Source organism: Bradyrhizobium sp. INPA03-11B (assembly GCF_040446015.1).
In the GTDB taxonomy this organism is placed as follows: Bacteria; Pseudomonadota; Alphaproteobacteria; order Rhizobiales; family Xanthobacteraceae; genus Bradyrhizobium; species Bradyrhizobium macuxiense_A.
Genome location: NZ_JASGSR010000002.1, coordinates 80,001 through 136,273, shown reverse-complemented (window position 1 = coordinate 136,273; position 56,273 = coordinate 80,001). Strand labels below are relative to the sequence as shown.

Below are 56,273 nucleotides of genomic sequence, written 5' to 3'. Positions count from 1 at the left end.
TGGCCGCGCGACCCGGACGGTGCGCCGCTTTACCCGGGGGCGGCGAAATCACTGTCGGCCGGGGAGCGCGACCGGCTGATCGGGCAGGGCGCGCCGTTCGCGCTGCGACTCGACATGGCCTCAGCCGTCGCCCGCGCCGTCGGCCTATCCTGGCAGGAAGCGGGCGAGGGACCGGCCGGCGAGCGCGGAGACGTCGCGGCCCGGCCCGAGGCCTGGGGCGACGTGATCCTGGCCCGCAAGGAAACCCCAACCAGCTACCATCTCTCGGTCGTGATCGACGACGCCCTGCAAGACGTCACCGATGTGGTCAGGGGCGTTGACCTGTTCTGGTCGACCAGCGTGCATCGGCTGTTGCAGGACCTGCTTGGCTTGCCCGCGCCGGTCTACCGGCACCATGCGCTGATCTTGGACGCGGCCGGGCAAAAACTGTCGAAATCAACCCAGGCGACCGGGCTACGCGAGCTGCGGGCAGACGGGGCCAGCCCGACCGACATCAGACGTCTGGTCGGTTTGGTGTAGTCCGCCACCAAGGTGCGGCGCTCCTCTTCTTCTCGCGGAGACGAGGGGACCTGTGTGATTTCTGAATAATAGAAAAATACCGCCGATTTGCCCGGCATGTCAAGTTGCGGCGTCGGACGCCGGCGGCCGCCGGCTCCTTTGCATGGGGTTGTTTTCGACATTTTGGCTGGAGGCCCCCTGCGATAGCGCTGCTCTTGCAGGCGAGGGCGCCGCAAGTGGATGGACCGCTTACCATCATCCTGATTTGCCTTGGCTCCTCCCAAACAGCGCCGTGACTCTGCCACTCCTGGCATGCCATGTTGCCTCCGGGGCGGGGTCACGGAGATCATGGCGACATCATCGCGCGGAAGGCGCAGCAAGCGGCGAGCAAAGGGCGCGCCGTCGAAGACCCGCGCCGCCAAGACCCGCAAGGCCAAGACTCGCAAGACCAAGCCGGCGGCCAAGCCGCGCCACACGCGGGCCGCGCCAAAGACATTAGCCAAGTCCGGAGCTAAGTCCGGCCCCGGCATGGTCGAGACCGCGCTCGCCGCCTTTGCCCATGAGGTGCGGACGCCGCTGACCGGGATCCTTGCGATCAGCAACCTGCTCGCGACATCGGAGCTCGGCGAGCGCGAGCGGCGATGGGTCGATACCATCAGGGCCGGCGCCGAACACCTGGCGAGCCTTGCGACCCTGTTCGTCGATGCCGCCCGCAGCGAGGGGCCGGGGCTTGAGATCCGGCAGGACTTCTTCGACCTGCGCACGCTGGCGCGCCATGCCGGAGATTCGCTGGCCGGCCGGGCGGCAGCCAAGGGATTGCGGGCCTCGGTCGAGATATCCAGCAAGCTGCCCGCCTTCGCAGTCGGCGATCCCGTCCGGCTGCGCGCGGCGTTGGAAAACCTGATCGACAACGCCGTCAAGTTCACCGAGCAGGGCAGCATCGAGCTGCGCGTCGCGCCGGTGCCTGCGGCCAAGAACGCGGCGAAGCGACGGGCGGACGGTAGGATCGGCGTCGCCTTTGCGATCTCCGACAGCGGCATCGGCCTGACGCTATCGGAGGTCAAGCGCCTGTTCCGGCCGTTCTCGCAGGCCAATGTCTCGATCGCCGCGCGGTTCGGCGGCTCCGGGCTCGGCCTGTCCTCAGTCAAGCAGCTTGCGCGCGCCATGGGCGGCGACGTCGTCGCGGCCCAGCGCTCAGGAGGTGGCACCACCTTCACGCTCAACGTGGTGCTGGTTGCAGCCGAAGGACCGGCCGGCGCGCCCGCGAGCGAAGGCACGGCGGCAGCGTCATCGCAGGGGCTGCGGCTGCTCAGCGTCGAGGACAATCCGTTCGGCCGCGTCGTGCTCAACACGATCCTGACCGAACTCGGTCACCGCGCCGAATTCATCGGTCAGGGCGAGGGCGCGGCCGACAGGCTCCGACAGGGCGCTTTCGACGCCGTGCTGATGGACATGGTGCTGCCCGGCATCAGCGGCGTCGAAGCCATCAAGCGCATCCGCGCGCTGCCGCCGCCGCACGGCCGTATCGTGATCGTCGGGATCTCCGGCCGCGCCGAGGACGAAGCCGCGGCGCGCGCCGCCGGCGCCGACGCCTTCCTGGTCAAGCCTGTGTCTCCGCGGGCGCTCGCGACTGCGCTGCATGAAGCGACACGCCGTGCGGCAGCCGCGACTTGATGATCGCCGCGTTCAATTCGCCGCCGAACACGAAGATCGCGGCGATGAAATACAGGAACACCAGCGCGATGATCACCGAGGCCAGCCCCGCATACATCGTCACGTAGTTGTTGGCGAAGCGCGCCAGGTACATGCCGAAGCCGATGCCCGAGAGCAGCGACGCCGCCACGGTGAAGATGATGCCGGGCAGGATCTGGGTGAAGCCGCGGCGGCCGGCCGGCAGCCAGGCATGCAGGATGAACAGCGCGACGACCAGCGCCAGTATCGTGATGCCGTAGCGGGCGGTGTTGAGCAGGCTCTCGTTCGACTCGACGAAGAACGGGATATAGCGCCGCGCCGCCTCGATGATCAGCGGCCCGAGCACGATCAGGAAGGCCATCGCGAGCGAGGTGAACGCCGCGACCAGCGTGTAGCCGATCGATTCCAGCCGCAGCCAGTACCAGCGCCGCGGCTCGATCACGGCATAAGCGCGGTTCAGCGCCACCCGCAGCGCCTCGACGCCGTTGGAGGCGAAGTACACCGCGAGCACCGCGCCGATGGTCAGGATATCGCCCCGGGTGTTGGTCAGCACGTCGTGGATCTGGCCGGACAGCGCCTCGGCGACCTGCTGCGGCCAGACCTGCAGCAACAGTCCGACGGCCTGGTCGGCGAGCTGCTTGGAGCCGAAGAAGCCGGCCACCGACGTCAGCACGATCAGGAACGGAAACAGCGCCATCAGGGTCGACAGCGCGATGTGGCTCGCGATCGCCCAGCCGTCATCGGCGAGGAACGTGTAAAAGGCATCCATCACGACGTGGGTGACGTAACGAAGCTGCTTCACATTCCACCCGGCATTGTCGAAAACGGCTCGGTCCGAGAACGGACCCAGCATCTGATATTACGCACTGAAAAGCCAGTTGGTTGCATCGGCCGCCTGTGTGGAAGTCCGCGTCGTGCGGTGTTATGTACCGCAGATGACATCTCTTCTCAGCACGATCATTCTTCCCATCGCCGTCGGCGCCGTCGCGCTGGTGCTCCTGCTCGGCCTCATCAACATGATGAAGGGCGGCTCGCCGAATACGTCGCAGAAGCTGATGCGGCTGCGCGTGCTGCTGCAGTTCGTCGCCATCGTCATCGCGATGCTCGCGGTCTGGGCGATGGGGCGATAACGGCGATGCGCAAACCTTAGGAGATCACGGCCATGGTCGTTCTCAATCGGATCTACACGCGCACCGGCGATGACGGCACCACCGCGCTCGGCTCCGGCGAGCGGCGGCCGAAATACGATCTGCGGGTTGCCACCTATGGCACCGTCGACGAGACCAACGCCGCGATCGGCGTGGTGCGGCTGCATCTGGCTGATAGTCCCGAGGTCGATGCGATGCTCGGCCGGATCCAGAACGATCTGTTCGATCTCGGCGCCGACCTTGCGGTGCCCGAGCGCGAGGGCAAGGCCGAACGCCTGCGCGTGCTGGCGAGCCAGGTCGAGCGGCTCGAGCGCGACATCGACCACCTCAACGACCAGCTCGCGCCGCTGACCTCGTTCGTGCTGCCCGGCGGCACGCCTGCCGCCGCATATCTGCATCTCGCCCGGACGATATGTCGCCGCGCGGAACGGATGATGGTGGAACTCGCCGCCCGGCCCGACGAGCCGGTCAACGCCGCTGGTATTCAGTATATGAACCGCCTGTCGGATTTCCTGTTCGTTGCCAGCCGCTTCCAGAACAATAAGGGGGCGGGAGACGTGTTGTGGGTGCCGGGCCAGAACCGTTAGACTGGCTCAAAACCGGGTGACGGTTTTTTGGCTTTGGCGCGTTGACCAGGGGAAAACGGACCTTTAGGTTCCGCGCCAGCCAACCGAAACCCATAAAATCAAAGCGAAAGAGGATCGATGAAGGTTCTTGTGCCGGTAAAGCGGGTCGTCGACTACAACGTCAAGGTCCGCGTCAAGAGCGACGGGACGGGCGTGGAGCTCGCCAACGTCAAGATGTCGATGAACCCGTTCGACGAGATCGCCGTCGAGGAAGCGCTGCGGCTGAAGGAAGCCGGCAAGGCGACCGAAGTGGTGGTGGTATCGATCGGACCGGCGCAGGCCTCCGAGACCATTCGCACCGGACTCGCGATGGGCGCCGACCGCGGCGTCCTGGTCAAGGCCGAAGGCAATGTCGAACCGCTCGCGGTTGCCAAGATCCTGAAGGCGGTGGTCGAGGCGGAGCAGCCCGGCCTCGTCATTCTCGGCAAGCAGGCGATCGACGACGACTCGAACCAGACCGGCCAGATGCTGGCCGCGCTGCTCGGCTGGTCGCAGGCGACCTTCGCCTCCAAGCTCGAGGTTGAAGGATCGGACTTCAAGGTCACGCGCGAAGTCGACGGCGGCCTGCAGACCATCAAGCTGAAGGGCCCGGCGATCGTCACCACTGACCTGCGCCTCAACGAGCCGCGCTATGCGTCGCTGCCCAACATCATGAAGGCGAAGAAGAAGCCGATCGACGACAAGAGCGTCGCTGACTACGGCGTCGATGTGACGCCGCGTCTGGAAGTGCTGAAGACCGCGGAACCGGCAGGCCGCAAGGCGGGCGTCAAGGTCAAGGACGTCGCCGAACTCGTGAACAAGCTCAAGACCGAAGCCGGGGTTCTCTGATGACGACGCTGTTGATTGCTGAACACGACCACGAGACCCTGAAGGACTCGACCAACAAGGCGCTGACCGCGGCGAGCCAGCTCGGCGGCGACGTGCATGTGCTGGTCGCCGGTGGCGGCCAGGGCACCAAGGCGGCGGCGGAAGCAGCTGCCAAGCTTGCCGGCGTCAGCAAGGTGCTGGTGGCCGAAGGTCCCGCCTATGAGCACGACCTTGCCGAGCCGCTGGCTGCGCTGATCGTCGCGCTGGCACCGGGCTACGACGCCTTCGTCGCGCCCGCGACCTCGCGCTTCAAGAACGTGATGCCGCGCGTCGCAGCGCTGCTCGATGTCATGCAGGTCTCCGAGATCATCAAGGTCGTCGCGCCCGACACCTATGAGCGGCCGATCTACGCCGGCAACGCGATCCAGACCGTGAAGTCGAAGGACGCCAAGAAGGTGATCACGGTCCGCACCTCGACCTTCGCCGCCGCCGGCGAGGGCGGCAGCGCGGCGATCGAGAACGCCGCTTCGGCCGCCGATCCGGGCCTGTCCACCTTCGTCGGCGAGGAAGTCGCCAAGAGCGACCGTCCGGAACTGACCTCGGCCAAGATCATCGTCTCGGGCGGCCGCGCGATGCAGAGCCGCGAGAACTTCGCCAAGTACATCGAGCCGCTCGCCGACAAGCTCGGCGCCGGCGTCGGCGCCTCGCGCGCCGCGGTCGATGCCGGCTATGCGCCGAACGACTGGCAGGTCGGCCAGACCGGCAAGGTGGTGGCCCCGGAACTCTATGTCGCGGTCGGCATCTCCGGTGCGATCCAGCATCTGGCCGGCATGAAGGACTCCAAGGTGATCGTCGCCATCAACAAGGATGAGGACGCGCCGATCTTCCAGGTCGCCGATTACGGCCTGGTCGCCGACCTCTACCAGGCGGTTCCGGAGCTCACCGAAGCGCTCGGCAAGCTCGGAAAGTAAGCGACAAGACACCGGCCGGATGGCTAAGCTCCGGCCGGTGTTATAATTTTCGAGGCAATGATCCGGAAACGTTTTTCCGGAAGGATCGTGCCCGACAGGGGGAAATGGGATCCTTGTGTGGTGACCTGTCATCACATCATGGTCCCGGGAACGTTTTCCGGCGGATTGGGCAACCCGGAAGGCTTCGCTTCGGGTATCGTTGGGATTGGGCAGGCGCGACATGCGCGCCGTTCCGGTGGATGACAAGATGACGGTGGCAATCAAAAAGGTCGGCGTGATCGGTTCGGGCCAGATGGGCAATGGCATTGCCCATGTGGCGGCGCTGGCCGGCTTCGACGTGGTGCTCAATGACGTGTCCGGCGACCGGCTGAAGTCGGCGCTGGCGACCATCAACGGCAATCTGACCCGCCAGGTCGCCAAGAAGGCGATCGGCGAGAGCGAGCGCAAGCAGGCGCTCGACCGCATCACCTCGTCCGAGACGCTCGATGCGCTGGCCGATTGCGATCTCGTGATCGAGACCGCGATCGAGAAGGAAGAGACCAAGCGCAAGATATTCCATGAGGTCTGCGCGGTGCTGAAGCCGGAAGCGATCGTCGCGACCAACTCGTCGTCGATCTCGATCACGCGGCTCGCCGCCTCGACCGACCGCCCGGAGAAATTCATCGGCATTCATTTCATGAATCCGGTGCCGGCGATGGAGCTGGTCGAGCTGATCCGCGGCATCGCCACCGACGATGTGACCTTCGACACCGCCAAGGCGTTCGTCGCCAAGCTCGGCAAGCAGGTCGCGGTGTCGGAAGATTTCCCCGCCTTCATCGTCAACCGCATCCTGCTGCCGATGATCAACGAGGCGATCTACACGCTGTATGAAGGCGTCGGCAACGTCGAGGCGATCGATGCCGCGATGAAGCTCGGCGCGCACCATCCGATGGGCCCGCTCGAGCTCGCCGATTTCATCGGCCTCGACACCTGCCTGTCGATCATGCAGGTGCTGCACGAGGGGCTCGCGGACTCCAAGTACCGGCCGTGCCCGCTGCTGGTGAAGTACGTCGAGGCCGGCTGGCTCGGACGCAAGTCCCAGCGCGGCTTCTACGACTACCGCGGCGACAAGCCGGTTCCGACGCGGTAAGGGCCAACGTTCCTCCACTCATTCGCTCAGGCGGCATCCCGCGCGCTTCAGCATGTCGCGGATGATGAGCGGCGTTGCAGGCGTCTCGGTGGCGCCGTTCCCGGCACTTGACGATGCGTCAGCCTGACGCGGCGATCCATTACCCAAGCATTAACTTTCGCGCGCTACCTAAAGTCGAACTTGGGAGTACCGCGTATGGACACGATGAGCATGGTCGCCAGCATCCTCTCGATGCAGCAGGGCAATCTGCAGGGTGAGATCGCAACCCGCGTGACCAAGCAGAACCTCGACGCGGAAAAGTTCGCGGTTCAAACCCTCCTCGGCAGCCCCTCCACCGCGAACCTGGCACCTGGCGTCGGCGGCAACCTCAACGCCATTGCCTGAGTTCACCCCTCAGCTATTCGCGTCATTGCGAGCGAAGCGAAGTAATCCATCGCGCCGCCGGCGGAAACGTGGATTGCTTCGTCGCTACGCTCCTCGCAATGACGGGGCAAGCGCCTGACCGGCCCCAAAAAGACCGCTAGAACCCCGCCGCGGCAGGCTGTAGCGCCGCCTTCACTAGCTTGATCGCATCGTCGCTCGCCCATTCGGCGGGACCGGCGATATTGGCGATTTCGCAGCCCTTGCCGTCGACCAGCACCGAGGTCGGCATGCCCAGCGCCTTGCCTATGTTCTTAAGGTCCTGAAAGACCTTGGCTTTCTGGTCGCTGAAATAATCCAGCTTGGTCAGATTGGCCTCTTTCAGGAAGTTCTTCGGCTTGTCCGGGTCGCGGGTGTCGATGTTGATCGCGACCACCTCGAAATCCTTGCCGCCGAGCTTGGTCTGCAGGCTGTCGAGCGCCGGCATTTCCTTGCGGCAGGGCACGCACCAGGTCGCCCACAGATTGACCAGCACAGTCTTGCCGCGCCAATCCGACAGCTTCTTCGGCTGACCGTTGGCGTCCTCGAAGGTCAGGTCGGGCAGCCGCAAGGGGGTGGTCGCCATGGTCAGCGCCGCGACCTCGCCATGGGCGAGCGGGGCGATTTTCTTGGCCAGATCCACCGCGCTGTTGCAGGCGATGTCGCCGCCCGCGGGATGCCTGAGGCTGGAGACCCCGATATAGCCGAGCACGGCCCCAACCAGCACGGCGCCGATCACCAGCGGGATACGCCGCTTGGCCGTCGGCTTGGCGGTCGATTCAGATGGGGTCGTCTCGGGCATATCGTTTGTCATCCTGGGTCAGATACGGCTATGCAGTGCTGGAGCATGATCCGGAAAAGTGCGAAGCGGTTTTCCGAAAAGATCATGCTCATACAACAAGCTAATACGTCCGGAACCGCCATGCTGTTTCGCCGCTACGGCCAATGAAACAGCAGGGCCTGCAATACAAATTCGTGAGCGAGATGTCATGAGCAACAAGATGTGGGGCGGCCGGTTCTCGGAGCGTCCCGACGCGATCATGGAGGAAATCAACGTCTCCATCGACGTCGACCGGCACCTTTACGCCCAGGACATTGCTGCGTCCAAGGCCCACGCCGCGATGCTCGCCGCGCAAGGCATCATCACGTCAGCTGATGCGAAAAATATCGGTAAAGGTCTAGACACGATTTTGTCAGAAATCGGCAAGGGCGGTTTCGACTTCAAGCGCGCGCTCGAGGACATCCATATGAATGTCGAGTCGCGGCTGTCCGAGCTGATCGGGCCTGCCGCAGGCCGGCTGCATACCGCGCGGTCGCGCAACGACCAGGTCGCGACCGATTTCCGACTCTATGTCCGCGACACCATCGATGAGACGAATGCGGCGCTGGCCGCGTTCCAGCAGGCGCTGGTCACCCGCGCGCTGGAGCATGCCGGAACCGTGATGCCGGGCTTCACCCATCTGCAGACCGCGCAGCCCGTGACCTTCGGCCATCATCTGCTGGCCTATGTCGAGATGGCCGGCCGCGACCGCGGCCGCTTTATCGATGCGCGCAAGCGGCTGAACGAATCGCCGCTGGGCGCCGCCGCGCTTGCCGGCACCTCGTTTCCGATCGATCGTGCGGCGACCGCCAAGGCGCTCGGCTTCGACCGGCCGATGGCCAATTCGCTCGATGCGGTATCCGACCGCGATTTCGTGCTGGAGACCTTGTCGGCGGCCGCGATCTGCGCGGTGCACATGTCGCGCTTTGCCGAGGAGATCGTGATCTGGACCTCGCCCTTGGTCGGTCTCGTCAAGCTCAGCGACAAATTCACCACCGGCTCGTCGATCATGCCGCAGAAGCGCAATCCGGACGCCGCCGAGCTGGTGCGCGCCAAGACCGGCCGCGTGATCGGTGCGCTCACTGCGCTGCTGATCGTGATGAAGGGCCTGCCGCTCGCCTATCAAAAGGACATGCAGGAGGACAAGCAGGGTGCCATGGAGGCGTTCGAGGCGCTGTCGCTCGCGATCCGCGCCATGACCGGTATGGTCGAGGATCTGGTGCCCGATGAGACGAAAATGAAGGCCGCCGCCGGCGAGGGCTATGCCACCGCGACTGACCTGGCCGACTGGCTGGTGCGCACCCTGAAAATGCCGTTCCGCGACGCCCATCATGTTACCGGGCGGATCGTCGGCCTGGCCTCCAAGCAGGGCGTCGCGCTGCACGAGCTGCCGCTTGCGGCCATGCAGGAGGTCGAGCCGAAGATTACCGCTGAGGCGCTGAAGGTGCTCAGCGTCGAATCCTCGGTGAAGAGCCGGACCTCGTTTGGCGGCACGGCGCCGAAGAATGTGATGGCGCAGGCCAAAGCCTGGGCCAAGCGGCTGGAAAAAGAGCGAAAATTGGGCTGAACCAGAAAATTTGGCCGTGATTTCTCAGCGCTCCGCCTCTCGCCAGAGCACGCCAATGTTTGTATGGTGCCGCCCGAATTGGGGAATTCGTCGTGATTAGCAAGAACCGCCTGACCCCCTCGGGATGGGCCATCATTGTGCTGAGCGTGTCAGCGCTTGCGCTCGGCGGCTGTGGCCGCAAGGGACCGCTCGACCTGCCGCCGACCGCGAACGCCGCGCCGGGCGCAGCACCGAGCGACACCGAGAGCGAGCGGGCGGCGCAGCCCAGCGTGTTCAATCCGACCTATGGCTCGGAGGCCGCGCCGGCCGCGACGCGTGGCAATAAACGGCCCTTCGTCCTCGATCCGTTGCTCGGCAATTAGTATCTCGAGCATGATCCGGAAAAGTGCGAAGCGGTTTTCCGAAAAGGTCATGCTCAAACAATAAAGCGTGTCATGAACCATTTCGACTATCGCAACGGCGTGCTGCATGCCGAGGCGGTCAATCTCATTGAGCTGGCGGAAGCCGTCGGCACGCCGTTCTACTGCTATTCGACGGCGACGCTGGAGCGGCACTACCGGGTCTTCACCGAGGCCTTCGCGGGCGAGAAGGCGCTGGTCTGCTACGCCATGAAGGCGAACTCCAACCAGTCGGTGCTGCGCACGCTGGCCAAGCTCGGCGCCGGCGCCGACGTGGTGTCCGGCGGTGAATTGAAGCGGGCGCTGGCGGCCGGCATTCCGCCGTCGAAGATCCTGTTCTCCGGCGTTGGCAAGACCGAAACCGAGCTGCGCGCAGCGCTCGCCGCGGACATCCTCTGCATCAACATCGAGTCCGAGCCGGAGCTCGAGATGCTGTCGCGCCTTGCGGTCGAGATGAAGACGACCGCGCGGATCTCGGTGCGGGTCAATCCCGACGTCGATGCCGGCACCCATGCCAAGATCTCGACCGGCAAGTCGGAGAACAAGTTCGGCATTCCGATCGCGCGTGCCCGCGAGGTCTATGCCCGCGCGGCGAAGCTGCCGGGCATCAAGGTCACCGGCACCGACGTGCATATCGGCAGCCAGATCACCGATCTCGGCCCGCTGGAAGTCGCCTTCCGGCTGCTCGCCGAATTCGTGCAGACGCTGCGCGCCGACGGCCACGACATCTCGCACATCGATTTCGGCGGCGGCCTCGGCATTCCCTATTACATGGACCGCGCTGCGCCGCCGGCGCCCGATGCCTATGCCGCGATGGTCAAGCGCGTCACGCACAATCTCGGCTGCACGCTGATGTTCGAGCCGGGCCGCCTGATCGTCGGCAATGCCGGCATCCTGGTCAGCCGCGTGATCCATGTGAAGCCCGGCGAGGCCAAGAACTTCGTCATCATCGACGCTGCGATGAACGATTTGATCCGGCCGACGCTTTATGAAGCGCATCACGACATCCTGCCGGTGCGCGAGCCGGCCGCGGGCACGCCGACCATGGTCGCCGACGTGGTCGGTCCGGTCTGCGAGACCGGCGACTATCTCGCGCTCGACCGCGCGCTGCCGCAGCCCAAGGCCGGCGATCTCCTCGCGATCATGACCGCGGGCGCCTATGGCGCGGTGCAGTCCGGCACCTACAACACGCGGCCGCTGGTGCCGGAGGTGCTGGTCAAGGACGACCAGTACGCCGTGGTCCGCCCGCGCATCGACGTCGACGCGCTGATCGCGATGGACAAGCCGGCGCCATGGCTGTGAGCCGCTAGCGGCGCGTCATATTCGGTGTCGTCCCTGCGAAAGCAGGCTGCGCTTGCCCGGGACGACGGCGTTTGTTTCTTCGACGACGCTTATTTGGCTGCGTGACTGCCACCCTTGCCGCAACTCACGATCACGCCCGCGGCTTTCTCGATCGGCTTGATCGCCGCGGTGAAATCCGACTCCGGTCCCTCGTCGCGGATGATGACCTCCCAGAGCCGGCCGACTGCCTCGGCAACTTCCATCGACAACCCGAGCGCGCGCATTTCCTCGACGGCAAGGCGCACGTCCTTGACCATCAACCCGGTGGCGAAGCCGAAGTCGAAGCTGCGCGGCAAGACCGAGCGCGGAAACTTGTCGCGGCTCGCGGTGTTCAGCCCGGAGCCCGCATTGATGACGTCGATCATCACGGCCGGATCGAGCCCGGACTTCACGCCCATCACGACAGCCTCGGACGTTGCGACCATCGCGGTCGCGGAGAGGAAGTTGTTGGCGAGCTTCATGGTCTGGCCGGAGCCAGGCTTGGTGCCGATGAAGAACACCTTGCCGATCACGTCGAGCGCGCCCTTGACCAGTTCGAAATCGGAGCGCGGGCCCGACGCCATCACCGCCAGCGTGCCCTTCTCGGCGCCGGAGACGCCACCGGAGACCGGGCTGTCGATCTGCACGATGTTCTTCTTCGCCAAGAGATCGTGGATCTTCACGGCCATCCGCGAGCCGACGGTGGAGAGATCGATGAAGCGCTTGACGCGCGTGCCCTCGATCACGCCGCCCGGGCCGGTCGCGACCTCGAGCGAAGCCTGCAGTGAGGGCAGGCTCGCCATCACGGTCTCGACGCGGTCGGCGATGTCCTTCGGCGACGATGCTGCCGCAGCGCCGAGCGCAACCAGCCTGTCGCGCGCGTCCTTGCTGGTGTCGAACACGGTGAGCTTGTGGCCGGCCTCGATCAGCCGGCGCGCCATCGGGAAGCCCATCTTCCCGAGGCCGATGAATCCGATTTCCATGGGTCGTTTCCTTTTCTTCGTTATGCGGCGAAGTCGCGTGCCCCGCATTCAATGTCGTCCCGGCGAAGGCCGAGACCCATTACCACCGCGGCTGATTTTGTGCTCCGCTGGAGCCCCAGCATGTTCTCACCACGAAGGCTTGTGGTTATGGGTCCCAGCCTTCGCCGGGACGACGATGCGGAGGCAGCCGGGCCTCACGCCTTGTCGAGCTCGGCGAACACCTCGCGCGCGATGCGGAAGCTGTCGACGCCGGCCGGGATGCCGGCATAGATCGAGACCTGCATGAAGATCTCGCGGATCTCGTCGCGCGACACGCCGTTGGTCAGCGCGCCCTTGATGTGCGCTTTCAGTTCGTGCGGCCGGTTCAGGATCGAGATCATGGCGAGGTTGAGCATGCTGCGGGTCTTGCGCGGCAGCTCCTCGCGGCCCCAGACCGCACCCCAGCAATATTCCGTGACGAGTTCCTGGAACGGCTTGTTGAAGCCGTCCGAGTTCTTCAGCGCATTGTTGACATAGGCCTCGCCGAGCACCGCTTTGCGGATCTCGAGCCCCTTGTCGTGCGTTTTTTGGTCCATATCGTTTCCTCATGCGTTAAGGCGTTGGTTCGGCCGGGACGTTACGGGGTCGAACCGCCGCAGTCACGCCTTCGTGTTATGCGTAATTCCCGGTGTGGGTTACGCCCCGGAACGGGTGCCTCAAAGCCGCCGCCGTGCTAGGCTGACCTGCCGGCTACCCCGGAGATTTTATTGAGCGGAGCCAACATCGACCCGTCTGACAGCCCGTCACGCGCCGTCCGCGACAGCGAAGCGATCGCGCGGCTGAAACTGACCGAGGCTCTGCAGCGGGCAAAATTCGCGATTGCGTGGGAACGGGCTTGGCCGCATCTGGCGCGGTTCCTGACGGTCGCAGGGCTGTTCCTGGTGGCGTCCTGGGCCGGGCTGTGGCTGGTGCTGCCGTTTGCCGCACGGCTCGCCGGCGCCGCCCTGTTCGCGCTGGCCGCACTCGCGACGCTGCTGCCGCTGGTGCGCTTCCGCTGGCCGAGCCGCGAGGAAGGCCTGAGCCGGCTCGATCGCGGCGCCGGGATCCGGCATCGCCCGGCGACCACGCTCTCCGACACGCTCACCAACAAGGACCCGTTCACGCTGGCGCTGTGGCAGGCGCAGCGCGAGCGCACGCTGGCCTCGATCAAGCGCATCCGCGCCGGCCTGCCGCGACCGCGCGTTTCGCTGCATGACCCCTGGGCGCTGCGGGCGCTGGTCATTGTGATGCTGGTCGCGACTTATGTCGCGGCCGGCGACGAGCGCGGCCTGCGGGTCGCTTCCGCATTCGACTGGAACGGCATCATGGCGCCGGCCAATGTCCGGGTCGACGCCTGGGTGACGCCGCCGAACTATACCGGCAAGCCGCCGATCATTCTCTCCAACGCCAACAAGGACGCCAACGCGGCCGACACCACCCCGCTCGCGGTTCCCTCGGGCAGCACGCTGCTGGTGCGCTCCAGCGGCGGCACCATCGACGTCGTGGTCGGTGGCGGCGTCACCGAGGTGGCGCCGGAGGGGCAGGCGCCCAAGGGCACCAATGAGCGGCATTTCAAGATCGCCGGCGACGGCACCGCGCATGTCCGCGCGCCGGCCGGCCAGCCGCAGTGGAAATTCACCGCGACGCCGGACCGTCCGCCGTCGATTGCGCTCGCCAAGGATCCGGAGCGGCAGGCGCGCGGCGCCTTGCAGATGTCCTACAAGCTCGAGGACGATTACGGCGTCACCGAAGCCCGCGCGCAGTTCGCGCCGCGGCCCGCCGATGCGCCCAAAGACGCGACCAAGGACGCCGACGGCAAGGCCGCGCAGCCGCGGCCGCTGTTCGAGCCGCCGCAATTCCCGCTGGTGCTGCCGAACGCGCGTACCCGCAACGGCGTCGGCCAGACCGTCAAGGACCTCAGCGAAGACCCCTATGCCGGCGCCGACGTGACGCTGACGCTCACAGCCAAGGACGAGGCCGGCAACGAGGGCAAGAGCGAGCCCTTCAGCATGCGCCTGCCGGAGCGGCTGTTCACCAAGCCCTTGGCGCGCGCGCTGATCGAGCAGCGCCGTATCCTGGCGCTCGATGCCAACCAGAACGGCCAGGTCTACGCCGCGCTCGACGCGTTGATGATCGCGCCTGAGATGTTCATGCCGGAGACCGGCCATTACCTCGGCCTCCACACCGTGGCCCGCCAGCTCGAGGCGGCGCGCACCGACGATCAGCTGCGCGAGGTCGTCGCCAGCCTGTGGGCGCTCGCCGTCACCATCGAGGACGGCAACATCAGCGATGTCGACAAGGCGCTGCGCGCGGCGCAGGACGCGCTCAAGCAGGCGCTGGAGCGCGGCGCGAGCGACGAGGAGATCAAGAAGCTCACCGACAATCTGCGCGCGGCGCTGGACAATTTCCTGCGCCAGATGGTCGAGCAGTTCCGCAACAATCCGCAGCAGCTCGCCCGTCCGCTCGATCCCAATGCCAAGGTGCTGAGCCAGCAGGACCTCAAGAACATGCTCGATCGCATGGAGCGGCTGTCGCGCTCCGGCGACAAGGATGCGGCGCGGCAGCTGCTCGAACAGATGCAGCAGATGCTGGAAAACCTGCAGATGGCGCAGCCCAACCAGGGCGACGACGACATGCAGCAGTCGCTCAACGAGCTCGGCGACATGATCCGCAAGCAGCAGCAATTGCGCGACAAGACCTTCAAGCAGGGCCAGGATTCCCGCCGCGACCGGATGCGCGGCAAGCAGGGCGACCAGTCGATGGGCGACCTGCAGCAGGATCAGCAGGCGCTGCGCGACCGCCTGAAGAAGCTGCAGGAAGAGCTCGCCAAGCGCGGCATGGGTCCGGATCAGCGCGGCCAGAAGGGCCAAAAGGGTCAGAAAGGCGATCAGGCCCAGCAGGGCGAGCAAGGCGGCGACCAGGGCGATGATGACGGCGACGGGCTCGACCAGGCCGATTCCGCGATGGGCGATGCCTCCGGCCGGCTCGGCGAAGGCAATGCCGACGGCGCGGTGGATTCGCAGGGCCGCGCGCTGGATGCGCTGCGCAAGGGCGCCCAGAGCCTCGCCGACGCGATGCAGCAGGGCGACGGCGACCAGCCCGGCGACAGCCCAGGCAACCGCGCCGGCCGCCAGCAGAGCGGCGGCAACCAGACCGATCCGCTCGGCCGCCCGCTGCACGGCCGCGAATTCGGCGACGACTACACGGTGAAGATCCCCGGCGAGATCGACGTCCAGCGCGTCCGCCGCATCCTCGAAGAACTGCGCCGCCGCCTCGCCGATCCGTCACGTCCGCAGATCGAGCTCGACTACATCGAGCGGCTGCTGAAGGATTATTGATCCCACCATCATCTCTGCTGTCATCGCCTGGCTCGATGTTTAGACCGGGCGATCCAGTATTCCAGAGACGTCAGTGCTTGAATCGAGGGGCCTCGGCGTACTGGATGCCCCGCCTTCGCGGGGCATGACGAGGAGCGTGTGGGTTTCGCCTGCGAAGACGGCCTAGCTCGCCTTCCTTGCGGCCAGCGCGTCCGCCACCGCGGTGCGGATATCGGCGACCGAGAACGGTTTCGTCACCACGTCATGCACGATCGCCTCGAGGCCGGAGGCGCGCTCGCGCTGATGGGCGAAGCCGGTCATCAGCAGGATCTTCAGCGCGGGGAAGTCGCGCGCCGCGGTCAGCGCCAGCGCGATGCCGTCCATCACAGGCATCTGGATGTCGGTGAGCAGCAGGTCGAACGCGCCTTCATCGCGCGTCAAAACTTCCAGCGCCTCGGCGCCGTCCTGCGCGGTCACGGTCTCGTGGCCGTCCATGGCGATGGCGCGCGCCACCAGCGAGCGCATCGAGTCTTCGTCGTCGGCGATCAGAACACGCGTCATGATGATGGTCGGTTCCCGAATGTATTGGCGCGCAGCCTCAGGCGCGGCCGCCGGTGAGGTCATGCTTGTTGAAGAAGCGTACGTCGATATTGCGGCCTTCGGGCGGCGGCGAGGCGAGGCGCGACTTGAAAAACGCGCGTTCGCCGGGCTTGAGCACCGGCTGCTCCAGCACCGCATTCCAGGCATAGATCTCGGCGCCCTGCGCGTCGCGAACCGAGAAGCGCAGCCGCGGCAATTCGACCGGCTTCCTGGTCTGGCCGACGATCATGCCCTCGATGACCAGCACCGGCTTGCCGTCGACGGTCTCGTTGGTGATCTTGAGGTCCTTGAAGGCAAGCCCGCGCAGATTCACGTCGAGCCCGACCATCTTGTAGAACAGCGCCGTCTGCGGCAGCAGCCGCACCACGTCGTTGCGCCAGACGAACAGCGCGATGATCAGCGCGGCCATCGCGGCGCAGGTGGTCGGCAGCGCGCCGATCACCGGCATGAAGGGAATCCGGGGCAGGGAGGGTAGGCGGAACAGGCGGGGAAGCCGCGGCAGGCGGAAGCGGCGCTTTCCGCTCGCCTCCTCGCCGTCGGCATGAGCCGCGGCATCCGCCTCGGCCACCGCCGGCCACGCGGTGGCGGCGTCGCCCCCCTCGGGCAAATCGGCCGAAATCGACGGGCTGTCGACCACCGGGGTCTCGTCAGCCTCCTCGCGGCCCATTGCGTCCCATTCGGCGGCAAGATCGGAGCCGGCGGCCTCGTAGGCCAGAGTGGGCGCCGCCACCCCGATCGCATCCTCCGGCCGCGCCAGCCAGACCTCGCGGCAGCGGGAACAACGGACGGTGCGTCCGGCCTCCCCGAGGGTGGCCGGATTGATGGCATAGGATGTTGTACAATGCGGACAAACGATATGCATGGAGCCGAATCTCCACCGTGTGGTATGCCCGGATGCTACTGAGCGACCGTTAACGAATCGGAAACCATAACGGACGCACAAGCTTTCTGTGCGGTTCGCGGCCGCTCGGCGGGGTGTTCGGGCCGCCAAGGCGTTTTCGAGCGAAGTGGGTACCGGTTCGCGTGAATAAAACGCGTCCAAGCAAGAATCCAGAGCCGTTCCGATTTCATCGGAACGGAAAAGGCTCTGGAGTTGGGTATTGGGCCACAGGCCCTCTCGAACGGAGCTAGCGCATTGGTTCGGTTCGAAAATGTCGGTTTGCGCTACGGGCTCGGCCCGGAGATTTTGCGCGACCTTTCTTTCATGATCCCGGCGCATTCGTTCCAGTTCCTCACCGGGCCGTCCGGCGCGGGCAAGACCTCGCTGCTGCGGCTGTTATTCCTGTCGCTGCGGCCGACCCGAGGGCTGGTCAATTTGTTCGGCAAGGACGTCTCCCTGCTGAGCAAGGACCAGGTCGCCGACCTGCGCAAGCGGATCGGCATCGTGCTGCAGGACTTCCGCCTGCTCGACCACATGACGACCTATGAGAACGTCGCGCTGCCGTTCCGCGTCATGGGCCGCGAGGAATCGACCTATCGCCGCGAGGTGATCGACCTGTTGAAATGGGTCGGCCTCGGCGAGCGGATGGATGCGCTGCCGCCGATCCTGTCGGGCGGCGAGAAGCAGCGCGCGGCGATCGCGCGCGCGGTGATCTCGCGGCCGCAATTGCTGCTGGCGGACGAGCCGACCGGCAGCGTCGATCCGACGCTCGGGCGCCGCCTGCTGCGGCTGTTCATCGAGCTCAACAAATCCGGCACCGCGGTCATCATCGCGACCCACGACATCACGCTGATGGATCAATACGAGGCGCGGCGGCTGGTGCTGCATCAGGGACGGCTGCACATCTATGAATAGGAGCGGCGACGAGAAAGTGTCGTTGGTCGATCTCGGGCGCGAGCGTCCGCAGGTCCCGGCCACCGCACGCAACATGTCGCCGATCGTGCCGCGTGCCTCGATCTCGGGCCGCGCGCTGGTCGCGGTGGTCGCGATCATGACCTTCCTCGCCTCGCTGACGACGGGCACCGTGCTGCTGGTCAGCGCATCGGCGGCCGAGTGGCAATCGGAAGTCTCGAGCGAGATCACCATCCAGGTGCGCCCATCGCCCGGCCGCGACCTCGATCGCGATGCGCAGGCGGCTGCGGATGCGATGCGGGCGCAGTCCGGCATTCTCGAGGTCCGTCCGTTCAGCAAGGAGGAATCCGCCAAGCTACTGGAGCCGTGGCTCGGCAGCGGGCTCTCGATCGACGAACTGCCGGTGCCGCGCGTCATCGTGGCGCGGGTGCAGCCCGGCACCACGCTCGATCTCGCGAGCTTGCGCGCGCGGGTGACGCAAGTGGCGCCGACCGCAAGCGTCGACGATCACCGCGCCTGGATCGAGCGCATGCGCTCGATGACCGGCGCCACCGTGTTCGCCGGCGTCGGCATCCTGATCCTCGTGATCATCGCCACGATCATTTCAGTGTCGTTCGCCACCCGCGGCGCGATGGCCGCCAATCGCCCGATCGTCGAGGTGCTGCACTTCGTCGGCGCCGGCGACAGCTTCATCGCCAATCGCTTCCTGCGGCATTTCCTCAGGCTCGGCCTCGAGGGCGGGTTGATCGGCGGCGGCGCGGCGATGCTGGCGTTCGGCTTCTCCGAGTCGATCGCCAACTGGTTCTCCGGCACGCCGGTGGGCGACCAGTTCGCGGCCCTGCTCGGCACCTTCTCGTTGCGTCCGTCGGGTTATCTGGTGCTGGCGTTGCAGGCGGTGCTGATCGCGGCGATCACCGCATGGGCGTCGCGGCGCACCCTGTTCGCGACGCTCGACGACATCGATTGACGGCCGGCGGCATTGCAATGATGGCGCCGATTTCGTGATCGCGGTTCGCGGGGCGAGTGTGATTTGGCGGGCATACGCGCGGGCCGGGCCGCGGCAAAACCGGTTTCCACTTTTCCGGATCATGTTCTAAAATCCCCGGGGGGAAGGGTAGCCGCATCACATGAGTTTGCAGTCCGACGATACGTCGCCGAATGGCCATGCCGCGCGCCCGCGTGGCTGGCTGCGCGCCGCCATCGTCACGCCGCTGGCGCTGGCCTTCGTGGCCGCCGCGATCGGTTTCATCGGCTTCCTGTCGCAATTGCGCGGCGTCGAGACCGACCCGCCGCATAATGCCGACGGCATCGTGGTGCTGACCGGCGGCTCGTCGCGGGTGTCGGATGCGATGGAGCTGTTGGCGGCCGGCTACGGCAAGCGCCTGCTGATCTCGGGCGTGCATCCGACCAACGACGCCAGCGACATTTCGCGTTCGGTGCCGGACAGCCAGGGGCTGATGCGCTGCTGCGTCGATCTCGACCGCTCGGCGGTCAACACCCGCAGCAATGCGGCGGAGACGCGGCGCTGGGCGCGCGAACGCGGCTTCAAATCGCTGATCGTGGTGACCTCGAACTACCACATGCCACGCGCCATCGTGGAACTGTCGCATGCGATGCCCGACGTCACGCTGATCCCGTTCGCGGTGGTCGGCGACAAATGGCGCGACGAGCCGTGGTGGACGAGTGGCGGAACGTTCCGTCTCTTGCTATCGGAATACGCCAAATATGTCGCCGCGGAGGTCCGGGTGCGGCTGGCCGATATCGGCCTCGACCTGACCTCCGATCTCGCCGAGCAGCCGGCGGCCACGCCACGCCGCCCGGCGACGGCGCAGGCGTCTAACAAGGACTGAAATGATCTTCCTGCGCTCGCTGATCTTCAACGTGCTGTTCTATCTGGTGCTGGTGCTGCTCTGCATCGTCGCGCTGCCGGCGCTGCTGCTGCCGCGCGGCGCGCTGATGGCGATCGAAGCCCTGTGGGCCAGCACCAGCCTGTTTCTGATGCGCGTGATCTGCAACATCAGGATCGAGTTCCGCGGCGTCGAGAAGATCCCGCCGGGACCGTTGGTCGTCGCCTCCAAGCACCAGTCGTTCTGGGAGACGTTTGCGCTGGTGCGCTTCTTCGATCACCCGCTGTTCATTCTCAAGCGCGAGCTGATGATGATCCCGGTGTTCGGCTGGTACTTGAAGAAGGTCGGCATGATCTCGGTCGAGCGCGGCGGCGGTCCTCGCTCGCTTATCAAGACGCTGAAGCGCGCCGCGGCCGAGGTGAAGCTCGGCCGTCAGCTCGTGATCTTCCCCGAGGGCACCCGCACCGCGCCCGGCGCCGCGCCGAACTACAAGGCCGGCGTCGCGCAGATCTATACCGAGAGCGGCGTGCCGTGCCTGCCGATCGCGCTCAATTCGGGGCTGTTCTGGCCGCGCCGCACCTTCATGCGTTATCCCGGCACGCTGGTGGTCGAATTCCTCGATCCGCTGCCGCCCGGCCTGCCGCGCGACGAGTTCATGACCCGCCTGCGCGACCAGATCGAAACCGCCACCACCCGCATCGTCGACGCCGGACGCGCCGAGCAGGCGAAATTGTTCGGCGGTGTGCCGGGTGCGAAGAGGTAGGGGACGCTGACTTCCATTTAGTCGGTCGAGCGGCGCGCACGCTGCACCTCTCCCGCTTGCGGGGGAACTCGCACCGCATCGGATATGCGATGCGGGTGGGGGCTCCTGCCGCAGCGGGAGTTGTGGAGAGAGCGCAGCAATGCTTGCGGCCTATGGCGACCCTTAGCCCTCACCGCATCACGAACGGATTAGCCGGCACGTCCGTCGCAGTCGAAATCCAGACGCTCTTGGTCTCCTGATATTCGCGCACCGCGTCGATGCCGCTTTCGCGGCCGACGCCGGAGAACTTCATGCCGCCGAATGGCATCATGTAGCTGATGGCGCGGTAGGTGTTGACCCACACGGTGCCGGCGCGCAGCTGCTTCGGCACGCGGATGGCGCGGGCGAGGTCCTTGGTCCAGATGCCGGCGGCGAGACCGTAGATCGTGTCGTTGGCGATCCGGATGGCGTCTTCCTCGGTGTCGAAGGAGATGATCGACAGCACCGGGCCGAACACCTCCTCGCGCGCGATCCGCATGGTGTTGTCGACATCGGTGAAGATGGTCGGCTCGACGAATTGCCCGCCCTTGATGCCGTCGCCGGACGCGGGCTTGCCGCCGAGCAGGCAGCGCGCGCCTTCGGCCTTCGCGATATCGATATAGTCGAGCACCTTCTTGTACTGCGCGGGCGTCGTGATCGGGCCGACATTGGTGTCCGACTGCATCGGATCGCCGATCTTGGCGGATTTCGCCAGCTCCAGCACGCGCGCGACGAACTTCTCCTTGATCGAGCTCTGCACCAGAAGGCGCGATCCGGCGATGCAGGTCTGCCCCGTCGCGGCGAAGATGCCGGAGATGGCGCCGGCCGCGGCCGCCGTCAGATCCGCATCCTCGAACACGATGTTGGGCGATTTGCCGCCGAGCTCGAGCGAGACGCGCTTCAGGCTCTTGGCCGCGGTCTCGTAGACCTTGGCGCCGGTCGTATCCGACCCCGTGAAGGTGATCTTGGCGACGCCCGGATGCGAGATCAGCGCCGAGCCGGCCTCGGGCCCGAATCCGGTCACCACGTTGAAGATGCCGTCGGGGATCTCGGCCTCCTTCGTCAGCGCCGCGAATTCCAGCGTGCTGGCTGAAGTAAACTCAGACGGCTTGACGACCACGGCGCAACCGGCGGCAAGCGCCGCGGCGCATTTCCAGGCGACGAACAGCAGCGGCGAATTCCAGGCGGTCAGCGCCGCGACGACGCCGACCGGCTCATGCGTCGTGTAGGCAAACGTCTCTGCCTTGTCGATCGGCACCAGGCCGCCTTCGAGCTTGTCGACCAGGCCGCCGAAATACCACCACCATTCCGGATGGTAGCGGAGCTGGCCCAGCATCTCCGCCATCAGCTTGCCGTTGTCGCGCACCTCGATCTCGGCGAGACGTTCGGCATTGGCCGCGACGAGGTCGCCGAGCTTGCGCATTGCCTTGCCGCGGGCGGAGGCTGTCATCTTGGCCCACGGGCCGTTCCACATCGCCTCATTGGCGGCCTTCACCGCCTTGTCGGCGTCGGCGGCCGTGCCGCGCGGAATCTTCGCCCAGGCCTCGCCGCGATAGGGATCGATCGATTCGAACCACTCGCCATTGGCCGGGTCGACATACTGGCCGTTGATGTAGAGCTGATAGGTCTTCATGAGATCCTCCCGCAAGACGCTGGTTCTGGTTGGCCAAACGCTATCACGCCTTGCGCGACGCCGTCATAACGCGGCTGCGTGAACGGGGTTGCTCGGGCGTCAGGCGTGCGGCGCGGCAAGCTCGGCCGCGATGATCGCGCCGAGCGCCATGTCGCTCTGCTGGCCAAAACCGTGATGCACGATGTTGCCGTCGCGGCCGATCAGGATGCTGGTCGGGGTTCCCTGCATGCCGTAGCGCTGCATGGTGACGGGGATCGGCGTGCCGTCGCCGGCCTCATCGACGCCGATCGGGAAGGTCAGCCGGTATTCGTGGATGAAGGCTTCCAGCGACACTGGCGTCATCGCCGCGTGGTGCTCGAAGACGGTGTGCAGCCCGATCACCTGGAGGTCCGAATGCTTGAACAGCTCGAACGCGCGCTGGGTCTGCGGCGTGCCGTGCGATACGCAGCCGGGACACAGCATCTGAAACGCGTGCAGCAGCACCGGCCGGCCGCGCAGCCCGGCCAGGGTCAGCGGTTCGTTGCTGTTGAACCAGCGCGACGCGGCGATTTCCGGTGCTGGAGTCACGGCCTGGTTCCTTGCGCCTGCCAACTCGTTGCAAGTTGGCAAGATCGGCGACGGCCTGTCAACGGCTGCTAGCATGATCCGGAAAAGTGCGAAGCGGTTTTCCGAAAAAGATCATGCTCAAACAATTCACGAAGCGCTTGCGGCGGCCCGGCGTGCGCGACGTGCTGCGCGGCGCCGCTGGGTCCACAGTCTCGCGCGGTCGAGATAGAGATAGACCACCGGCGTCGTGTAGAGCGTCAGGATCTGGCTCAGGATCAGCCCGCCGAAGATCGCGATGCCGAGCGGCTGGCGCAGCTCGCTGCCTTCGCCGAGGCCGATCATCAGCGGCACCGCGCCGAACAAGGCGGCGAGCGTCGTCATCATGATCGGGCGGAAGCGCATCAGGCAGGCCTGGTAGATCGCATCGCGCGACGACAGCCCGCGCTGGCGCTCGGCGTCGAGCGCGAAGTCGATCATCATGATGGCGTTCTTCTTCACGATGCCGACCAGCAGGATCACCCCGATCATGCCGATAATGTCGAAATCGGTGTGCGACAGCATCAAGGCCGCCACCGCGCCGACGCCGGCCGAGGGCAGGGTGGAGAGGATGGTCAGCGGGTGGATGTAGCTCTCATAGAGCATGCCGAGCGAGATGTAGATCGTCGCGAGCGCCGCAAGGATCAGGAACAGCTCGTTCGCCAGCGCCTGCTGGAAGATCTTCGCGGAGCCGGCAAAGCCGCCGGAAATGCCGGCGGGCATGCCGAGCGCGTGCATCGCATTCTCGATCGTGGTGGTGGCTGTGCTCAGCGAGACGCCCGGCGGCAGGTTGAAGGAGATGGTGCTGGACACCAGTAGATCCTGGTGATTGACCGAGAGCGGCGTATCGCCATGCTCGAAGCGCGCGACGCTGGATAGCGGGATCATCGTCTCGGCGCTGGTCGAGACCGCGGTTCCGGTCGAGGCGACGCCCTTGCCGGTGGCGCCGATCGAGTTGGTCGCCTGGTTGCGCACCACATTGGCGGCGACCGAGCTGATCGAGCTCTTCTGCGACGACGAGGCCACCGTCCCGGCCACCGCATTGGTGCTCTGGGTGCCGGTCGCCGACCCGCCCGAGGTCGAGATGTAGACCTCCTTCAGGGTCTGCGGATCCTGCGAGAAGCGCGGCGCGACCTCCATGATGACGTGATACTGGTTGCGCGCGACGAAGATGGTCGAGACCTGGCGCTGCCCGAACGCGTCATAGAGCGTGTTGTCGAGCTGGCTGACGGTGATGCCGAGCCGCGAGGCCGCGTCGCGATCGATCACCAGATTGGCCTGCAGCGCCTTGTTCTGCTGGTCGCTGTTGACGTCGGCAAGCGTCGGCTCCTTCTGCAGCGCGGCAACGAGCTTCGGCGTCCACTCGTTCAGCTCCGCGAAGGTCGAACCCTTCAGCGTGTATTGATACGCCGCGTTGCCCGAGCGGCCGCCGGCGCCGAGATCGCCGATCGATTGCAGGAACAAAGTTGCGCCGGCCACGCTCGCCAGCGGCTCGCGCAGCCGTTCGATCACCTTGTCGGCGCGCAGGTTGCGCTCGCCCATCGGCTTCAGCGAGGCGAACACGGTGCCGGTGTTGGTGCCGCCCGGCCCCACGCCGCCGCCGCCGGTGAAGCCGACCGCGGTATCGACCGCCGGATCCGCTTTCACGATGTCGATGAACTGGGTCAGCTTCTGCTGCATCAGCTGGAACGAGGTGCTCTGGTCGGCCTGGATCGAGCCGACCAGGAGCCCGGTGTCCTGCTGCGGCACGAAGCCCTTCGGCACGACCCGGTAGAGATGGAAGTTCAGATAGAGCGTCGAGCCCAGGATCAGCATCACCAGCAGCGGATGGCGCAGCGCGAGGCCGAGCGTCGCCCGGTAGCCGCCCAGCAGCAGCTCGAACACACGCTCGCTGATCCGGTAGATCCGGCCATGCGGCTGGCCTTCCTCCTTGCGCAGCAGCACGGCGCACATCATCGGCGTCGTGGTCAGCGAGACCACCAGCGAGATCACGATCGCGATCGTGATAGTCATGGCGAATTCGCGAAACAGGCGGCCGACCAGCCCGCCCATCAAGAGGATCGGCACGAACACCGCGACCAGCGACACGCTCATCGACAGCACCGTGAAGCCGACCTCGCGGGTGCCGAGCAGCGTCGCCTCCAGCCGCGACAGCCCGGCGTCCATGTGGCGGGTGATGTTTTCCAGCACCACGATGGCGTCGTCGACCACGAAGCCCGTCGCCACCGTCAGCGCCATCAGCGAGAAGATATCGAGCGTATAGCCGAGCAGGTACATCACGGCGAAGGTCGCGATCAGCGACACGCCGACCGCCACCACAGGCACCAGCGTCGCCCGAGCATTGCGCAGGAACGCGAACACGACCAGGATGACCAGCGCGACCGCGATCAACAGCGTGATCTCGACGTCGTGCAGCGAGGCCCGGATCGTCTTCGAGCGGTCCATCGCCAGCGTGATGTCGACCGCGGGCGAGACCGAGGCCTTCAGCTGCGGCATCAGCCCCTTCACATTGTCGACCATCTTGATGATGTTGGCGCCCGGCTGCCGGTACACGATCATCACGACGGCCGGCTTGCCGTTGGCAAGGCCGAGCGTGCGCGCATTCTCCACGGAATCGATGACGTCGCCGACGTCGGTCAGCCGCACCGCCGCGCCGTTGCGGTAGGCGACGACCAGCGGCCTGTAGTCGGCGGCCTTGCGGGCCTGGTCGTTGGCGTAGATCTGGTAGCGCTGGTCGCCGACGTCGATGCCGCCCTTCGGGCTGTGCGCATTGGCGCTCGACAGCGCGGCGCGGACATCCTCGAGCCCGATGCCGTATTTGTAGAGTGCCGGCGGGATCAGCTCGACGCGCACCGCGGGCAGCGAGCCGCCGCCGACCGAAACTTCGCCGACGCCCTCGACCTGCGACAGCTTTTGCGCCAGCACGGTCGAGGCGGCGTCATAGAGCTCGGCCGGCGTCAGCGTGTCCGAGGTCAGGGTGTAGATCAGGATCGGCGCCGAGGCCGGGTTGAACTTGCGGTAGGTCGGATTGGCGCGGAGGTTGGTCGGCAGGTCGGCGCGCGCGGCATTGATCGCTGCCTGCACGTCGCGCGCGGCGCCGTTGATGTCGCGGTCGATGTCGAATTGCAGCGTGATGCGGGCGTTGCCGAGCGAGGACACCGAGGTCATTTCGGTGACGCTGGCGATCTGGCCGAGATGCCGTTCCAAGGGGCTTGCCACGGTGGCGGCGACGTCGGCAGGGCTGGCACCAGGCAAGGTCGCCTGCACCATGATGGTCGGGATGTCGACGTCGGGCAGCGGCGACACCGGCAGCTTGAAGAACGCAATGATGCCCGCCACCACAAGTCCAAGCGACAGCAGCGTGGTGCCGACCGGCCGGCGGACAAAGGGGGCGGAGAGGTTCATTGCATCAGCGAGCGATGTTTGCGGATGAGCTTCTATCCGTCCGCGCCGCGATGCAAAAGCCTAAATGTCACAGGGTGCCGCCACACCTCCGCCGCGATTTGCCGGGGTGCGGCCAGGCCACGATCGGATTTGCGGCGCGATCTGTCCGAGCCGTTTCAGCTCGGGTCCGGTCCGGAGCCCTGCTTTGCGCGGGTCGCGCCACGTTCAAGAAGCCAGGCCGCGACCTCGCGATGTTCCGCTTGCTCTGCGATGTCGAGCGGTGTTTGCCCGGACCAGGGAGCGGGCCAGTTGAGGTCGGCTCCGCGCTCGAGCAGATATTTTGCCGTAGCGAGTTGCCCGCCGCGGCAGGCGTTCCAGAACGGTCCTGAAACCTCCTCGGCCGGGACGGTCGCGGTCTCGAGCCGACGGACAATCTCCGGCATCATGCCCAGCGCCGCCTCCTGCCACAGCTCCGTCCGCGCGCCGCGCTCGACCAGCCGCCGTGCCGCCGCCCATTGGCCGTAGCCGACGGCGCACGACAATGGCGGGCCGCCATCGATCGATGAGCCCTCATGCTCGATGTCGGCGCCGGCATCGAGCAGCGCGTCGATCAGCGCTACATCGTCGCTGCTGGCGGCCCAGTGCAGCGGCGTTTCGCGATGCCACATTGCGTCCGCCGGCGTATCAAGATCGGCGCCGGATGCGGCGAGGATCTGCACGATCGCTGCCGCATTCGGATTGTGACCCGGCCAATCGGCAAGCAGGTGCAGCGGGCTCCGGCCGCCGCCCTTCGCATCCACGACCACGCAGGTCGCAAGTTCGGGGTGGGACGCGAGCAGCGTGCGGAGGCGCTCGGCCTCACCGGCCTTGACGGCTGCCGTCAGCTCGACGGCTAGCGGGTCGTCGCTGCGCAATCTGGGCATCCCGGTGGTCATCGCTGGCCTCCTATCGCACTTGGGATCGATGATGCCGTAACTGTATGGCGGATGTTATTCGCGCCCACGGACACCGGGGGGGCGCTGGTGTGGTTGGGAAGAGCGACGGAGACCCCGAAAGGTGATAGTTGAGAGGTAGGCGCGGTTGCTGCCTCCGCAAGGGTGTCGTTCCCAAGAGAGCCCGGAGACTCATCTGTGAGCAAGACGAAAAATCCCCAGGAGAAGAAGCGGTTGAGCTACGAGCACGACCGGCGCAATACATATGGCGAAAATCAAAAGAGTAGCCGAAAGAACATTCCGCGCAGCAAGCAACTCTCGCATCAGGACGAGCGTCGTTCTGTGCGACAGTCCCTCATCGCTGCTCGGGGAAACGTCGTGGACGAGATAGCCGATGAGGCGCATTCGGATGCTCTGCGCAAAGGCCGAATGAAGAAGCTCAAAGCATTCCGCAAATCGCCCGATAGTCCGCTGGGCGAAGTCGTCAAACGGCGCTTGGGCAAGCGAACGAAAGGCAAGTAGACGCATCGCTGCGCGTCCGTCATCATGCCGCATAAGTGGCAATCTCGTGCGCTTACTCCCGCATCCAGTCTATTTCGCCGCGTTCTGGCTCGCGCCGACGAAGTAGAAATCTTCGCTTCCCGGCACCGAGCCATAGCTGAACGGCTGCTGCCGCCGGTCGGTCGCGGCCATCACGTCGTCGCGCACGAGGTCGAACAGCTTGCGGATCTCGATCCGGGGCGTCTGCATGCGCTTGATCAGGGCGGTCACGAACGGGCTGTGACCGCCGTCGCCGTCGAGCGCGACCTGGCCGTGCTTGGCGGCGTAGACGACCAGCGTGCCGCTGTCGGGTTCGACCTGGGCCAAGCCCCTGCCGATCGAACGCGACGCGACGGTGCGCTTGATCTGGTTGGCGAACGGATTGTCGCGGCAGGCATCGAGAATGACGAGGTGCAGCTTGCGCGCACCCTCGGTGGCGCCCATCACCTGGGTCAGCGCGACGGCCTCGTACGGCACGTCGCGGTCGGTCGCAAGTTTCGCATCGACCGGCACCAGATAGTTCTCGCCCGCCATCTCCATGCCGTGCCCGGCATAGTAGATCACCGCCCAGTCGGCGCCGTCGGCCGCGCTGGCGAATGACTTGAGCGCCTCGACCAGGCTGTCCCGCGTGGCGTCGGTGACGAGGCGGACATCCTGAAAACCCACGGCGCGCAGCGTATCGGCAATCGCAGCGGCGTCCTGGCCGGGGTTCGGCAGCACCGGCACGGAGCGATATTTCGAGTTGCCGACGACGAGGGCGACGCGCTTTTCGGTCGCCGCCTTCGAGCCCGTGCCGATCGGCTCGACCGGAACGGCCGCGGTGACCGCGGGAGCAGGTTTCGCCGCGGCGTGATCCGTGCCGACGCTCTTGTCCATGGTGGCGACCTTATCCAGTCGTTGCAGTCCTTCCCTGGCGACGCGCTGGCCCTGCGTGCGGTCGAGCTGGTCGAGGCCGATGACGTCGAGCGCGTGGCGGAAGTCGGCGCGGGCATTCTCGATATCGCCCTTCTCCTCGTCGGCGAGACCGCGCCGTGCGTAGTTCAGCGCGCCCTGGGCATTGAGTTGCGTCGCGTGGTCGTAGTCGCGCAAGGCCTGATCGAGCTGGCCTTTGCTCGCCAGCGTCAGGCCGCGCAGCGAGTAGAACTCGGGTTGCCCATCCTGGATGCCGATCGCGCGCTCGACATCCCGCGCGGCATTGTCGAGATCGCCGGCGCTGATCTCGACCACGGCGCGGCAATAATACGGGCCGGCTGCGCGAGGCGCGAGCTTGATCGCGTCCTGGCAATGCAGCGCGGCGAGCCGGTCCTTGCCGCTGAAATCATAGACCAGCGCGCGATTGACATAGGCGTACCACGAGTTGGGATCGAGCTCGATCGACTTGCCGTAATCGGCCAGCGCGCGATCATAGTCCCCGGTGGTAACGAACAGCTCGGCGCGATTGTTGAACCAGCCGGCGCTGAACGGACCGGCGGGCTTCAGCTGGATCGCCCGATCGAAATCGCTCAGCGCGCGGTCGTAGTCCTGGTTCTGCAGGAAGACCTTGGCCCGCTGGCCATAGGACGGCGCAAACGACGGATTGATCGCGATCGACTGATCGTAGTCCGCCTTGGCTTTCTCCAGATCGCCCTTGTTATGCCAGGCCAGCGCGCGGTTGTAATAAGTGATCGAAAGGTCGCGTCCCCTCGGATTGGCCGCGATCAGGCGGGTGCAGGCGGGGATCGCAAGCTCCGGATGCGGATCCCGGGCATCGCAGGCCGCGCCATCCTCTCTCAGTCCGGCATAGGATGGGGCATTCAGCAGCAACAGCAGGCCGAGCGCGGCGAGCTTGAGCAATGAGGGGCGCATTCCGGTCATTCCATTCCAGCGACCGGAAATTGAGACCACAATGTTGTTCGCGCCGTGGCAAAAATTCGCGCGCGAGGTTCCGCGCTCAGGCCGGATCGAGCCCGTCAGCCGCACGCGCGTCCCGATGCAGCGGGCCGGAATCATGCAGCATGGTCGCGAGCTGGTGCAGTTGGGTGTCGCGAAAACCCTGCTTCTCGATCGAGGCGACGGTCGAGAGCACATAGTCGCGGTTGTTGCCGGAGCGGCCATGGCCCTGCTGCACCAGGCGCAGCTGCTCGATTAGCGACAGCCGCCCGGCATATTGCACATGGCCGCGATCGACGACATAGGCCAGCGCAGAGACGCGATCGCGCGCCGCATTCTCCAGCCATACCGAGCGCATCACCTCGCGATAGACATTGGTGGTCTGCTCGCGCGCCCGCAAATAGCCGATGGTGTCGTGGCGCAGCCGGGCGGCGACGCGGAACGCGATGCCGCGGCAGGCGCCGCCGCGGTCGAGCCCGAGCACCAGGCCCGGCTTCTCCGGCGTGCCGCGGTGGTCGAACGAATAGACGCAGAGCGCGCGATGCTCGCCGATCAGCCGCGCCGGCACCTGCTCCAGGAACTCGAAGCCCGGCTTCCACATCAGCGAGCCGTAGCCGAACACCCAGAGGTCGCCGTCGGTTTCGGAATGGGGGGGATTTGCTGACATCGCGCTGATGGGCTAGCAGAACGGGCCGCCCAAGCGAAGCAGATTCCGTGATGTTTCCAAGGGTTGCTCAGGGCTTGGTCAAGGGTTGTTCAAGCCGTGCAGCCGCTTAGATTTTGACAAATTCGCGCTCCAAAGGACGCCGCATGTCCGATTTGACCTCCGCCCCCCGCCGCCGCTCGCGCTTCGGCCTCTATGCCGTCCCCGTCGCGGTCCTGATCGCCGCGGTGCTGTGGAGCGGATTCTGGTTCTTCGCCGCCTCGCAGGTCGGCGTGCAGGCCGATGCCTGGCGCGCGCAGGAGGCGAAGGCCGGCCGGGTCTATGATTGCGACAAGCGTTCGGTGGCGGGTTACCCGTTCCGGCTCGAGATCCGCTGCGAGCAGCCCAGCGTGATGCTGGTGTCGCAGACCGCCTCGCCGCAGATGTCGTTCGTGGCGCGGCTGGCCGAGATCCTGGTCGTGGCGCAGATCTATGATCCCAAGCTCGTGATCGCGGAGTTCAAGGGCCCGGCCACGATCGCCGAACGCAACGCGCAGCCGACGCTGTCGGTCGACTGGCGCCTCGGACGCGCCAGCGTGGTCGGCCTGCCGGCGGTGCCGCAGCGCGCCTCGCTCGACTTCGACGATCTCGCCATCGACCGCACCGGCGGTCCCGCGCCGACGCCGCTGATGCGCGTCAATCACATCGAGTTGCACGGAAGGCAGGTCGAGGGCTCGGCGCCGGACAGCCCCGCGATCGAGACCGTGCTGCAGATCAATGGCGGCACCTTGCAGGAAGTGCATCCGCTGCTCACCCAGCCGTTCAACGCCGACATCCATGCACGGCTGAACGGGTTGAAGGATTTCTCGCCGAAGCCGTGGCCTGATCGTTTCCGAGAGATCCAGGCCGCCGGCGGCAGCGTCGAGATCCAACAGTCGCGGATCGAGCAGGGCGATGTGCTGTCGGTCGCCGCCGGCACGCTGCGCCTCAACGCGCAAGGCCGCATCGAGGGCGAGCTGCAGATGACGGTCGCCGGCCTCGAGCGCGTCATCCCCGCGCTCGGCATCGACAAGATGCTGGAGGAGGGCGTACCGCAGTCGACGCTCGATCGCGTCGCGCCGGGCGTGAAGAGCCAGGACCTCAGCAATCTGTTCGGCGCGCTGGACCGCGCGATCCCCGGTCTCGGCAAGGTGATCAAGCAGAACGCCAATGCCGGCATCTCGGCCGGAATCAATTCGCTCGGCACCGAGGCCACGCTCGAAGGCAAGAAGGCGCGCAGCTTCCCGCTCCGCTTCGCCGACGGCGCAGTGTTTCTGGGCCCGCTGAAGGTCGCGCAGATTCCGCCGCTGTTTTGAGCAGCGCGCTCAGTCCGCCGGGATGAATCGGAGCGTGCCGGCGCGACGCGTTGGCTTGCCGGTGTCGTTGGTGTGATTGACGCCATCCATGACGGGCACGTCAGGGAAATCGAACGGGCTGACCCCGTCGAGGCAAGCGACGTTGACGGCATAGAGGTTCTGGTCGGAGCGCCGCTGATGATGGGTGTAGATCCCGCAGCGGGAGCAGAAGAAGTGCTGCGCCGTTCCGGTATGGAAGCGGTAGCTTGTCAGCGCGTCCTCGCCCTGCAGGAATTTGATCCCGCCCATTTCGGCCATGGCAACGACGGCGCCGCGCATGCGGCAGTAGGAGCAGGTGCAGCGGCGGATCGAGTTGAAGCCGTCGCTGAGCGCCACCTCGAAACGCACCGTACCGCAATGGCACTGGCCAGCCCGAACGTTCGTGTCGTGCACCATGTCGGTCGTGTCTCCGGTTCGTGACCTCTGCAAAGGTCATTTGCTGACTGAGACTGATCTCGGTACGGACGTATCCCTAAACTCCGAGCCGGACAATCCCGCAAAAACTCGCACATGGCGTTAGAAAAACTCACGCGAAGGCGCGAAGTCACCTTCATGGTGCTGTGTGAATTGCCCTGCGTGGTTGCGCGTTGCTGCCGGGCGCTCACGAATGCTCGAACGGGCCGACCTCGCGGATCACCTTGCAGATTTGCAGGAATCCGCTGGCGTAGAATTCGGCATGTCCGCGCTTCATGGTCTCGACGTGCTCTGGATGAGAGCGCCAGGCTTCGAGCGCCTCTTCCGAGGCGAAGCGAAACAGCGTGAGCTCTTCGCCATCTTCTGCCTTGAACGATTTGACCGAGACGAATCCCGGAAGGCGGCTGACAATCTCGTACATGCGTTCGCCGAGCCGGTTGTATTCGTCGAGCGAGGCGTTCGCTCGCAGCTTCAGGTCGCCAATCACAATGACTTCACCGATCATGCTTCTGTCCTTCGTCCATCGAATATCCATGGCAGCCTGAAACAGGTGCCGAACGACAATTCGATCTCGCGGCCGCTGTTGTTACACGTTCGCCGTCGTTCGCAGCGGGATGAGAAGCGGATTGTGCTGCGCAGAATCCGCCTTGTGCGCCGCGCGCACACCTTATTCCCTCGCGCGCGATATCGTCCATCACGGCAATCTATTCCCGCGGCCGCGATGAGAAAAACGTGACCGCAATCTTGCGGGGCGCCGCGAATATCATTCCCCGAGTACCGCTCTCTCTCGCCTGAGGAAACAACCTCGTGTGGAGGAAGCGATGCGAATTCTCGGGGGAATTCTGCTCGGCAGCATGCTGTTGTCGGCAGGTCCAGCGTTGGCGGATGACGATGCGTCGGAGCTGAAGGCGTTGAAGGCACGCCTCAAGCAGCTCGAACAGAAAATGGAGGTGCAGGCGCGCAAGGAGGAGGCGTTGGCGGCAAGGCAGAGCGCAATGCAAAACACGAGGATGGCGGCGAAGGCGCCGGTGCCGTTCGATCCCTGTGCATCGGGCAAGCTCTGCTACAAGGGCGTTACATTCACCTTCGGCGGCTGGGTCGATCTCACCGGCATCTATCGCACCCGCAATCTCGCCTCCGACACCGGTTCGGTCTACGCCTTCATCCCGTTCCCGCAGAGCAAGAACTTCAACACCGGCGAGTCGCGCTTCTCGGCGCGGCAGACCCGCTTCTCGGTGCTTGCGGAAGCCGAGGTGTTCGCCAACACCCGTGTCGCCGGCTACGGCGAAATGGATTTCGAAGGCGCGGCGCAGACCGCGAACTCGGTTGCCACCAACTCCTTCAACCCGCGGCTGCGGCAGGCCAGCGTCGAGGTCGATCGCACCGATCTCGGCCTGCATGTCCTTGCCGGCCAGAGCTGGTCGCTGAATGCGCCGAGCAAGGCCGGCATCGATCCGCGTTCGGTCGATGCGCCCGGCGTGATCGATTTCGAATCGGTACCCGGCTTCCTCGCAGCGCGGCAGCCCGGCATCCGGGTCTGGCAGGACATCGGGCCTGAATTCAAGCTCGCGGTCTCGGCGGAAAATCCGCAGACCTCGTTCTTCGGCGGCAACACGCCGCTGGTCGGCACGCCCGCGGTCGGGCCGCAGGGCGTGCTCAATCCGAACCTCTTGGTCAACCTCACCGGTCCGGGCGGCAGCTTCTTCAACAACGCCAACAATGTCAGCCTCAATCATGTGCCTGATTTCACCGTGAAGGGCGCCTGGGATCCGCGGCTCGGGCCCTACAAGCTGCATGTCGAGGGCTGGGCGCAGTATCGCGACTTCTACGATCGCTTCAACTTCGCCAATCACGACGTCAACACGGTGAGCTTCGGCGGGCATTTCTCGGCGGAGATCGTGCCGAAGCTGCTCGAGCTGCAGGGCTCCGCGTCGCACGGCGCGCTCGGCCGCTTTACTGCTGCGCCATTTCCGGATGCGACGGTGCGCCAGGACGGCACGATCCAGCCGCTGCCGATCACGGCGTTCCTGCTCGGCACGGTCTGGCACACGACGCCGTCGCTCGATCTCTACGCCTATGCCGGCCTCGAGAAGACCAAGGCAACGTTCTCCAATGTCGGCACGGTGCCGTTCGGCTACGGCAATCCGCTGTACAACAATCTCGGCTGCAACGTCGAGAACTCGCCGGCCGCGACCTGCAACGGCAATACCTCGGAGGTCAGGCAATATACCGCCGGCTTCTACGACACCATCTTCAAGGGTGACTACGGGGCGATCAAGGCCGGCGTCCAGTACTCCTACAACCAGCGCTTCGCCTTCGCAGGTGTCGGCGGCGCGCCGAGGACCGACGACCACATCATCATGTCGCAGATCCGCTACTACCCGTTCTAGGGCGGATAGCGACCACGAATGCGCTGCGCTCCCTCGCCCCGCTCTTGCGGGGAGAGGGTTGGGGTGAGGGGCGGTCTCCGCATAATTGGTGTTAGCTGTGTTTGTGGAGACTCCCCCTCACCCGGAATGCATCTAACGATGCATTCCGACCTCTCCCCGCACGCGGGGCGAGGTGAAGGGGAGCCCGTCGCTCGAGCTCGAGGGAAAGGAGCATCGCAGATGAGGATCATGTCCAGGCCGAAGGAGAGAGCCATGATCGCCCGCGAATTGATGATGGTCAGCCGCGCCGCGCATGTGTTGCAGCGAACCGGGCTGGCGATGGCCGGTGCCATGGCCGGCACCTTCGTCGCCGCCCAGCTGGCGAAGGGCCATGTCGTTTTCTTCGGCACGCTTGCTTTCATCGTGACAGCGATCGTGATCGGGGCCGCCGGCTTCTATCTCGGCATCGATATTCCGAGGCCCGCCTTGCGCGCGACGGGGCGCATCGATGCGGTCGAGCTCATGAGCGCGGGCGGCATCTTCCTCGCCGCGCTGGCTGCGCTGGTGTCGGTCTACGGCATCATCTTCGACGAGATTCCGCCGCGGACCTGGGAGTTCGTGATCGGTTCCTGGTGGTTCGGCGGCGTCCTCATGCTGGCGACGGCCGGCCTCGTCGGCCGCCAGCGGCTGACACAGAAGGTGGCGCCGATATCGGCGGGGCCGATCAGGGATCAACGGTTGCGGCGGTGAGCGCGTCCCGCTGCGCCAATCTGTCCCGTAGCTGAGACCGACCGATGCGGTACCCTCGCTGAAAAATCGGGGAGCGACCAAAATGCCAGCGACATTCAGCCGCCGTCACGTCATCGCTGCCGGAGCTGCCGCCGCCGCAATGCCGCTGCTGTCGCGCGGCGCCTCGGCGCAGGCCGCCTGGCCGTCGCGGCAAATCCGCATGATCTGCAGCTACCCGGCCGGCGGGCAGACCGACCTTTTGGCGCGCGCCTTCGGCGAATTTATCGCAAGGCAGGTCGGGCAAACCGTCGTCATCGAGAACAAAGCCGGTGCCTCCGGCTCGATCGGCGCCGCCGAGGTCGCGCGCGCCACGCCCGATGGCCACACCATCCTGTGCTCGATCTCGACCACCTATGTGATGAACCGGGCGATGATGAAGAATCCCGGCTACGACATGGACAAGGATCTGACGCTGGTCAGCGTCATTCCGGGCGCCGGGCTGCTGCTGGTCGCGAGCCCGAAACTCGGCGTCAAGACGCTGGCGGAATTCGTCGCCCACGCGCGCAGCAGCGGCAAGGTGAACTTCGGCACCTACAGCGCCGGCTCCGCCCCGCACATGACGATCAACGAACTCAACAAGCAGTACGGTCTCAATATCGAGCCGATCCACTATCGCGGCGAAGCACCGATGTGGACCGGGCTTGCCGAAGGCACGCTCGACGTCGCGATGGGCAGCTACACCGCGGCACAAACCGTCCTGCAGAGCAACCGCGGCGTCGTATTCGGCGTGCACTCCAAGAAGGTCGATGCGATCCCCGGGATTGCGACCCTGCCCGAACAGGGCGCGACATCGAAATTCTTCACCGTGAGCGGTTTCTCGGGCTGGGCGCTGCCGAAGGCGACGCCGCAGCCGATCGTCGACCGGCTGTCCGAACTCTGCGTCGCCGCCAACAACGATCCCAAGGTGAAGGAGGTGCTCGGGACCTTCGTGCTGGAGCCCGCGATCGGCTTCAGGGACAGCAATGCGCTCTATCAGCGCGAATTACCCGTCTGGATGGAAGCCGCCCAGTCGCTCGGCCTGCCGCCGGCGTAGGCATCTCTTCTTGTCAGTCCGGGAGAACTATCCTCACCGTTGTCCCTGCGAAAGCAGGGACCCATAACCACGAATGGTTATCGTTGAACGATGCTGGTACGACGAGTCCCTTCCAACACATCGGCCGCGGAGTATGGGTCTCTGCTTTCGCAGGGACGACGCGCGGGAGGAGTTGTGCACTCATTCCGCTGTCATCGCCCGGCTCGACCGGGCGATCCAGCATGCCGTGGCCCATCGGTTCAATAACGACTGTCTCTGGAATACTGGATCACCCGCTTTCGCGGGTGATGACACTGAAAGCTTGGTTGTTTGCGAGACCCCGCCGCAAATTCGGCGCATCCTCCCCTGGAGGGGGAGGATCGGTGCGCATGGAGCGGAGCGCAATGCGGACCGAGGTGGGGTGATCTCTCAACACGGGCACTGTTGGCTGTGGAGAGACCGTCACACCACCCCGGATCGCGTTTCGCCGCTCAACGCGATCCGACCCTCCCCCTCCAGGGGAGGGTAAGCGAGGATCGGCCTCTACCCGCCTACTTCTTCAAATTCGCGTGCGGGCGGCCGAAGTCGGGCGCGGCGGAGTCCTGGCCGATCTCGACGATGCCGCGGCGGATGGCGCGGGTGCGGGTGAAGTGGTCGAACAGCGCTTCGCCGTCGCCGCGCCGGATCGCACGGGTCAGCTTCGACAGATCCTCGGTGAAGGTGCCGAGCATCTCGAGCACGGCGTCCTTGTTGGCGAGGAACACGTCGCGCCACATCGTCGGATCGGAGGCCGCGATGCGGGTGAAGTCGCGGAAGCCGCCGGCGGAGAACTTGATCACCTCGGATTCCGTCACCTGCGCCAGCTCGTCGGCGGTGCCGACGATGGTGTAGGCGATCAGATGCGGCAGATGGCTGGTGATCGCGAGCACGAGGTCATGATGATCCGGCGTCATGATCTCGACCTTGGCGCCGAGCGCGGCCCAGAACGCGCGCAGCCGGTCGGTCGCGGCGGGGTCGGTGCCTTCGGGCGGCGTCAGGATGCACCAGCGGTTGATGAACAATTCGGCGAAGCCGGAGTCCGGACCGGAGTTCTCGGTGCCGGCGACGGGATGCGCAGGAACGAAATGCACGCCATCAGGCAGATGCGGCGCCATGTCCTTGACGACGGCGCCCTTCACCGAGCCGACGTCGGAGATAACGGCGCCGGGCTTCAGATGCGGCGCGATCTCGGCCGCAACCGGGCCGCAGGCGCCGACGGGAATGCAGAGGATGACGAGATCGGCATCCCTGACCGCTTCGGCATTGGTCTCGACGACGCGATCGACGATACCGAGCTCGGCAACGCGCGCCCGGGACTTCTCCGAGCGCGCGGTGGTCACGATCTCGCCGACGAGGCCCTGTGCGCGCGCGCCGCGCGCGATCGAGCCGCCGATCAGGCCGAAGCCGATCAGTGCGATGCGGTTGAAGAGCGGAGCCGTGGTCACGATGTCACTTTCCGGCCAGGAAGTCGCGCAGCCCCTCGACCACGAGGCGGTTGGCTTCCTCGGTGCCAATGGTCATGCGCAGCGCATGCGGCAGCTTGTAATTGTTGAGCGCGCGCAGCACGAGGCCGCGCCGCGTGAGATAGGCGTCGGCTTCCGCCGCGGTCCTGCCCTTGTCGGTCGGGAAGTGGATCAGCACGAAGTTGGCGACGCTCGGCGTCACCTTCAGCCCGAGCTTGCCGATCTCCTCGGTCAGCCAGTTGCGCCACTGTTCGGTGTGGGTCCGCGACATCTGCACATGCCCGCTATCCTCGATCGCCGCCACTGCGGCGAGCATCGCCGGCGTCGTGACGTTGAACGGACCGCGGATGCGGTTGCAGGCATCGACGATATGCGCCGGGCCGAACATCCAGCCGACGCGCAGCGCCGCCAGGCCGTGGATCTTGGAGAAGGTGTGCGTCACCACGGTGTTGTCGGTGGTCGCGACCAGCTCGATGCCGAGCTCGTAATCGTTGCGCGAGACATAGTCGGCGTAAGCCGCGTCGAGCACCAGCAGCACATGCGAAGGCAGGGCGGCGCGCAGGCGCTTGACCTCGTCGAACGGGATATAGGTGCCGGTCGGATTGTTCGGGTTGGCGAGCCAGACCAGTTTTGTGCGCGGCGTCACCACCTTGAGGATGGCGTCGACATCGGCGGTGAAATTGCTCTCGGCCGCGATCACGTTCTTCGCGCCGTTCGCCATGGTGGCGATCGGATAGACCAGGAAGCCGTGGGTGGTCGAGATCGCCTCGTCGCCGGGCGCGAGATAGGTGTGCGCCAAGAGATTGAGGATCTCGTCGGAGCCGGCGCCGCAGATGATGCGGTCGGGATCGAGCCCATAGGCGCGGCCGATCGCCTCGCGCAGCACGCGCGAGGTGCCCTCCGGATAGTCCTCGAGATGGTCAGCGGCGGCCTTGTAGGCCGCGATCGCCTTCGGCGACGGCCCGAACGGCGTCTCGTTGGCGGACAGCTTGAACACCTTGCGGCCCGGTTCCGGCACCGGGCTCTTGCCGGGCGTGTAGGGCGCAATATCGAGGATGCCGGGGTTCGGCACGGGGCGGGACATCATCTACTCCGGATATACGGACGGCCAGTTCTGACTTCAGGTCCTGCTTCAGGTCTTGCTTCAGGTCCTGGCCGATCCGTTAGAGGGCACCGTATAGCGCGTTGCGTGGCTGCCGACGAGGGCCGAAGAGCGCACCGAGGCGCCGGCCTTGATCAAGGCGAGCTTGATCTTCTCGAAACCCTTGCTCTCAAGGTCTTGCCCGGTGACCGAGACCAGCAGGGCTGCCCCGTCGAAGGCGGTGTCGGGGACCGCGACGATCTCGGCGAGCGGCGCCAGCGCGCGGGCGACATCGGCGTTCCAGCCGGAGACGCGCACGCTCCAGGTCTGCACCTCCGTCACCATGGCGTCGTCAGCGACCCGCGAGATCAGGAACACCGGCAGCGCGGCGGGATGGTCGGCGCGCTCGAGGAACGGCAGCCGCGCGATGATCTTCGGCGCGCCATCGGCCTCCAGCGCATTCCACCACGGCGTGCGGCTCGCGATCGCGGAGACCAGCGCGAGGTCGCCCCTCGATTTAGCCACCGCCTCGACTGCGGCCTGGGCGCTGAAATGCGACACGTAGGGCACCACGAAGCCGAAGTGAAACCGCGCCGAGTCGCGCATCGCGGACTCGCCGACCGAGACGTCAGCATGTACGGCGAATGGCGCCTGCACATAGGTGAAGGTCGAGATGATGACGCGCCAGATGCCCTCGATGGTGTCGAGCGGGAGGATGCCGCGATGGCGCTGCACCAGCTCGCGCATCATGCTGGCCTCGCGCGCCGGGCGGAACGCCGAGCCGACCTCCTGGGTCTTCTTGACCTGGATCAAGCGGTCGATGATGTCGCCGCGCGCCATCAGCAGGCGGTGCACCTGCTCGTCGATCGCATCGATCTCCTTGCGCAGCTCCTGCAGCGAAGGCGGCGACGGGGGTGGGTTGGACATGCTCTCAAACCTTGTCGTCCGGGCGGCCCGATGCCGTGCCGGACAGGGTCCCTGATTAGGAAAGACGGGCAGCGAAAGCAAAGAGAAACGTCGCAGGCGTGCCTTGCGCATTCGGTTAACCATGGGTGCCCGGCAGGGGGAGCTTCGCTGGCCGCCTTGACGGCGGGGGGCCTGAGGACTAGGTTCGCTGCACTCCGTGGTCATTTGAGCCGGCCGGCTTGCAGCCACGTTAAACAACTCGCTAAACAGGCCGGGGACAGATCAGCTCCCGGCCGAACCTTGTTCAGGCCGGGTTTTTTATGGCCTGATTTCTGTTCGAGCCCTCCCGCGCGGAGGCAGGGTCGCCTAGATGAGCAACGTGCGTCCGATACCGAGCCCGCAAACCCAGAGCGATGATCGCGCCCATGAGGCCGATCATCCGTCGTCATCGCTGGCGAAGTTCGGCATGGACCAGCCGCTCAAGCTGGATTGCGGCGTCGATCTCGCGCCGTTCCAGATCGCCTATCAGACCTATGGCCAGCTCAATGCCGACAGGTCCAACGCGATCCTGATCTGCCACGCGCTGACCGGCGATCAGCACGTCAACAACACCCATCCCGTCACCGGCAAGCCGGGCTGGTGGGACACCATGGTCGGCGCCGGCAAGCCGATCGATCCCGACAAATACTTCATCATCTGCTCCAACGTGATCGGCGGCTGCATGGGCTCGACCGGCCCTGCGTCGCTGAATCCCGCGACCGGCAAGGTGTGGGGGCTCGATTTCCCGATCATCACCATCCCCGACATGGTGCGTGCGCAGGCGATGCTGATCGACCGGCTCGGCATCACGACGCTGTTTTGCGTGGTCGGCGGTTCGATGGGCGGCATGCAGGTGCTGCAATGGACCGCGGCCTATCCCGAGCGCGTGTTCTCGACACTCGCGATCGCCTGCTCGACGCGCCACTCGGCGCAGAACATCGCGTTCCACGAGCTCGGCCGGCAGGCCGTGATGGCCGATCCGGACTGGCGCGGCGGCCGCTATGTCGACGAGGACACCCATCCGCATCGCGGATTGGCGGTGGCGCGGATGGCCGCGCACATCACCTATCTCTCGGACGCCGCGCTGCATCGCAAGTTCGGCCGCCGCATGCAGGACCGCGAGCTGCCGACCTTCTCGTTCGATGCGGATTTCCAGGTCGAGAGCTATCTGCGCTACCAGGGCTCGTCCTTTGTCGAGCGGTTCGATGCCAACAGCTATCTGTATCTGACCCGCGCGATGGACTATTTCGACATCGCGGCGGACCATAACGGCGTGCTGGCGAAGGCGTTCACCGGCATCAAGACCCGGTTCTGCGTGGTGTCGTTCACCAGCGACTGGCTGTTCCCGACCTCGGAATCGCGCGCGCTCGTGCATGCGCTGAATGCATCGAGTGCGCGGGTGTCGTTCGCCGAGATCGAGACCGATCGGGGGCACGACGCCTTCCTGCTCGATGTGCCCGAATTCCTCGAAATCTCCCGCGCTTTCCTGCAGGCGGCAGGCAAGGCGCGCGGACTGAAGGAAGACGGCCAGTCATGAGCATGCAGCAGACACTGCCCTTGCCGGGCGTCGCGCCGGAGCGGACCGGCGGTTATCGCAGGGATCATCTCCTGGTTGCCGAGATGGTGCAGCCGGGCTCGCGCGTGCTCGACGTCGGCTGCGGCGACGGCGAATTGCTGCAGCTGTTGGAGAGCCGCGGCATCGACGGCCGCGGCATCGAGCTGTCGCGCGAGGGCGTCAACGGCTGCGTCGCCAAGGGCCTCGCGGTGGTGCAGGGCGATGCCGACACCGACCTCGTCAACTATCCCGACGATGCGTTCGACTACGTGATCCTGTCGCAGACCTTGCAGGCGACGCGGCAGCCCAAGGTGGTGCTGGAGAACCTGCTGCGGATCGGCCAGCGCGCCATCGTCTCGTTCCCGAATTTCGGGTTCTGGAAGATGCGGCTGCAGCTTTTGATCGGCGGCCACATGCCGCGGACGGAGAATCTGCCGGCGAGCTGGTACGACACCTCCAACATCCATTTCTGCACCATCAAGGACTTCGTGGAGCTCTGCGAGCAGATCAACGTCAAGATGGAGCGCGCGGTGGCGCTCGATCTCTACGGCCGCCCGGTACCGCTCAATCTGCCGTGGTGGGTGTGGAACATGTTCGGCGAGCAGGGCGTGTTCCTGCTCAGCCGCGGCGCGGGGAAGTAGGATCTGCGCGGCGCGTCAAACCGGCGCTGCCACCAGTGACCTCGGATCGCGCACCGGCCAGCGGCCGGCCTCGACCAGCGCGATGAAGCGTTCCACCATCTCGTTGAACAGCGCCGGCTCCTCGAGGTTGAGCACGTGGCCCGACTTTGGAAAGAAGGCGAGGCCGGCGGCCGGCAGATGCTGCTTCAGGAACATGCTGGGCGCGATGCAATTGTCATCCTCGTCGCCGCACAGGATCAGCGCCGGCGTCGCCGCGCGCTTGATGGCGTCGGTCATGGTGTAGATCGAGGGCCGGCCGCCCTGGAAGCTGCGCATCGTGTTGGCCGAGCCCTTGGCGTCGTGGCGGGCGAGCGCGGCGTAGAAATCGGCATGGCCGCGCGGGTCCTTGACCAGGAACGGAATCCGGCTCGGCGCCTCGCGCGTCACCTTGGCGACCTCGACCGAGCCGATGGTCTCGTATTGCTCGGCATTGGCGCGGCACTGCGCGCGGAAGGCATCGAGATTCTCGAGGCTCGAGCCGGAGCCGACCGCGGCGAGCGTCATCGACAGCGCGCGCTCCGGCGCATTGAGTGCGATCTGCAGCGACGAATAGGAGCCCATCGAGAGGCCGACGAAATGCGCTTTCGCTATGCCGAGATGATCGAGCACCGCGAGCGCGTCGGTATAGAAATGCTTGTAGGTGTAGGCGTCGGCACTCGCAGGCACGTCCGACGGCGTGTAGCCGCGCGCGGAATAGGCGATGCAGCGGTGGCCGCGCGCGAAGTAGCGCAGCTGCGGTTCCCAGTTGGTGTGATCGGCCGCGAATTCGTGGAGGAAGATGATCGGGGTCCCGCTGCCGGCCTCTTCAAAGTGCAGGCGGACATTATCTTTCGTGGTGGCGTAGGGCATTGAAATTCTCCTCTCGTTGGCCGGCCCCAGATTTGCAGTTAATTTTCACGGCTGCAATGCGGCAGTTCTGGTTCCTTTCTCGTCATCGAATCAGCGCGGAATGACCCAGAAATCGTTTTCCTGGCGTCACATGAAATCTTCCTCTCGCCACATCCCGATTTTCAAAACCATCGCCGCATTCCCTGAGGGAATGCGACGGGGAAACGGGGGGCGTTTCAGAGGATCTCGTGAAGTATGGTTCAGTTGCTCGCGTATCGCCGGTCGCTTCGTGTTTTGGCGCTGGCCCTGTGTTCGCTCACGCTCGCCGTCGTTTCGGTTTCTCCGGCGTCCGCCCGTCCGCACCATCAGCGTCACGCGCACTCGGCTCATGCCGGTCATCACCACTATGTCCGTCATCACGATCGCCACGCGGCGCGGCTGTCGCGCGCCGAGCGCCGCGCACTCGCGCAGCCGGACGGTATCGTCGAAACCGATGCGGCCGAGTTGCCGGGCAACGCTGAAGCCGTGCCCAACACCGGCGGCGTCAGCATGGCAAGCGGCTTCGGCTCGTCCGGCATCGTCGCCGCGGCGCGCCGCTATCTCGGCGGCAACCCGACCGGCCGTTCCAGCCTGTGGTGTGCGCGCTTCATGAACATGGTGCTGCAGCAGACCGGACATCGCGGCACCGGCTCCGACATGGCAAGTTCGTTCGCCAAATACGGCACGCGCATTTCGGGGCCGCAGGTCGGCGCCATCGCGGTGATGGGCCGCCGCGGCGGCGGTCATGTCGGCATCATCACCGGCGTCGATGCCAAGGGCAATCCGATCATGATCTCGGGCAACAGCAGCCACCGTGTCCGCGAGGTACCGGTCTCGCGCGGCCGGATCTACGCCTATGTGATGCCGACGAACTGAGGCGCGACTGCCACCTCTCCCCGGGGATGCGGGAGAGGTGGTCACGCGCGGCGAGGTCGACCGGCGCTGCAGGCCAGCTTCACTTCTCGTGCTCCTTCGCCTCGATCGTGTCGACGTTGGTGGCCTCGAGGTTGCTCAGGGGGACTTCGACCGCAGCGGGTTGATACCAGGCGAATTGCGAGAAGTAGTTTGCGAGCACCTGATCCTTGAAGAACCGGCCATGCCGCGCGAAAATCTCGTTTCGTGCGATGCGCAGCTCGACCGCCGACATGTCCTTGAGATCGGCTTCACTCAGAAATCGCCGATCGGAATCGGGAAAGAGAAAACCGTCATGCGTCTTGGCGCGCTGCGTGACGGAGGCCGGAACGGCAGGCGGCGTCGTGCGTCCGACGGTGGTCTGATCATCCGATGCGCCCGATTTGACCACGGTATGTTCGAATGCGGGCCCGACGGTCCAGACCGCCAGCGCCAACGCTGCGGCGGCGACGCCTGCGCCGTACTTCCAGTAGCGCTTGATCGGTGAAACTTCGCGCAGCGGCGATCGCCCGGCTTCATTCAGGACCTCGTTGATCGTGTCGATCAGGCGGGCCATGTGCATGCGAAAATCCTGGCCCGAGTCGACCCGGGCGGCGTTGCAGAAGTGCAGGAAGCGAAGCGATTCCGGCAGCTCGGCTGCCTCCGGCATGGTTGCGCCGTTCACCAGCAGCGGCAGCAGAGTCTTGTTGTGCTTGAGCGCCGTCTCGATCTCGAAACGCACGGAATCGGCGGGATCCTCCAGACGCGTGGGTTTCCCATCTTCGGTCTTGCCGATCCAATGCGGACCGATCACGGCGATCACGACGTCGCAGGCAGTGATGGCCTTGGCGATCCGATCGACGAAGTTGGCGCCGGTGCGAATGCTGTTGACGTCGAAGAATACGGATTTCTCGCCGTACTTCTCGATCAGATGGTCCGCGATGCGGCCCGCTGTATCCTGATCGACCCGCCGGTACGAAACCATGATCATGCTCATGGCAACCCCGTGCAATCAATTTCGACAAATTTGCTGCAGTTCAAAATGTCGAGTGAAGTCTATTTCACGCAACCGAACATTGCAATGCGATGCGCGTCTATGCCGTATTCAAGGAATACGGAACCCGGCGTGATCTACTGCGGTTCCGCGGCAATCGTGTCGCCGACCGCCGCGCCGCCGTCGCTGATGATCTCGGCGTAGATGCCGCATTCGTTGTTGCCGAAGCGCTGCATCAGCGTGTTCGGGACCGAGAGGTCGCGCGCGCCGGTATCGGGATCGACATTGACCGCGGCACAGCGTGTGATCCGCTTCACAACCTTGGCCCGTGCACTGCCGATCGCAATGGTCCGGTCGAGCAGGCTGGCTTCATGCCAGGCCGGCCAGCCCTCGACGTAGAGGTTGGCGCGGAAGCGCAGCGGATGCACCGGCGCCTGCACCATCTCCTCGATCGCCCGCAGGCTCGCCAGGTTGATGATCGAGACCACCTTGCGCGGCACGTCGGAGAAGCTGTGGCCGGGGCTGACCAGCACCTTGGGCGGTCCCTTGATCTGTCCGGCATGACGATCGGCGAAATAGCGTTCGATCGCGGCGCGCCCGGCCTCAGTCTCGAGATCGCCTTGGGCGACCATCGCGCCGTCCCGGCGCAGCGTCAGCACATGGCTGTCGTCGTCGAAATGGGCCCGCAGCGGCGCCAGCCATTCGTCCCGTTGCAGCATCAGGAAATGCGGCTTCGCCAGCCATTTCGGCGCGGCCGGATCGAAACCGCTCGGCCCGTTTTCGATGGCGTAGCGGCGATCCGAGCGCAGCGTCTCGCCGACCTTGAGCTCTGCGCGGGGCAGCGGCTCGGGCGTCAGACCCTTGACGGGATAGCGGTAGATGCCGGTGATCCGGGCGGAGGAGGCGTGTGCGTTGTCCATCCGCCCGCTCTAGCCTGTTTGGTGGGCGAGGAGAACCGCCGCCAACGCCACGGCAGCTAGTCGGGCCGCGCTGCGCCAGGCGTGTCCAGCACGCGCTGCATGAATACGAGTTCGAGCCAGCGGCCGAATTTGCGGCCGACCTCCGGCATCCTGGCGACCTCGACAAAGCCGGCCTGCGCATGGAGCCGGAGCGAGGCGGGATTGCCGCCGTCGATGCCGGCGATCATGACGTGCTTGCCGAGCGTGGTGGCCGCGGCGATGAGCTCGTCGACGATGACGCGGCCCAAACCGCGGCCGCGATGATCGACGTGGATGTAGACGCTGTGCTCGACGCTGTAGCGGTAACCGGGGAACGCCCGGAAATCGCCGAACGTGCCGTAGCCGAGCACCACAGGCCCTTCGGCCGCGACCAGCACCGGGTAGCCCAGCGCCAGCCGGGCCTGCATCCAGGCCAGCCGCTCGCCCTCGGAATCCTGCTTCTCCGTCCAGATCGCGTTCGAGTTGGCGACCGCCTCATTGAAGATCGCGGTGATGGCGGGGATGTCCTGCTCGGTGGCGGGGCGGATAATCATCGGTCTTCCTCGACAAGCCTCTTGAATGGACCCCATCGTCTACTATATAAGACGTTATGTCAATTATAGAAGACAAGGCCGATGAGGCTCTCGGGCGGCGGGTTCGCGCCGAACGGGAGGGCCGCGGCTGGTCGCTGGCGGAACTCGCCGGGCGGGCAGGCGTGTCCAAGGCCATGCTGAGCAAGATCGAGCGGGCGGAGGCCAGCCCGACGGCGGCAACGCTGTCGCGGATCGCCACGGCCTATGGCCTGACCATGGCCGCGCTGTTCGAGGTTGCCTCAGCCAGCTCCCGCCTGCAGCGGGCCAAGGATCAGCCGGTATGGCGCGATCCGAAGGCGGCCTATCTGCGACGGCAGGTGTTCCTGCATCCAGCCAATCCGCTGGAGCTGGTGGAGGTCGAGCTGCCTGCCAACCAGGAAGCCGGCTTCCCTGCCAGCGCCTATCACCTGATCCGTCAGGTGGTCTGGGTGATCAGCGGCCGCCTCGTCTTGATGGAAGGGGCGGAGCGCCATGAGCTCGCCGCGGGTGATCGCGTCGAGCTTGGGCCGCCGTCGGACATCGTCTTCCGTAACGAAACTGCTCAGCCCTGCCGCTACCTTGTCGCCATCGTGCGGCGCTGAGCTCCACCAGGCGAAATCGCAGACTGTGGCTCTTCCGATTCGGAACCAAGTGCCCACATCTGCGGCAAGCCTGAAAAATGATGGCGACGACCAGAGGCTGGTTGAGGAACGTCAACGCGGCCCGCGGAAACCCAATGAAGATGCCGGAACCATGCCTGAATGGGTGGTGACGGCAGGCCGAGGGAAAACGAATGAACATCGAGAAGTACACCGAGCGCGCGCGCGGATTCATCCAGTCTGCCCAGTCGCTCGCAATGCGCGACGGTCACCAGCAATTCTCACCGCTGCATCTGTTGAAGGTATTGCTGGACGACAATGAGGGGCTCGCCGGAGGTCTGATCGACCGCGCTGGCGGCAATTCCAGAGCGATCCTGAAATCGACCGAAGAGGCGCTGAACAAGCTGCCGAAGGTGTCGGGCAATGGTGCCGGACAGGTTTACCTGTCGCCGGAGCTGGCGCGCGCCTTCGATGCGGCGGAAAAGGCCGCCGACAAGGCCGGCGACAGTTTTGTCACCGTCGAGCGGCTGCTGCTCGGGCTCTCGCTCGAGAAGCGCAGCGAAGCTGCGAACATCCTCAGCAAGGGCGGCGTCACGGCGCAGAACCTGAACGCGGCGATCGAAGCGCTGCGCAAGGGCCGCACCGCCGATAGCGCGACCGCGGAGAACGCGTATGACGCGCTGAAGAAATATGCCCGCGACCTGACCCAGGCGGCGCGCGACGGCAAGCTTGACCCGGTAATTGGCCGCGACGAGGAGATCCGCCGCACCATCCAGGTGCTGTCGCGGCGAACCAAGAACAATCCCGTCCTGATCGGTGAGCCCGGCGTCGGCAAGACCGCGATCGTCGAGGGCCTGGCGTTGCGCATCCTCAACGGCGACGTGCCGGAGAGCCTGAAGGACAAAAAGCTGCTGTCGCTCGACATGGGCGCTTTGATCGCCGGCGCGAAATATCGCGGCGAGTTCGAGGAGCGGCTGAAATCCGTGCTGCAGGAGGTCTCGACCGCCGAGGGCGGCATCATCCTGTTCATCGACGAGATGCACACCCTGATCGGCGCCGGCAAGACCGACGGCGCGATGGACGCGTCCAACCTGTTGAAGCCTGCGCTGGCGCGCGGTGAGCTGCACTGTATCGGCGCGACCACGCTCGACGAGTACCGCAAGCATGTCGAGAAGGATGCCGCGCTGGCGCGCCGGTTCCAGCCGATCTATGTCAGCGAGCCGACGGTCGAGGACACCATCTCGATCCTGCGCGGCCTGAAGGACAAATACGAGCAGCACCACGGCGTGCGCATCACCGACTCCGCGTTGGTGGCCGCGACCACGTTGTCGAACCGCTACATCACCGACCGCTTCCTGCCGGACAAGGCCATCGACCTGATGGACGAGGCGGCGGCGCGGCTGAAGATGCAGGTCGATTCCAAGCCCGAAGAGCTCGATTCGCTGGATCGCGACATCATCCGGCTCAAGATCGAGCAGGAGGCGCTAAAGAAGGAGAACGATGCCGGCTCCAAGAGCCGCCTGCAGACCCTGGAGAAAGAGCTCGCCGGGCTCGAGGAGCGGTCGACCGCGCTGACGGCGCGCTGGAGCGCGGAGAAGAACAAGCTCTCCAACGCCCAGAAGCTGAAGAGCGAACTCGATGCGCTCCGTGTCGAGCTGGCCAATGCGCAGCGTCGCGGCGAATTCCAGAAGGCGGGCGAGCTGGCCTATGGCCGGATCCCCGAGCTGGAGCGGAAGCTCGCCGACATCGAGGCTCAGGAAAACAGCAAGCCGAACGGCGGCGAGATGATGGAGGAGGCGGTCACCGCCAACCACATCGCGCAGGTCGTCTCGCGCTGGACCGGCGTGCCGGTCGACAAGATGCTCGAGGGCGAAAAGGACAAGCTCCTGAAAATGGAGGACAGTCTCGCCAAGCGCGTCGTCGGCCAGGCCGAAGCCGTCCGTGCGGTGGCAACCGCCGTGCGTCGTGCCCGCGCGGGCCTGCAGGATCCGAACCGGCCGACCGGCTCGTTCATGTTCTTAGGCCCTACCGGCGTCGGCAAGACCGAGCTGACCAAGGCGCTCGCCGCTGATCTGTTCAACGACGAGACCGCGATGGTCCGCCTCGACATGTCCGAGTTCATGGAGAAGCACTCGGTCTCGCGGCTGATCGGCGCGCCTCCCGGCTATGTCGGCTACGACGAGGGTGGTGCACTGACCGAAGCCGTTCGGCGCCGGCCCTACCAGGTCGTGCTGTTCGACGAGATCGAGAAGGCGCATCCCGATGTCTTCAACGTGCTGTTGCAGGTGCTCGACGACGGCCGCCTGACCGATGGGCAGGGCCGTACCGTCGACTTCCGCAACACGCTGATCATCATGACTTCGAACCTCGGTTCGGAATTCCTGGTGAATCAGCCGGAAGGCGAGGACACCGCAGCGGTCCGCGATCAGGTGATGGGCGTCGTGCGGGCGCATTTCAGGCCGGAGTTCCTGAACCGCATCGACGAGATCATCCTGTTCCACCGGCTGCAGCGGAACGAGATGGGCCGCATCGTCGAGATCCAGTTCGCGCGGCTGACCAAGCTGCTCGAGGATCGCAAGATCGAGCTGACGCTCGATCCGAAGGCGCGGGACTGGCTCGCGGAGAAGGGCTGGGATCCGGCGTATGGCGCCCGTCCGCTGAAGCGGGTGATCCAGCGCAGCGTGCAGGATCCGCTGGCCGAGATGATCCTCGCCGGCGAGGTCAAGGATGGCGATCGCGTGCTGATCTCGGAGAAGGGCAACGTGCTGACCTTCAACGGTCAGGCGTCCAAGACGGCCGAGATCGTGCAGTTCGATGCCCCGGTCTCGAAGCGCAAGCTGAACTGAGCATACCTACAGCGAAACTGGATGCGGCCTGGCGACAGGCCGCATCCGCGTGACAATCGACGGGCTGTGCGTGACGAGTTCCTGTCCGGCGGCCCGATTCGTGTCCCGGTTTTAATGAAACGCCCGTCGGCGGCGTTCGTTTTCCTCATGAATGATCGGCTGGCGTGGCAACGTCCCGCGCAGCTGCAAAGGGACGTATTTGGCGCGGACCGCATCGCTGATTCGCGCGCCATCTTGCATCATCCTGCAAAGCCACGCCGCCGGTCGCCCTCAGCAGAAGGCGAATTGCATGAGCAGAGAACTCATTGCCCATAACCGGCCCGTCTATGACGATCTTCATCCCCGCGTCTACGGCACGGCCGCAGGCCTGGTCGGATGGTTCGTGCTGTCGGCCTGGATCCTGTTCGACCGCCAGGGCGAGGTCGAGCTGTCGCTGATGTTCGTCACTGTATTGCTGTTTGTCGCGGTGCTGCTGCCGTGGCTGCTGTCGCAGATCTGGCGGAGATACGACTACCGGCACGATCGGCATCCGCGGCCGATTCCGTTTGGCGAGTGGCGGAGGGGCGAATTCGCGGTCTGGGGCAGCACGATCAACAGCACCCATGCGACGATCGACATGCTGCTGCCGCTCGCGGCCGTCGCATTCGGATTGACCGCGATCGGGATCGTTTTCCTGATCTGCGCGAGCTTCGCGCCGTAGATCGTCTGTCGTGCTGTCATTCCTGCGGGGCGATGGGCGGTGAGGGCTCGTCGTCCTCGGCAGGCTCGAGCTCTGTGAGGATGTCGACCAGCTCACGGGTACGGCCCGTGGCCAGCGGCCTGCCGTCATTCATCAGCGGCTCGTCATTGGCGAGCCAGGCCTGCGCCTCGGCAAGCTCGGCGATCGTCGCCCCGGATGCGATGATTCGCGCAATCGTGACGTCGTCGGCGTGGCTGACGGCTTTCAGCACGTCGTCGCGGGTGAGTTGGGTCATGGTTGCATATCCTCATTGGGCAAATCCTCACCCGCCGGCCATCCCGGCCAGCGGGTGAGGAATCGATGAGTTCGATGCCTCAGCTATGAGTGGTGAGCCGGGGCGGATGCTGGGACATCATCCAGAGCTCGATCGCCGCAAGGGCCGCGACTGCGATGCCGATGACCACGTGCACGGTTGTCGCGGTGGTGGCTCCCTGGAAACCAAGGACCCACGGCGAGACCAGCGCCCAAAGCCCGACGATGAGGTTCAGCCACTCCTCCCAGACCGCGAAGGCCGCGAGCGCGGCGATCGCAAGGACCGCCATCGCAATGCCGACGATGTGGGCGTTGGCGGAAACCGTTCCGCCGTCGAACTTGAACAGCCACGGCGACAGGAAAAGAATCGCGCCGAGGATCAGGTTTGCGACGTCACACAGTTTTGCGTTTGTCCAGTTCTCCATGACTCCCTCCATTGGAGGTTTCACCTTCGAATCAACTGGATGACCGCCGTTCGAGTTCCCGTCTTGTTCCGCGAAATTTGGTGGATTTCGTGGGATTTTGGCGGAAATCGCCGCCGCCACCGATGTTCGGCGGCGCGTGTTTCGACGCGGCCATCAGCTTCCAAAAGGGAGCGCAGCGGCGGCGTCAGACGGCCCGTGGGCCCGGGAAATAATCAGCGGTTGGTGATGGAGCGCGTCTGCGAGGTCGAGCTCGTGGCGTCCGAGACGATGCGCGAGCTGCCGCGGCTCGACATCTGGGCTTCGATCCGGTCGCGCTCCTTCTCGAAGTTCGCCAGCATCGGGCCTTCCAGCGAGCGGCCGCGCGGCAGCTTCACGCGCATCGGGTCGACGAATCGGCCGTTGACCAGGATTTCGTAGTGGACGTGCGGGCCGGTCGACTGGCCGGTCGAGCCGACGAAGCCGATCACCTGGCCCTGCCGCACCTTCTTGCCGATCTCCATGCCCTTGGCGAAGGCCGACATGTGGCCGTAGGCCGTCTCATAGCCGTTCGCATGCTTCATGCGGATATATTTGCCGTAGCCGCCCTCGTATCCGACCTTCTCCAGCACGCCGTTGCCGGAAGCGAAGATCGGCGTGCCGTAGGCGGTGGCCCAGTCGACGCCGGTGTGCATCTTCACATAGCCGAGGATCGGATGGCGGCGGCCGCCGAAGCCCGAACGCATGATCGCGTTGTTGACCGGCTTGCGCACCAGGAACTTCTTCGCGCTCTTGCCGGTCTCGTCATAGTAGTCGACGAGGCCGTCGTCCGAGCTCTGGAATCGGTAGTATTTCTTGGTTTCGCCGCCCACGGTCAGCGCAGCGTAGAGCACTTCGGTCTTTTCGGTGCTGGTGACGCCTTCATCCTCGCCGGCAAAGAACACGTCGAACGAGTCGCCGGGCTGGACCTTGCGTTGGAAATCGACGTCATAGGAGTAGATCTTGACCATGTCTTCGATGACGGTCGGCGGCACCTTGTTGCGCAGCGCGGTCTCGTAAATGCTCTGATAGAGCCGCACGCCGCTGCCATCATCCTCGTCGTCGTCGCTGGAATTGTCGGCGGTGTCGGTCGTGGTGTTCATGCTCTGCACGTCGACGGCGACATATTTGCCGAGATCGGACAGGGCGGCGACGGCTTCGACCACGGAATCATTGGCGACAATCACCCGATAGGGTTGCAGCCGGGCGCCCGGAGCTGCCGGCGCCATCAGGATCCGCACCTTCTGGCCTTCCTTCAGGCCGCCGTCGCGGCCGCGCGGGCCGAGCGTTGCGGCAATTGCCTTCGCCTCGTCGGGTGTTGCGCCCTGATCGCGCAGGATCGAGGTGATGCTGTCGCCCTTCTTGACGAGGTGAACCCGTTCACCGACCGGATTGCCGCCGGTGACCTGCTCTTTGGTCTTCGGCAGCAGGGTGACGTTCTCCGGCACAACGCGGGTCTCGAAGCCTGCATAGGGGTCGGAGGTGTTGCCCTCGGTGGCGTAGGCCATCCGCATATCAGGGCCAGCGCCGGTGGCATCTGCCGCGGCATTGGCGAGCGAGGCATAGCGCACCGAATTGCCGGAGCCGCGCCAATTGGCGGCGTCACGGACCCGCATCAGGATGTCGTCGAGCCCGACGCCTGCGGCGAGCTTGGCTTTCGGCAGCACCGTTCCGAGATCCTTGGTGACGAAAGAGACCTCGGCGTCGGGCTCGGCGGCGGCCGCCGCATTCGGATCCTCGGCCGCAGCCGGCGTGTCGGAGCCGACATCGGTCAGCAGACGCTGCGCGTTGAATGGCGGTATCTTGGACGACAGATCGCTCGTGGTCATCGAGAGATTGCCGGAAATCCGGATGAAGGGCCTGACTCGCATCACGTCGCGGTTGCCGACGCGGGTCACGGTCGAGACGCGCACCAGGCTGCGCGAAGCGGAGTTTTCGTTGGGCGGCGGCAGGCGGTCACCCTTGTGCAGGCTGACGACGCGATCGTTGCCGGTGAAGGCGCCGCGCAGCGCGCCTTCGACGCGCTCCGGCACCTTGGCGAAGGTCATCTCGCCGTCGAGCGAGGCAAAAACGGCGCCGCCGATCAGGGCCGCGCCACAGAGTCCGGTGAGAATGGTGCCGCTAAACCATTGTACGGAGACACGGCGACGATCGATCACCGCGGCCTCGGTGCCGTCGACTGAAAGCGGCGGTTCGTGACCGAGATCGATCATCCCGGTCTCGCGCCCAATGCCGCTTCCGCGTGACGCCCGTTGGCTCAACCCGATGTCCCCCCAAATTCCAGCAATTGCGATCGTCCTCTGCTCGTCCTCATCTCCGCCGCGCTCCCTCGGAGAGGGATTTCGGCAGTGTGGCGAGCCACACGCATCGAAGTCGAAGAGACGAAGGCCATTCGCTGGCCGCACTCTCGAACGTCAATGGTGTGCAGATCTCTCGATATTGCTCGGCCGCGTAGGGAAGAGGCGACGGGTTCTCGAAGAAATCGCCTGGTCCCCCTGAAAAACCACCCGAGCCCCCACTGGTTTCGAGCGGTTCATTGCATTCGTTATAGCGAGAACGTCGCAGGATTGTGGCTCAAGTGCGGCATTTAGGGTGGAAAAGTTTCCTGAGGCAGGTGGGTGCCGCCGCCGGCCTGGAGCGGCTTGGAACCCGTTCCGAGGGGCCTGACGGGCCCCCCGGCGCCAAACTTTTTTTCAAGTTTTTTACCACGCGGGTTGGGTGACGAATTTTTACCTCCGACCTAAGTCACGGAAAGCACGAGATTTTCTTCGCACTGCACAAGCGATTTGGGCGTACGACGTTTTGTTGACAATGGGCGTTGACAATCCCGAGGGGTGGGGACTATAAACCAACCACTGAGCGCGGCGCCGCCGGGTCACTGACCAAGGCGAGCGAACGCGCCTCTGATGCTCCTCACTTAGATGAGTGACACAACAGCCGACATAAATCGGTTGAGGTTCACTGTCTGCCGGTGAAGGGTAGAACCACCCTCTAAGGGTGTGGGGTCGTCCGATCCCGGGCTGTTTGACAAGTGAAGATGAAGAAAGAGAAACGTGGACGGCGGAGTCCTTGCGTCTCTCGGAATACTTGAAAGCTTCGGCTTTTGACTTCTGAGAGTGGACGAAAGACTTCGGCGGTACACGTTTTAAAGGTTACACCATCGCTGCCAACGATGTGAATCGCAGGCGGCTCGTTGACTTCGGTCGACGAAGAATGGTGGGACCTCGTCAAACGTTGTGATCAGCCGGTTCAAGGTTTCAAGTCCAACTTGAGAGTTTGATCCTGGCTCAGAGCGAACGCTGGCGGCAGGCTTAACACATGCAAGTCGAGCGGGCATAGCAATATGTCAGCGGCAGACGGGTGAGTAACGCGTGGGAACGTACCTTTTGGTTCGGAACAACTGAGGGAAACTTCAGCTAATACCGGATAAGCCCTTACGGGGAAAGATTTATCGCCGAAAGATCGGCCCGCGTCTGATTAGCTAGTTGGTGAGGTAATGGCTCACCAAGGCGACGATCAGTAGCTGGTCTGAGAGGATGATCAGCCACATTGGGACTGAGACACGGCCCAAACTCCTACGGGAGGCAGCAGTGGGGAATATTGGACAATGGGCGCAAGCCTGATCCAGCCATGCCGCGTGAGTGATGAAGGCCCTAGGGTTGTAAAGCTCTTTTGTGCGGGAAGATAATGACGGTACCGCAAGAATAAGCCCCGGCTAACTTCGTGCCAGCAGCCGCGGTAATACGAAGGGGGCTAGCGTTGCTCGGAATCACTGGGCGTAAAGGGTGCGTAGGCGGGTCTTTAAGTCAGGGGTGAAATCCTGGAGCTCAACTCCAGAACTGCCTTTGATACTGAAGATCTTGAGTTCGGGAGAGGTGAGTGGAACTGCGAGTGTAGAGGTGAAATTCGTAGATATTCGCAAGAACACCAGTGGCGAAGGCGGCTCACTGGCCCGATACTGACGCTGAGGCACGAAAGCGTGGGGAGCAAACAGGATTAGATACCCTGGTAGTCCACGCCGTAAACGATGAATGCCAGCCGTTAGTGGGTTTACTCACTAGTGGCGCAGCTAACGCTTTAAGCATTCCGCCTGGGGAGTACGGTCGCAAGATTAAAACTCAAAGGAATTGACGGGGGCCCGCACAAGCGGTGGAGCATGTGGTTTAATTCGACGCAACGCGCAGAACCTTACCAGCCCTTGACATCCCGGTCGCGGACTCCAGAGACGGAGTTCTTCAGTTCGGCTGGACCGGAGACAGGTGCTGCATGGCTGTCGTCAGCTCGTGTCGTGAGATGTTGGGTTAAGTCCCGCAACGAGCGCAACCCCCGTCCTTAGTTGCTACCATTTAGTTGAGCACTCTAAGGAGACTGCCGGTGATAAGCCGCGAGGAAGGTGGGGATGACGTCAAGTCCTCATGGCCCTTACGGGCTGGGCTACACACGTGCTACAATGGCGGTGACAATGGGATGCTAAGGGGCGACCCTTCGCAAATCTCAAAAAGCCGTCTCAGTTCGGATTGGGCTCTGCAACTCGAGCCCATGAAGTTGGAATCGCTAGTAATCGTGGATCAGCACGCCACGGTGAATACGTTCCCGGGCCTTGTACACACCGCCCGTCACACCATGGGAGTTGGTTTTACCTGAAGACGGTGCGCTAACCGAAAGGGGGCAGCCGGCCACGGTAGGGTCAGCGACTGGGGTGAAGTCGTAACAAGGTAGCCGTAGGGGAACCTGCGGCTGGATCACCTCCTTTCTAAGGATGATCCTTCAGCGAGCTCACGCTCACTATCGGATCGTTTTAGAAACATTCAGGGGCCAACAGTTTCAGGATTGTTGAGCTCCATTGGCGGGATTTCGCCGTCTTCGTTTCTCTTTCTTCGCGGACGAACACGCGCCAGGGGCTGAGCGCTGTGCGATGCATCGACTTCACGTCAGGTGCGCGCCGGCATGTCTCTCGTGTTAGGGGCTTGTAGCTCAGTTGGTTAGAGCGCGCGCTTGATAAGCGTGAGGTCGGAAGTTCAAGTCTTCCCAGGCCCACCAGCCTTTGCGCTTCGCTGCTTCGGCTAGGCAAGCCTTTCAAGATGAAGGCTGCTGCGCC

51 protein-coding genes, 1 tRNA gene, 1 rRNA gene and 1 riboswitch (1 of these 54 only partly in view) are annotated in these 56,273 nt (G+C 65.0%); of the genes, 29 read left to right on the top strand and 24 right to left on the bottom strand.

The features are described 5' to 3' along the window. On the top strand, positions 1-519 hold the 3' portion of the coding sequence (gene gluQRS / locus QMZ05_RS01660; RefSeq protein WP_353699179.1) for a tRNA glutamyl-Q(34) synthetase GluQRS. 351 nt of this gene lie to the left of the window's left edge; 519 of the gene's 870 nt are visible here — the last part of the coding sequence; the start codon falls outside the window, past its left edge; the stop codon is at positions 517-519. Positions 520-846: 327 nt separating this feature from the next. Then, the gene (locus QMZ05_RS01655) at positions 847-2,172 is read left to right on the top strand and encodes an ATP-binding protein (RefSeq protein ID WP_353699178.1); all 1,326 of its coding nucleotides are present in this window, start codon (positions 847-849) and stop codon (positions 2,170-2,172) included. Here QMZ05_RS01655 and QMZ05_RS01650 read toward each other — a convergent pair. Further along, a complete protein-coding gene (locus tag QMZ05_RS01650) occupies positions 2,099-2,992 on the bottom strand; it encodes a YihY/virulence factor BrkB family protein (protein WP_353699177.1) in 894 nt (297 codons plus the stop codon). The two genes, QMZ05_RS01655 and QMZ05_RS01650, sit on opposite strands and share 74 nt — an antisense overlap. Before the next feature lie 133 nt (positions 2,993-3,125). Here QMZ05_RS01650 and QMZ05_RS01645 point away from each other — a divergent pair, with 133 nt between their 5' ends. The 6 genes from QMZ05_RS01645 (at position 3,126) to QMZ05_RS01620 (ending at position 7,255) form a co-directional block, all read left to right on the top strand. Further along, positions 3,126-3,320 (top strand): twin transmembrane helix small protein, encoded by a 195-nt coding sequence (locus QMZ05_RS01645; protein ID WP_028340366.1) that lies wholly within the window; start codon positions 3,126-3,128, stop codon positions 3,318-3,320. 32 nt (positions 3,321-3,352) lie between these two features. Then, positions 3,353-3,925, top strand: coding sequence for a cob(I)yrinic acid a,c-diamide adenosyltransferase (locus tag QMZ05_RS01640; RefSeq protein ID WP_353699176.1), 573 nt, complete (start codon positions 3,353-3,355; stop codon positions 3,923-3,925). Positions 3,926-4,042: 117 nt separating this feature from the next. Beyond that, on the top strand, positions 4,043-4,792 hold the full coding sequence (locus QMZ05_RS01635; protein WP_353699175.1) for an electron transfer flavoprotein subunit beta/FixA family protein: 750 nt from the start codon (positions 4,043-4,045) through the stop codon (positions 4,790-4,792). Next, positions 4,792-5,742 (top strand): FAD-binding protein, encoded by a 951-nt coding sequence (locus tag QMZ05_RS01630; protein WP_050422791.1) that lies wholly within the window; start codon positions 4,792-4,794, stop codon positions 5,740-5,742. The genes QMZ05_RS01635 and QMZ05_RS01630 overlap by 1 nt, the downstream gene beginning before the upstream one ends. A 247-nt stretch (positions 5,743-5,989) precedes the next feature. After that, positions 5,990-6,871, top strand: a complete 882-nt coding sequence (locus QMZ05_RS01625; protein WP_353699174.1) for a 3-hydroxybutyryl-CoA dehydrogenase — start codon at positions 5,990-5,992, stop codon at positions 6,869-6,871. Positions 6,872-7,066: 195 nt separating this feature from the next. Next, on the top strand, positions 7,067-7,255 hold the full coding sequence (locus QMZ05_RS01620; protein ID WP_353699173.1) for a putative motility protein: 189 nt from the start codon (positions 7,067-7,069) through the stop codon (positions 7,253-7,255). A gap of 136 nt (positions 7,256-7,391) precedes the next feature. Here QMZ05_RS01620 and QMZ05_RS01615 read toward each other — a convergent pair whose 3' ends face one another. Next, positions 7,392-8,084 carry a TlpA disulfide reductase family protein gene (locus QMZ05_RS01615; RefSeq protein ID WP_353699172.1) on the bottom strand — a complete coding sequence of 231 codons (693 nt, stop codon included), beginning with the start codon at positions 8,082-8,084 and terminating at the stop codon, positions 7,392-7,394. A gap of 175 nt (positions 8,085-8,259) precedes the next feature. Here QMZ05_RS01615 and argH point away from each other — a divergent pair, with 175 nt between their 5' ends. From argH to lysA, 3 genes are all read left to right on the top strand, one after another. Then, positions 8,260-9,657: an argininosuccinate lyase gene (gene argH / locus QMZ05_RS01610; RefSeq protein WP_353699171.1), complete on the top strand. Its 1,398-nt coding sequence runs from the start codon at positions 8,260-8,262 to the stop codon at positions 9,655-9,657. 92 nt (positions 9,658-9,749) lie between these two features. Further along, positions 9,750-10,019: a lipoprotein gene (locus tag QMZ05_RS01605; RefSeq protein ID WP_050422796.1), complete on the top strand. Its 270-nt coding sequence runs from the start codon at positions 9,750-9,752 to the stop codon at positions 10,017-10,019. Between the two features lie 72 nt (positions 10,020-10,091). After that, complete coding sequence (gene lysA / locus QMZ05_RS01600) at positions 10,092-11,357, top strand: diaminopimelate decarboxylase (RefSeq protein ID WP_353699170.1); 1,266 nt, start codon at positions 10,092-10,094, stop codon at positions 11,355-11,357. A gap of 89 nt (positions 11,358-11,446) precedes the next feature. Here the strand turns inward: lysA and QMZ05_RS01595 are convergent, their stop codons facing one another. Continuing rightward, a complete protein-coding gene (locus QMZ05_RS01595; RefSeq protein ID WP_353699169.1) occupies positions 11,447-12,358 on the bottom strand; it encodes an NAD(P)-dependent oxidoreductase in 912 nt (303 codons plus the stop codon). A 194-nt stretch (positions 12,359-12,552) separates the two neighbouring features. Further along, entirely contained in the window at positions 12,553-12,933 is a 381-nt protein-coding gene (locus tag QMZ05_RS01590; RefSeq protein ID WP_353699168.1) for a carboxymuconolactone decarboxylase family protein, read from the bottom strand. A 171-nt stretch (positions 12,934-13,104) separates the two neighbouring features. Between QMZ05_RS01590 and QMZ05_RS01585 the strand changes: the two genes are divergently transcribed. Further along, positions 13,105-15,714 carry a TIGR02302 family protein gene (locus QMZ05_RS01585; RefSeq protein ID WP_353699167.1) on the top strand — a complete coding sequence of 870 codons (2,610 nt, stop codon included), beginning with the start codon at positions 13,105-13,107 and terminating at the stop codon, positions 15,712-15,714. Between the two features lie 162 nt (positions 15,715-15,876). Here QMZ05_RS01585 and QMZ05_RS01580 read toward each other — a convergent pair whose 3' ends face one another. Both QMZ05_RS01580 and QMZ05_RS01575 read right to left on the bottom strand, forming a co-directional pair. Continuing rightward, positions 15,877-16,254 (bottom strand): response regulator, encoded by a 378-nt coding sequence (locus QMZ05_RS01580; protein WP_028340383.1) that lies wholly within the window; start codon positions 16,252-16,254, stop codon positions 15,877-15,879. Between the two features lie 37 nt (positions 16,255-16,291). Further along, positions 16,292-17,155, bottom strand: coding sequence for an MJ0042-type zinc finger domain-containing protein (locus QMZ05_RS01575; protein WP_353699166.1), 864 nt, complete (start codon positions 17,153-17,155; stop codon positions 16,292-16,294). Positions 17,156-17,428: 273 nt separating this feature from the next. On the opposite strand from QMZ05_RS01575, the gene ftsE reads away from it, so the two are divergent. The 4 genes from ftsE (at position 17,429) to QMZ05_RS01555 (ending at position 20,695) form a co-directional block, all read left to right on the top strand. Continuing rightward, positions 17,429-18,088, top strand: a complete 660-nt coding sequence (ftsE, locus tag QMZ05_RS01570) for a cell division ATP-binding protein FtsE (protein WP_021079468.1) — start codon at positions 17,429-17,431, stop codon at positions 18,086-18,088. Continuing rightward, positions 18,081-19,052 (top strand): ABC transporter permease, encoded by a 972-nt coding sequence (locus QMZ05_RS01565; protein WP_074129082.1) that lies wholly within the window; start codon positions 18,081-18,083, stop codon positions 19,050-19,052. The genes ftsE and QMZ05_RS01565 overlap by 8 nt, the downstream gene beginning before the upstream one ends. A gap of 160 nt (positions 19,053-19,212) precedes the next feature. Further along, positions 19,213-19,935 carry a YdcF family protein gene (locus QMZ05_RS01560; RefSeq protein ID WP_353699165.1) on the top strand — a complete coding sequence of 241 codons (723 nt, stop codon included), beginning with the start codon at positions 19,213-19,215 and terminating at the stop codon, positions 19,933-19,935. A 1-nt stretch (position 19,936) separates the two neighbouring features. Further along, positions 19,937-20,695 (top strand): lysophospholipid acyltransferase family protein, encoded by a 759-nt coding sequence (locus tag QMZ05_RS01555; protein ID WP_353699164.1) that lies wholly within the window; start codon positions 19,937-19,939, stop codon positions 20,693-20,695. Between the two features lie 169 nt (positions 20,696-20,864). On the opposite strand, the gene QMZ05_RS01550 is transcribed toward QMZ05_RS01555, so the two are convergent. The 4 genes from QMZ05_RS01550 to QMZ05_RS01535 all read right to left on the bottom strand — a co-directional run bounded on the left by QMZ05_RS01550 (position 20,865) and on the right by QMZ05_RS01535 (position 27,247). Then, entirely contained in the window at positions 20,865-22,346 is a 1,482-nt protein-coding gene (locus tag QMZ05_RS01550; RefSeq protein WP_353699163.1) for an aldehyde dehydrogenase, read from the bottom strand. Between the two features lie 99 nt (positions 22,347-22,445). Beyond that, positions 22,446-22,913, bottom strand: a complete 468-nt coding sequence (locus tag QMZ05_RS01545) for a redoxin domain-containing protein (protein ID WP_353699162.1) — start codon at positions 22,911-22,913, stop codon at positions 22,446-22,448. A 126-nt stretch (positions 22,914-23,039) separates the two neighbouring features. Further along, positions 23,040-26,333, bottom strand: coding sequence for an efflux RND transporter permease subunit (locus tag QMZ05_RS01540; RefSeq protein WP_353699161.1), 3,294 nt, complete (start codon positions 26,331-26,333; stop codon positions 23,040-23,042). Between the two features lie 155 nt (positions 26,334-26,488). Further along, a complete protein-coding gene (locus QMZ05_RS01535; RefSeq protein ID WP_353699160.1) occupies positions 26,489-27,247 on the bottom strand; it encodes an ankyrin repeat domain-containing protein in 759 nt (252 codons plus the stop codon). A 195-nt stretch (positions 27,248-27,442) separates the two neighbouring features. On the opposite strand from QMZ05_RS01535, the gene QMZ05_RS01530 reads away from it, so the two are divergent. Then, positions 27,443-27,766, top strand: coding sequence for a hypothetical protein (locus QMZ05_RS01530; RefSeq protein WP_353699159.1), 324 nt, complete (start codon positions 27,443-27,445; stop codon positions 27,764-27,766). Positions 27,767-27,835: 69 nt separating this feature from the next. Here the strand turns inward: QMZ05_RS01530 and QMZ05_RS01525 are convergent, their stop codons facing one another. Continuing rightward, positions 27,836-29,629 carry a caspase family protein gene (locus QMZ05_RS01525; protein ID WP_353699158.1) on the bottom strand — a complete coding sequence of 598 codons (1,794 nt, stop codon included), beginning with the start codon at positions 29,627-29,629 and terminating at the stop codon, positions 27,836-27,838. Positions 29,630-29,714: 85 nt separating this feature from the next. Then, positions 29,715-30,320, bottom strand: a complete 606-nt coding sequence (locus tag QMZ05_RS01520; RefSeq protein WP_353699157.1) for a gamma-glutamylcyclotransferase — start codon at positions 30,318-30,320, stop codon at positions 29,715-29,717. Between the two features lie 143 nt (positions 30,321-30,463). Here QMZ05_RS01520 and QMZ05_RS01515 point away from each other — a divergent pair, with 143 nt between their 5' ends. Continuing rightward, entirely contained in the window at positions 30,464-31,651 is a 1,188-nt protein-coding gene (locus QMZ05_RS01515; protein WP_353699156.1) for a DUF2125 domain-containing protein, read from the top strand. A 9-nt stretch (positions 31,652-31,660) separates the two neighbouring features. Here QMZ05_RS01515 and QMZ05_RS01510 read toward each other — a convergent pair whose 3' ends face one another. Together QMZ05_RS01510 and QMZ05_RS01505 are read right to left on the bottom strand one after the other, a co-directional pair. Next, a complete protein-coding gene (locus QMZ05_RS01510) occupies positions 31,661-32,086 on the bottom strand; it encodes a GFA family protein (protein ID WP_353699155.1) in 426 nt (141 codons plus the stop codon). 205 nt (positions 32,087-32,291) lie between these two features. Continuing rightward, positions 32,292-32,609, bottom strand: a complete 318-nt coding sequence (locus QMZ05_RS01505; RefSeq protein WP_353699154.1) for an antibiotic biosynthesis monooxygenase — start codon at positions 32,607-32,609, stop codon at positions 32,292-32,294. A gap of 316 nt (positions 32,610-32,925) precedes the next feature. Between QMZ05_RS01505 and QMZ05_RS01500 the strand changes: the two genes are divergently transcribed. The 3 genes from QMZ05_RS01500 (at position 32,926) to QMZ05_RS01490 (ending at position 36,295) form a co-directional block, all read left to right on the top strand. Then, the gene (locus QMZ05_RS01500; RefSeq protein ID WP_353699153.1) at positions 32,926-34,494 is read left to right on the top strand and encodes a hypothetical protein; all 1,569 of its coding nucleotides are present in this window, start codon (positions 32,926-32,928) and stop codon (positions 34,492-34,494) included. Between the two features lie 252 nt (positions 34,495-34,746). Beyond that, positions 34,747-35,223: a hypothetical protein gene (locus QMZ05_RS01495; protein WP_353699152.1), complete on the top strand. Its 477-nt coding sequence runs from the start codon at positions 34,747-34,749 to the stop codon at positions 35,221-35,223. An 82-nt stretch (positions 35,224-35,305) separates the two neighbouring features. Further along, on the top strand, positions 35,306-36,295 hold the full coding sequence (locus QMZ05_RS01490; RefSeq protein ID WP_353699151.1) for a tripartite tricarboxylate transporter substrate binding protein: 990 nt from the start codon (positions 35,306-35,308) through the stop codon (positions 36,293-36,295). 530 nt (positions 36,296-36,825) lie between these two features. Here QMZ05_RS01490 and QMZ05_RS01485 read toward each other — a convergent pair. The 3 genes from QMZ05_RS01485 to QMZ05_RS01475 are packed head-to-tail and all read right to left on the bottom strand — an operon-like array spanning position 36,826 to position 39,784. Then, positions 36,826-37,758 (bottom strand): prephenate/arogenate dehydrogenase family protein, encoded by a 933-nt coding sequence (locus QMZ05_RS01485; protein ID WP_353699150.1) that lies wholly within the window; start codon positions 37,756-37,758, stop codon positions 36,826-36,828. Positions 37,759-37,762: 4 nt separating this feature from the next. Further along, on the bottom strand, positions 37,763-38,860 hold the full coding sequence (gene hisC / locus QMZ05_RS01480; protein ID WP_353699149.1) for a histidinol-phosphate transaminase: 1,098 nt from the start codon (positions 38,858-38,860) through the stop codon (positions 37,763-37,765). 60 nt (positions 38,861-38,920) lie between these two features. Further along, entirely contained in the window at positions 38,921-39,784 is an 864-nt protein-coding gene (locus QMZ05_RS01475; protein ID WP_353699148.1) for a chorismate mutase, read from the bottom strand. A gap of 186 nt (positions 39,785-39,970) precedes the next feature. Continuing rightward, positions 39,971-40,050, top strand: a riboswitch (SAM riboswitch). Positions 40,051-40,133: 83 nt separating this feature from the next. Here QMZ05_RS01475 and QMZ05_RS01470 point away from each other — a divergent pair. Continuing rightward, positions 40,134-41,339, top strand: a complete 1,206-nt coding sequence (locus tag QMZ05_RS01470) for a homoserine O-acetyltransferase (RefSeq protein ID WP_353699147.1) — start codon at positions 40,134-40,136, stop codon at positions 41,337-41,339. Continuing rightward, positions 41,336-41,998 (top strand): methionine biosynthesis protein MetW, encoded by a 663-nt coding sequence (gene metW / locus QMZ05_RS01465; protein ID WP_279709425.1) that lies wholly within the window; start codon positions 41,336-41,338, stop codon positions 41,996-41,998. Before QMZ05_RS01470 ends, metW begins: the two co-directional genes overlap by 4 nt. 15 nt (positions 41,999-42,013) lie before the next feature. Here the strand turns inward: metW and QMZ05_RS01460 are convergent, their stop codons facing one another. After that, positions 42,014-42,886 carry an alpha/beta hydrolase gene (locus tag QMZ05_RS01460; RefSeq protein ID WP_353699146.1) on the bottom strand — a complete coding sequence of 291 codons (873 nt, stop codon included), beginning with the start codon at positions 42,884-42,886 and terminating at the stop codon, positions 42,014-42,016. Positions 42,887-43,120: 234 nt separating this feature from the next. Here QMZ05_RS01460 and QMZ05_RS01455 point away from each other — a divergent pair, with 234 nt between their 5' ends. Continuing rightward, positions 43,121-43,780: a TIGR02594 family protein gene (locus QMZ05_RS01455; RefSeq protein ID WP_353699145.1), complete on the top strand. Its 660-nt coding sequence runs from the start codon at positions 43,121-43,123 to the stop codon at positions 43,778-43,780. A gap of 79 nt (positions 43,781-43,859) precedes the next feature. Here QMZ05_RS01455 and QMZ05_RS01450 read toward each other — a convergent pair whose 3' ends face one another. The 3 genes from QMZ05_RS01450 to QMZ05_RS01440 all read right to left on the bottom strand — a co-directional run bounded on the left by QMZ05_RS01450 (position 43,860) and on the right by QMZ05_RS01440 (position 46,281). Beyond that, a complete protein-coding gene (locus QMZ05_RS01450; RefSeq protein ID WP_353699144.1) occupies positions 43,860-44,792 on the bottom strand; it encodes a YARHG domain-containing protein in 933 nt (310 codons plus the stop codon). Positions 44,793-44,926: 134 nt separating this feature from the next. Then, positions 44,927-45,709 (bottom strand): MOSC domain-containing protein, encoded by a 783-nt coding sequence (locus QMZ05_RS01445; protein WP_353699143.1) that lies wholly within the window; start codon positions 45,707-45,709, stop codon positions 44,927-44,929. 56 nt (positions 45,710-45,765) lie between these two features. Next, positions 45,766-46,281 (bottom strand): N-acetyltransferase family protein, encoded by a 516-nt coding sequence (locus tag QMZ05_RS01440; protein ID WP_353699142.1) that lies wholly within the window; start codon positions 46,279-46,281, stop codon positions 45,766-45,768. 56 nt (positions 46,282-46,337) lie between these two features. Between QMZ05_RS01440 and QMZ05_RS01435 the strand changes: the two genes are divergently transcribed. The 3 genes from QMZ05_RS01435 to QMZ05_RS01425 all read left to right on the top strand — a co-directional run bounded on the left by QMZ05_RS01435 (position 46,338) and on the right by QMZ05_RS01425 (position 50,444). Continuing rightward, a complete protein-coding gene (locus QMZ05_RS01435; protein WP_353699141.1) occupies positions 46,338-46,901 on the top strand; it encodes an XRE family transcriptional regulator in 564 nt (187 codons plus the stop codon). A 191-nt stretch (positions 46,902-47,092) separates the two neighbouring features. Further along, a complete protein-coding gene (gene clpB, locus QMZ05_RS01430) occupies positions 47,093-49,744 on the top strand; it encodes an ATP-dependent chaperone ClpB (protein ID WP_353699140.1) in 2,652 nt (883 codons plus the stop codon). A gap of 289 nt (positions 49,745-50,033) precedes the next feature. Next, on the top strand, positions 50,034-50,444 hold the full coding sequence (locus tag QMZ05_RS01425) for a hypothetical protein (protein ID WP_353699139.1): 411 nt from the start codon (positions 50,034-50,036) through the stop codon (positions 50,442-50,444). 16 nt (positions 50,445-50,460) lie between these two features. On the opposite strand, the gene QMZ05_RS01420 is transcribed toward QMZ05_RS01425, so the two are convergent. The 3 genes from QMZ05_RS01420 to QMZ05_RS01410 all read right to left on the bottom strand — a co-directional run bounded on the left by QMZ05_RS01420 (position 50,461) and on the right by QMZ05_RS01410 (position 53,436). Further along, a complete protein-coding gene (locus QMZ05_RS01420; protein WP_353699138.1) occupies positions 50,461-50,718 on the bottom strand; it encodes a hypothetical protein in 258 nt (85 codons plus the stop codon). 79 nt (positions 50,719-50,797) lie between these two features. Continuing rightward, positions 50,798-51,160, bottom strand: a complete 363-nt coding sequence (locus tag QMZ05_RS01415) for an SPW repeat protein (RefSeq protein ID WP_353699137.1) — start codon at positions 51,158-51,160, stop codon at positions 50,798-50,800. Between the two features lie 212 nt (positions 51,161-51,372). Beyond that, positions 51,373-53,436 (bottom strand): M23 family metallopeptidase, encoded by a 2,064-nt coding sequence (locus QMZ05_RS01410; protein ID WP_353699136.1) that lies wholly within the window; start codon positions 53,434-53,436, stop codon positions 51,373-51,375. A 1,003-nt stretch (positions 53,437-54,439) separates the two neighbouring features. Here QMZ05_RS01410 and QMZ05_RS01405 point away from each other — a divergent pair. Then, positions 54,440-55,928: ribosomal RNA gene (locus tag QMZ05_RS01405) — 16S ribosomal RNA — on the top strand. 210 nt (positions 55,929-56,138) lie between these two features. Next, positions 56,139-56,215 (top strand) — tRNA-Ile (locus QMZ05_RS01400). The last annotated feature ends 58 nt before the right edge of the window (positions 56,216-56,273 follow it).

What these genes read in the sequence shown, in the direction of transcription:
- QMZ05_RS01655 (WP_353699178.1), top strand. Translation starts at nt 847, where the DNA reads ATGGCGACATCATCGCGCGGAAGGCGCAGCAAGCGGCGAGCAAAGGGC.
- QMZ05_RS01645 (WP_028340366.1), top strand. Translation starts at nt 3,126, where the DNA reads ATGACATCTCTTCTCAGCACGATCATTCTTCCCATCGCCGTCGGCGCC.
- QMZ05_RS01640 (WP_353699176.1), top strand. Translation starts at nt 3,353, where the DNA reads ATGGTCGTTCTCAATCGGATCTACACGCGCACCGGCGATGACGGCACC.
- QMZ05_RS01635 (WP_353699175.1), top strand. Translation starts at nt 4,043, where the DNA reads ATGAAGGTTCTTGTGCCGGTAAAGCGGGTCGTCGACTACAACGTCAAG.
- QMZ05_RS01630 (WP_050422791.1), top strand. Translation starts at nt 4,792, where the DNA reads ATGACGACGCTGTTGATTGCTGAACACGACCACGAGACCCTGAAGGAC.
- QMZ05_RS01625 (WP_353699174.1), top strand. Translation starts at nt 5,990, where the DNA reads ATGACGGTGGCAATCAAAAAGGTCGGCGTGATCGGTTCGGGCCAGATG.
- QMZ05_RS01620 (WP_353699173.1), top strand. Translation starts at nt 7,067, where the DNA reads ATGGACACGATGAGCATGGTCGCCAGCATCCTCTCGATGCAGCAGGGC.
- QMZ05_RS01615 (WP_353699172.1), bottom strand. Translation starts at nt 8,084, where the DNA reads ATGACAAACGATATGCCCGAGACGACCCCATCTGAATCGACCGCCAAG.
- argH (WP_353699171.1), top strand. Translation starts at nt 8,260, where the DNA reads ATGAGCAACAAGATGTGGGGCGGCCGGTTCTCGGAGCGTCCCGACGCG.
- lysA (WP_353699170.1), top strand. Translation starts at nt 10,092, where the DNA reads ATGAACCATTTCGACTATCGCAACGGCGTGCTGCATGCCGAGGCGGTC.
- QMZ05_RS01595 (WP_353699169.1), bottom strand. Translation starts at nt 12,358, where the DNA reads ATGGAAATCGGATTCATCGGCCTCGGGAAGATGGGCTTCCCGATGGCG.
- QMZ05_RS01590 (WP_353699168.1), bottom strand. Translation starts at nt 12,933, where the DNA reads ATGGACCAAAAAACGCACGACAAGGGGCTCGAGATCCGCAAAGCGGTG.
- QMZ05_RS01580 (WP_028340383.1), bottom strand. Translation starts at nt 16,254, where the DNA reads ATGACGCGTGTTCTGATCGCCGACGACGAAGACTCGATGCGCTCGCTG.
- QMZ05_RS01575 (WP_353699166.1), bottom strand. Translation starts at nt 17,155, where the DNA reads ATGCATATCGTTTGTCCGCATTGTACAACATCCTATGCCATCAATCCG.
- QMZ05_RS01565 (WP_074129082.1), top strand. Translation starts at nt 18,081, where the DNA reads ATGAATAGGAGCGGCGACGAGAAAGTGTCGTTGGTCGATCTCGGGCGC.
- QMZ05_RS01560 (WP_353699165.1), top strand. Translation starts at nt 19,213, where the DNA reads ATGAGTTTGCAGTCCGACGATACGTCGCCGAATGGCCATGCCGCGCGC.
- QMZ05_RS01555 (WP_353699164.1), top strand. Translation starts at nt 19,937, where the DNA reads ATGATCTTCCTGCGCTCGCTGATCTTCAACGTGCTGTTCTATCTGGTG.
- QMZ05_RS01550 (WP_353699163.1), bottom strand. Translation starts at nt 22,346, where the DNA reads ATGAAGACCTATCAGCTCTACATCAACGGCCAGTATGTCGACCCGGCC.
- QMZ05_RS01540 (WP_353699161.1), bottom strand. Translation starts at nt 26,333, where the DNA reads ATGAACCTCTCCGCCCCCTTTGTCCGCCGGCCGGTCGGCACCACGCTG.
- QMZ05_RS01535 (WP_353699160.1), bottom strand. Translation starts at nt 27,247, where the DNA reads ATGACCACCGGGATGCCCAGATTGCGCAGCGACGACCCGCTAGCCGTC.
- QMZ05_RS01525 (WP_353699158.1), bottom strand. Translation starts at nt 29,629, where the DNA reads ATGCGCCCCTCATTGCTCAAGCTCGCCGCGCTCGGCCTGCTGTTGCTG.
- QMZ05_RS01520 (WP_353699157.1), bottom strand. Translation starts at nt 30,320, where the DNA reads ATGTCAGCAAATCCCCCCCATTCCGAAACCGACGGCGACCTCTGGGTG.
- QMZ05_RS01515 (WP_353699156.1), top strand. Translation starts at nt 30,464, where the DNA reads ATGTCCGATTTGACCTCCGCCCCCCGCCGCCGCTCGCGCTTCGGCCTC.
- QMZ05_RS01510 (WP_353699155.1), bottom strand. Translation starts at nt 32,086, where the DNA reads ATGGTGCACGACACGAACGTTCGGGCTGGCCAGTGCCATTGCGGTACG.
- QMZ05_RS01505 (WP_353699154.1), bottom strand. Translation starts at nt 32,609, where the DNA reads ATGATCGGTGAAGTCATTGTGATTGGCGACCTGAAGCTGCGAGCGAAC.
- QMZ05_RS01500 (WP_353699153.1), top strand. Translation starts at nt 32,926, where the DNA reads ATGCGAATTCTCGGGGGAATTCTGCTCGGCAGCATGCTGTTGTCGGCA.
- QMZ05_RS01495 (WP_353699152.1), top strand. Translation starts at nt 34,747, where the DNA reads ATGATCGCCCGCGAATTGATGATGGTCAGCCGCGCCGCGCATGTGTTG.
- QMZ05_RS01490 (WP_353699151.1), top strand. Translation starts at nt 35,306, where the DNA reads ATGCCAGCGACATTCAGCCGCCGTCACGTCATCGCTGCCGGAGCTGCC.
- hisC (WP_353699149.1), bottom strand. Translation starts at nt 38,860, where the DNA reads ATGTCCCGCCCCGTGCCGAACCCCGGCATCCTCGATATTGCGCCCTAC.
- QMZ05_RS01475 (WP_353699148.1), bottom strand. Translation starts at nt 39,784, where the DNA reads ATGTCCAACCCACCCCCGTCGCCGCCTTCGCTGCAGGAGCTGCGCAAG.
- QMZ05_RS01470 (WP_353699147.1), top strand. Translation starts at nt 40,134, where the DNA reads ATGAGCAACGTGCGTCCGATACCGAGCCCGCAAACCCAGAGCGATGAT.
- metW (WP_279709425.1), top strand. Translation starts at nt 41,336, where the DNA reads ATGAGCATGCAGCAGACACTGCCCTTGCCGGGCGTCGCGCCGGAGCGG.
- QMZ05_RS01460 (WP_353699146.1), bottom strand. Translation starts at nt 42,886, where the DNA reads ATGCCCTACGCCACCACGAAAGATAATGTCCGCCTGCACTTTGAAGAG.
- QMZ05_RS01455 (WP_353699145.1), top strand. Translation starts at nt 43,121, where the DNA reads ATGGTTCAGTTGCTCGCGTATCGCCGGTCGCTTCGTGTTTTGGCGCTG.
- QMZ05_RS01450 (WP_353699144.1), bottom strand. Translation starts at nt 44,792, where the DNA reads ATGAGCATGATCATGGTTTCGTACCGGCGGGTCGATCAGGATACAGCG.
- QMZ05_RS01445 (WP_353699143.1), bottom strand. Translation starts at nt 45,709, where the DNA reads ATGGACAACGCACACGCCTCCTCCGCCCGGATCACCGGCATCTACCGC.
- QMZ05_RS01440 (WP_353699142.1), bottom strand. Translation starts at nt 46,281, where the DNA reads ATGATTATCCGCCCCGCCACCGAGCAGGACATCCCCGCCATCACCGCG.
- QMZ05_RS01435 (WP_353699141.1), top strand. Translation starts at nt 46,338, where the DNA reads ATGTCAATTATAGAAGACAAGGCCGATGAGGCTCTCGGGCGGCGGGTT.
- clpB (WP_353699140.1), top strand. Translation starts at nt 47,093, where the DNA reads ATGAACATCGAGAAGTACACCGAGCGCGCGCGCGGATTCATCCAGTCT.
- QMZ05_RS01425 (WP_353699139.1), top strand. Translation starts at nt 50,034, where the DNA reads ATGAGCAGAGAACTCATTGCCCATAACCGGCCCGTCTATGACGATCTT.
- QMZ05_RS01420 (WP_353699138.1), bottom strand. Translation starts at nt 50,718, where the DNA reads ATGACCCAACTCACCCGCGACGACGTGCTGAAAGCCGTCAGCCACGCC.
- QMZ05_RS01415 (WP_353699137.1), bottom strand. Translation starts at nt 51,160, where the DNA reads ATGGAGAACTGGACAAACGCAAAACTGTGTGACGTCGCAAACCTGATC.